Origin of the sequence: Sebaldella sp. S0638 (genome assembly GCF_024158605.1) — a bacterium.
Taxonomy (GTDB): domain Bacteria; phylum Fusobacteriota; class Fusobacteriia; order Fusobacteriales; family Leptotrichiaceae; genus Sebaldella.
Window position 1 is genome coordinate 1 of the sequence record NZ_JAMZGM010000029.1, and the last position, 43141, is coordinate 43141.

Consider the following 43141-nt stretch of genomic DNA (forward strand, 5'->3'; position numbering starts at 1 on the left):
TATCCGAATTTTCCGCAGCAGTTTTTGGCAATGATCCCTTATGTACTGACATTATTAGCACTGGTAGGATTCGTAGGAAAAGCAAAGGCACCGGCTTCTTCGGGACAGCCTTATGAGAAACAATAGAGATATAAAACTTGAGATAAAATAATTTTTGTGAAAGAGGTGATATTTTTGAGAGCTGTAGACATTATAGAAAAGAAAAGAGACAAAAAAGAAATTACAAATGAAGAGATTAGTTTTCTGTTATCCAATTATCTGAATGAGGAAATACCTGATTATCAAATGGCGGCATTTTTAATGGCGGTATATTTTAACGGTATGACTGATGCAGAACTTTTGGAATTCACAAAAGAAATGAGAGATTCCGGAGATGTAATTGATTTTGACGGACTGGCAAGATTCCATGTGGATAAACACAGTACAGGCGGTGTAGGAGATAAGGTAACAATAGCACTTGAGCCGATAATGTCAGCACTGGGAATGGGAAGTACAAAGCTTTCCGGAAAAGGTCTGGGGCATACAGGAGGAACAATTGATAAATTTGAGGCGATAAAAGGTTTCAGATTCTCAAATACTAAAGAAGAAGTAATAGAAATAGCAAATAAGACAGGAATAGGACTTATGGGCTACAGTGACAAAATAGTACCTCTTGATAAAAAATTATATTCATTAAGGGATGTTACTGCCACTGTAGCAAGTATTCCCCTTATAGCAAGCAGTATAATGAGTAAAAAGCTGGCAATTCATTCTGATGCAATTATTCTGGATGTAAAAACAGGTAACGGAGCATTCATGAAAACACTTCCTGACGCTGTAGAACTGGCTCGTACTATGCTTAAAATAGGAAAAGGTTTTGACAGAAAGATCGTAGCAGTAATAAGTAACATGGATCAGCCTTTGGGATGTGCTGTAGGGAATGCCAATGAAGTAATAGAAGCAATAGAAACACTGAAAGGAAACGGTCCTGAAGATTTTACGGAACTTGTTTATAATATTGCCGCGCTTGCATTAAAGCTGAAAGGCGATGTTAATACCCTTGAAGAAGGAATGGTAAAGGTAAAAGAAGTAGTAGACAACAGAAGTGCCCTTGAAAAATTTGCACTATTTATAAAAGAAAGCGGCGGAGATCCTGAAATAGTAAATGATTATTCACTGCTTCCTGCATATTCGGGAACTCTTGAGGTAAAATCAGAGGAAGAAGGATATGTCAGCCAGATTCTTGCAGAAGAGATAGGAAAAGCTGCAATGATAATAGGTGCAGGAAGAGCAACAAAAGAAGACGAGATAGATCACAGTGTCGGAGTGCTTGTTTTGAAAAAAGTAGGAGATTTTGTTAAAAAGGGCGACGTTATAGCTAAAATCTGTTATAATGATAGTAAGTATGCAGACAATTCGAAAAAAATGATTTTGGGTGCATACAAATTCAGCAAGGAAAAAGTAGAAAAACCAAAAATTATTTTTGAAATTCTGGAAGCTTAAGAAACAGAGATAAAACTAAATTTTTTATTAGGAGGAAAAATGAAAATAAATCAGTATATTGATCACACATTATTAAAAGCAACGGCTACTAAAGCTGAAATCAAAGAAATATGCGACGAGGCAAAAAAATATAATTTTTATGCAGTATGTGTAAACGGGTCTTATGTACCTTATGCAAAAGAAGAATTAAAGGATTCAGGTGTAAATATAGCAGCGGTTATCGGGTTTCCGTTAGGTGCAATGTCTACAAAGGCAAAAGTTTTTGAAGCTGAACAGGCTGTAAAAGACGGTGCAACAGAAATAGATATGGTTATTCAGATCGGAAAGCTGATAGACGGTGATTATGAATATGTGGAAAATGACATCAGAGAAATAAAAAAGGCAATAGGAGACAATGTATTAAAAGTAATAATAGAAACTTGTTATCTTACTGACGATCAAAAGAAAAAAGCCTGCGAGCTTGCATTAAATGCCAAAGCAGATTACGTAAAAACTTCTACTGGATTCGGTACAGGAGGAGCTACTTTCGAAGATGTAAAATTAATGAAAGATGTAGTAAAAGACAATGCAAAAGTAAAAGCCAGCGGAGGGGTAAAAGATTACGAAACTGCTGAAAAATATGTAGAACTTGGTGCTTCAAGACTTGGAACAAGTTCAGGAGTAAAAATTATCGAAGGTGAAGCAGTAGGAGAAAATGATTATTAATCTTTTTCAGCGTCATTTTGTCGGCAAAGTAAATCAAATGCTGATTTCACAAGAAAGTTTAACTTTATACAGACATATTTGTATTAGCTGTCAGGAAGCAGGGAGGTAAAAAAATGAGCAAAATAAACAGAGTAACACTAATAGTATTAGATAGTGTGGGGGCAGGAGAATTACCAGATGCAGAAGATTTCGGAGACACAGGTTCCAATACACTGGGAAATCTTTCAAAAGCAACAGGAGGACTTGATCTTCCAAATATGCAGAAAATAGGACTCGGGAATATTACTGATATCACAGGTGTAGCACCGAATAACAGTCCTGACGGAGCATACGGAAAAGCAAAAGAAGTATCAATAGGTAAAGATACTACTACAGGACATTGGGAGATGGCGGGAGTAATCCTTGAGAGACCATTTCCTAACTATATGCAGGGCTTTTCAGAGGAAGTAATAAAAGAGTTTGAGGAAAAAACAGGCAGAGGAGTGCTTTGGAATAAAGCTGCTTCTGGAACTGTGGTAATAGAAGACTGTGGTGAAGAACAGATGAAAACAGGTAAATGGATAGTGTATTCATCAGCAGACCCTGTTTTTCAGATTGCTGCCAATGAAGAAATAATACCTTTGGAAGAACTATATAAGGCCTGCGAAATAGCACTTGAAATATGCAATAAAAAATCGCCTGTTTCAAGAGTAATAGCAAGACCGTTTGTGGGACAGAAAAAGGGAGAATTCAAAAGAACATCAAACAGACATGATTTTTCGATACAGCCGCCGGGTGTAACTGTACTGGATAAATTAAGTGAAGCTGGTAAGGATGTAGTAGGAATAGGAAAAATTTATGATATTTTCGCCGGAAGAGGAATCACTGATACGAGAAAGACAAATAAAGATGACCTTGACGGAATTAAAAAAACACTTGAAGCATTAAAAGAAGATACAAACGGACTTATATTTACAAACCTTGTTGATTTCGATATGCTTTACGGTCACAGAAGAGATACAGAAGGATATAAAAATGCTCTTGAATTATTTGATAAGTGGCTTCCTGAAATAGAGAAAAATCTTCGTGATGACGAGATACTTATAATAACAGCAGACCACGGAAATGATCCTACATATAAAGGAACAGACCATACAAGAGAGTATATACCAATACTGATTTACGGTAAACATGTGAAAAAAGGTGTAAATATCGGTACAAGAGAAAGTTTTACAGATATAGCGGCAACAATAGAAGAAATTTTGCTTGGTAATAAAACAAAAGGAAGTTTTGCTGATATTATTTTGGATTAATATGATATTTAATATAGGAAACGGAGTGGTTAGATGAAAAAGATGATGATTTTTTTATCGATGTTGTTATCGGTAGTTTTATTGGGGAAAGAGGTTAATATTACCATACTTGGTACATCAGATGTACACGGAAGAATGGTGCCGTGGAATTATTCCACAGATAAAGCAGACTTTTCGGGATCTTACAGTCAGATTTCGGAAATAATAAAAGATTACAGACAAAACAGTAAAAATGTTATTGTAGTAGATATAGGAGATATAATTCAGGATAATTATATAGAAAAGTTCATTAATGAACCTCAGCATCCGGCAATGACAGCGTTAAACGAAATGAAGTACGACATAATCATACCGGGGAACCATGAATTTAACTTTGGTATGGATGCTTTGGACAAAGTGCTTAAGCAGTTTAACGGAAAAGTTCTGTCAGCCAATATTTATTACAAAACCGGAGAAAGATATCTGGACCCAAGTACGATAATGACAGTAGACGGAATAAAAGTAGGAATAATAGGTGCAACCACTCCTTTGGTAGAACAGTTTGAAGAAGAATCAGGAAATGTTAAGGATATGAGATTTGCAATGCCTGCAGATGAGATAAGAAAAGAAGTTCAGAATCTGAAAAAGCAGGGTGCAGATGTAATAATACTTCTTGCACATATGGGACTTCCAAATGAAAATAATATACCGGGAACAGGTGTAGTAGACATAGCAAATGAAGTATCAGGGATTGATGTAATTATAGCGGGACATGAGCATAAAAATGTAAGTAAACAGGTAGTAAACGGTACTATAATAACTGAGCCTTACAGATACGGAGCTGCAATTTCGGTAGTTGATCTGAAATTTAACGTGGATAACAAAGGTAAAAAGACACTGGTAGCTAAAGATGCAAAAACTATAAGTGTAAACAGTGAAAAATCAGATAAAAAAGTAGAGGAGATATATGCTCCGTACAGCGAAATATTAATTAAAGATGCAAATATAAAAGTAGGAGAAACTGCAAATGACCTTGTGCCGCAGGTGCTGGTACACGGAATACCTTCTATTTATATGAAAGATTCAGGATTATCGACATTATTTGGTGATGTACAGATTTATTACAGTAAGGCTGATGTAGTTTCATTCCTTGTGGATAATAAAAAAGCAGTGCTTAACAAAGGTGATATCAAGAAAAAAGATATAGCCAACAATTACCAGTATACTTCCGGGGAAACTACAGTATATGAATTTACAGGTAAGGATCTGAAAGATTATATGGAATGGTCGGCAGCATATTTTGATACTGTGAAACCGGGAGATAAAGATTACAGATATGATCCTGTAAGAGGTGCATCAAAGTACATGACATATGATATGTTCGGCGGAGTAAAGTATAAAATAGATTTGAGAGAAGCTCCGGGGAACAGAATAAAAGACCTTAGACTGGTAAAAGGTAATAAAAAAGTAACTGATGATATGAAGATAAAAGTAGGATTAAATGCATACAGATATGAAATGCTGGTAGGGAAAGGCGGACCGCTGGAAGGCAGAAGAGTAAATCCTATCTGGGATTCTAAAACTGCATTTGGTGAAGAAGAAGGAACTATCAGAAATATGACTATCAGATATATCAGAGATGTAAAAAAAGGTAAAATAGACGGTAAGGCACATGGTTACTGGGAAGTAATAGGAATTGAATAAACATAAAAAAAACAGGAGGAAAAAATGAGTGTACATATAGCAGCAAAAAAAGGGGAAATAGCAGAAACAGTACTGCTTCCGGGAGATCCGCTCAGAGCAAAATATATAGCAGAAAAATATCTGGAAAATCCTGTGCAGTATAATAATGTAAGAGGAATGATGGGATTTACCGGAACATATAAAGGAAAAAAAGTATCTGTTCAGGGAACGGGTATGGGAATACCTTCAATCTCGATTTATGCCACTGAACTAATCACTGAATACGGATGTAAAAATTTGATAAGAATAGGAAGTGCCGGTTCATACCAAAAAGATGTAAAAATAAGAGATATCATAGTGGCAATGGCTACTTCTACTGATTCTAACATAAATAACCTTAGATTCCCCGGAGGAGCTAATTTTGCACCTACTGCAAGCTATGAACTTTTCGCAAAGGCTACAGCTGCTGCAAAAGAAAAAGGGATAGAATTCAAAGCAGGGAATGTAATGTCAAGTGACACTTTCTACGGTGATGATAAAGATGCTTGGAAACACTGGGCAGACTTTGGTATTCTGTGTGTGGAAATGGAAGCAGCAGGGCTTTACACACTTGGTGCAAAATATAATGTTAATGCACTTGCAATTCTTACTATCAGCGATTCGCTGGTAACAGGTGAAGCTACAACGTCTGAAGAAAGAGAAAAAACTTTTAATGACATGATAGAGATGGCTTTAGGTACTCTTTAAAAAATATAACATTATAAGGAGAGTTTATGACAAACTTATCTGAAAAAGAAATTCTCGGGCTTATAGATGAAGCTATAGAAATTTCGAAAAAGGCTTATGTTAATTATTCTCATTTTCCTGTAGGAGCGGTGCTTATAGATGAGAACGGAAGAAAATTCAAAGGGGTAAATGTAGAAAATGCCTCATTCGGATTATCTCTCTGTGCTGAAAGAAACGCTATTACTACTGCTGTTACAGATGGAATGAAAAAGATAAAAACACTGGTGGTTACAGGTGATACCGAAAAACCTATCAGTCCCTGCGGGGCATGCAGACAGTTTATGCTGGAATTTGCAGATGAGAATACGGTAATAATATTATCGAATTATAAAAGAGAATATAAAATATGCAGTATGGAAGACCTGCTTCCTTATTCGTTTAAGCTTTAATATACAGGAAAAAACTGTCTCTGTTCAGAATAATCACTGAAAATGAGACAGTTTTTTATGTTAATTTTATTCTTTTGTTATACGATAAGCTTTGACTCCGGTAATTTCTGTTAGATACAGAGGATTCAGCGTCCATGCTTCTGCTATATCCATGACATCTTCTTCATCAGGAAGAACACAGTCTTCGGGTTCATCTGCTACGGAATAGTTCATATTGAAATCCTTCTCTTCTTTTGTTTTTTCTCCTTTATCCAGAGGCACTTTCATTTCAAGTGTATAAAAACCTCTTATAATTTCATTGTTTTCAAATTTGAACCATCCATAAACATCTGATACTGTGTGAGTTAAAAAATAATATACAGTGTCAAAATGACGGCTTAATTCTCTTAAGTCATCAAATTCCAGTTCCCAATTTCTATTTAATTTACACAGTTCCAGATGACGGTCATTTATAATTATCATATCCGAATGTGTGTCAGTTATGATACCGATATTATCTTTATTAATACTTTCTATATTATTCAGTACCTCAAGGACTTTTTTCGCCGATTTGGATTTTATTACAGCCCAATGGGTTTGAAAGCCAAAATTTTCGACCTCTGTTTCTGTAAGAACATAGCGTTTTTCCAAAGTTTCATTTTTCTTCTTTCTGAATAAATTAAACATAGTTCACCCCATTTAAAAAAAATTATATTTTATATAATAACATATAATTCTTAATTTTGTAAGTGATTAAAAATTAAAGATATATTCTGAAAAAAATTTCTATTTTTAAAATATTTTTTTTGTAATAAATTAGAATAAATGTTAGAATATTAATATGGAGGTGGTAATATGAAAAAATTACATCTGCTTTGTTTTCTGGGTTTTCTGATTCTGGTACTTCCATGTTTTGGAGATATAAAATGGGGAACCGGAAAAGAAGAAGCACTGAAATATTTCGGTACAAGCTATGAAACTTCCGACTGCGGCGGCGGGACAGTATGCTACACATATAAGAATATACAAAAATCAGGTGTTCTGTTTGCTGAAACCGGTCTGAGATTTTTGGATAATAAACTAATCTCATGGTATGGAGCAAGTGATGTAGATTCTAAAACTGCTTTGGAAATAATGAAAAAATTTGAGCAGGAATACGGGATGAAATTTGAATATATCGAAGAAGGCGGAATAAGCAGATTATTCCATAAGAGCGATGACGGAGAGGTTTATGTCTTTCTTATGAAAGATGATCCGGCATATTATTTTACGGTTTATTATAAAGGGGCAGAAGAAATAAAGCTTGAAGCTGAGAAAGAAAGAGAAATAGAACGTATTCAACATATCGAAAGAGAAAAAACGAGAAAGGATATCTAAAAAGTTTTATGGAGTATTTTATGAGAAGTTTAATATGAGAAATGGCAATGCATAGATGTAGGTGCCATTTTTTATTTAACTGAAAAATGTAGATTTTATATAAAATGAAAAAAATTAATTAATTAAAAAATTAAAAACAGAGTTGACAATTCGAAAAAAAGTGGTAAAAATAAATGTGAGTGAATTTTTTTTCGCTCAAAATAAAAGCAGAGGAGTGGTTAGATGGCAATAAATTATACTGTTATTATAATTGTTGTGGTTTATTTAATTGCAATGCTTTTTATCGGGTGGTATTCTTACACAAAGATATCAAGCAATGAGGACTTTATGGTAGCTGGAAGAAGACTGGGGCCGGTACTGATGGCAGGTACACTGGCAGCTACTGAAATAGGCGGGGGAAGCTCGCTGGGTGTAGTGGAAAAAGCTTACGGCGATTGGGGAATGGGAGCTTCGTGGTATATTATCACTATGGCAATAACATTTGGTTTTCTTACCTTCTTAGGTTCAAAATTCAGACAGTCAATGGTAAAAACCGTTCCTGAATATTTTAGAAGAAGGTACGGAAAAGTTCCGGAGCTATTACTTCCATAATTATGATAATCCCTCTTATAGGTCTCACAGCAACACAGTTCATAGCCTCATCTACAATTATATCGGTAATGCTTGGTATGGACTACAGAATGGCTGTAGTTCTTGTAGCTGTCGTGGTGACAATCTATGCGGTTATGGGCGGACTTTGGAGCGTGACACTTACAGACTTTGTACAGGTATTCCTGATAGTATTCGGTATGATGATTGCAATTCCGTTTGCCTTGAAGACTGTAGGCGGATGGGATAATGTTGTTGCAATACTGCCAAAGGAAAAATTTAATATGGTAAACAGCAGTATTAATCCCAAAACCATAATTTCATTAATTGTAATGTATCTTGCATCATTTACCGTGGGACAGGAAGCAGTGTCAAGGTATTATGCGGCAAGAGACGACAAAGCAGCTGTACAGGGATCACTGCTTGCAGGATTAATTAATATAATATATGCTTTTATCCCCACAGTTCTCGGGTTGATTACACTTGCACTGGTAACAAACGGAACAATACCAAAAGATATGATAATGAAAGACGGACCGAAATATGCACTTCCGCTGCTGGCAATGCATACAATGCCGTCACTCGTAATAGGACTTTTATTTTCAGGGATAATATCAGCAACAATGTCAAGTGCAGATTCTGATTTACTGGGAGCAGGATCAATATTCGGGAATGACATATATAAAATATACATAAAACCCCATGCTACAAGTAATGAGGTAATGAGAGTAACAAAGATAACAATGCTTATAATAGGCTTTCTAGCTATGATTGTTGCTCTTATGAACAGAGGCAGTCTCATAAAGCTTCTGACATTATCATTTACTTTAAGAGCAGCGGGAGCTTTCTTCCCTTATGTAATGGGGCATTACTGGAAAAAGGCTTCGGCTGTGGGAACAGTGGCTTCATTATTACTGGGAAGTTTTATCACATTATATGTGGAGATAAACAAAATAACAATTTTTGGATTAAAGGAACCGATAATACCAGGACTGGTAGTTAGTTTTCTGGCATTTTTCATACTTACGTTCCTGTTTCCAAATAAAAAGAACAGCACTGAGCTTGTCGGGGAAGAAGAATTTTAATATAGGCAACACAAAAAGCTGTTTTGCATGAAATATGCAGAACAGCTTTTCTTATAATAAAAATACAGCCTTTAAAACCGTAATTATAACATAAAAAGGCTGTATATAAATTTTAAAAAGTATTATTTTTTGACTTTATCTAATTTTAACAAGAAATCTCTCGGATTTTTTAATTCTGATAATCTTTTTAATTTCATATTTGGAAAGGAATTCAATATTCTTTTTTCGTTGAATCTCAATTTTCTCATGCTTAATTTTAATTCCAGATTCTCTTTCTCATGTATTCTTTTTTCTTTTATTTTCTCTTTAAGTTCATTCTTTTTAATGGTTTCCGATTCTATAAAATCATTAAAATGCTGGGCTCTGACTTTTATTGATGATTTCAGAGTTTTTGACTGATTTTCCAGCTTGGTATGAAAATCCAAAAGAAACTTTTGCAGTGAAAACATATTAAGCAATGAGAATACAGTATCCGCAGCCATTATACATAATATTGCCGCAGGAACAGCGATATTGAAAGAATTATACAGAGTTTCCACTATTTTCGTCACAAACGGATGAATAACCCTTACCACTAAAACACAGCCCACTCCCCAGAATGCAGAAACAGGAAGTGCTATTCTTCCCTGAATATTAAATGGTACATTATGATAGTCCCACCATGTAGTATGAAAAATTTTCTCAAGAAAGTAAGAAGTAAAGAATTCAAGTAATGTTACAATAATTGTGGAAAAAATATACAAAAGTACCAGATTGTTATGGAATGGTTCTATAAAATATAAAACCATTATAATTCCAAAACCGTAAATCGGACAATAGGGCCCGATCAAAAATCCTCTGTATACAAATTTTCCTGCTTTAAGGGAACAGTAAACCGTTTCCCATAACCAGCCCATAACAGAGTAAATGAAAAAATAAAGAATAACTTCGCTGTAAAATTTTGTCATATTTCACCTCTTGTTTATTTTAATATTAACAGTAATTAGAATAAATTGTCAATAAATAAAGAAGAAAAAAATGTCGAAAGTAAATTTTATATAGTTTAAATACTTATTTTAAACAGTTTGAAATAATGTTATAATATATAAATTAAGAAAATGAAGATAATTTACATATAACAGAAAATTTTTATATAAATAAAACATTAATTATTATATTACAAAAAGGAGAAAAAATTTGAAAAGAAAAAAAATGTTGATTTCAGTAATTACTGTGTTACTAGTGCTGACAGCAGGGTGCAATCATTCCGGCAAGGAAAAAAACCAGCCTTCAGGTGATGGATATGAGATAAAAGATGTAAAAATGGGCATTAATGATTCGGGAAAATTTACAGTGCTGGGAAAATTAAAAAATATGGGAGAAAAGAAAGGGTACACAGAGATTTCAATTCCATGTTATGATAAAAAAGGAGTGGAACTGGAAAATGCTTTTGACAGTGTGGAATCCATAGATGCCGGCGGAGAGTGGAAATTCAGGGCTGAGTATCAGGAGAGCGGCGAACCGTCAAGATGTGATATAAATGAATCAGAAGTAACAACATATTAATTATTATAAATTTTAAAATTGACATAGAGTGAACTCCATATTGTATAATTATTTTATGCGAAAGGAGAAGTCATGAAGTATTATAAAATAGGAAAAGTTTCCCAGATGACAGGGTTAAGCAGAGATACACTGAGATATTATGAAAAAATAGGATTGATAAGGCATCTGGAAAAAGATGAATCAGGAAGAAAAAAGTATTCTGAGAAAGATATAGAGTGGATTGAGTTTTTGAAAAGGCTGAAAACTACCAAAATGTCTTTGAAAGATATAGGGAAATATGCCGATCTCAGATATGAAGGAGACGAGACTTCCGGTGAACGTAAGAAAATGCTTACGAAACAGCTTGAAAAAATAATGGAAGAAATTGAGAAGCTTATGGAGACAAAGCAGATATTAATCTGGAAAATAAAAACATATGATGAAATAGAGAAAAAAATAAGCAGAAAATAATGTCGGAAGAGCATCGGGAAGTTTTCTTTACTAAAATAAATATGTATGATTTTGAAAAATATTGAAAAAATACAGCAGTTATGATAAAATAAAGAATACTTTTTAGAGAGAAAATATTATTTTAAATAAAGTCATAGTGAAAAGGACTCAAAAGCACTTTTGGGTCTTTTTTTGTGGCTTAAAATTTTTTAGCAAAGACATATGGTGCGGTTTTTAATGCCAAAGACATACGGAAAGGTGATTTTAATGGAAAAATATGGAAAATTAGGAAATGACAGTGTGGTAAAGCTGCTGTTTGAATTCTCTGTTCCTGCGGTTATTGCAGGAATGATAGCTGCGCTTTACACAGTTATAGACAGGATATTTATAGGGAGATTTGTGGGGGAGCTGGAATTCTCAGGTGTTTCTGCTACATTTCCTATAATGATCTTTTATATAGCATTTGCATCATTAATAGGAATAGGGGCAAGTGCCAATATATCCCTGAATCTGGGGAGAGGAAACAAGAAACGTGCGGAACACATTCTGGGAAATGCCTTTACATGCTTTAATACATCAGGAGTAATAATTATAGTATTAAATTATATTTTTCTTGATCAGATTCTACATGCATTTGGTGTAACGGAAAATACTTTTGAATATGCCAGATCATTTATGATATATCTGATTCCCACATGTTATATGACATTTCTTACATACGGTTTTGCCGGTGTGATAAGAGCAGAAGGGAATCCCAAAACTGCAATGAATATAAATATAATAGGAGCATTGATAAACATAATTCTCGATCCTTTATTTATAATAGTATTTAAAATGGGTGTGGCAGGAGCGGCAATAGCCACTCTTATATCGAACCTCGCAGCGGCACTGCTTGTAATATACCATTTTACTTATTCAAAAAAATCTTCTTTGAAAATAAGAAAGAAATACTTTAAGCTAAATACAAAAATTCTGAATCAGATAACAAAAATAGGTATTTCGCCGTTTATTCTTCAGGTTTCCCTTTGTCTTGTGGGACTTGCGGCAAATAATATGATAAAAATTTATGGGAATGAGTTTGATTTCGGGATTTACGGGGTTTTAAACACTTATCTGATAGTGATATTTTCTGTAGTTCTGGGAATAAGTCAGGGAGCACAGCCGATCATAGGATATAACTACGGATTGAAGAATTACAGACGTGTGGAGGAAGCATTATTTAAATCAGTGAGTTTTACCACTGTTTTCTCTATTGTATGCCTTATAATTACACTTATTTTTTCAAAAGAACTGTCAGGAATATTTGTAAAGGATGAAGTGTTGATAAACAGGACAGCACCGGCATTAATATTATTTTTACTTTCTCTGCCTGTATATGGAATTCTTATTATAGGAGTTGATTTTTTTCAGGTAGTGGAAGAGGCGAAAACTTCAAGTATACTGTTTTTCCTGAGACATTTTTTACTTGCATTAGGGAGTATGTTTTTGCTTCCTGTATTGATCGGAATAAACGGAGTATGGCTTTCAAGAACAGTTTCTGATTTTATTTATCTGCCGGCAGTTCTGTATTGTCAGTGGAAATGGCTGAAAAAACTGAGAACTAAAATAAATGAACAAAAGATCCGTGAAAGTTCATTGTAAAGTTTTTGAAATAATAATATATAAAATCCCGCAGGGCGAATGTTCACGGGATTTTTGTTAATTAAGTAATAAATTATAACGTAATTCTAAGAAAATGGTGATAGAATGAACGTTCAGTATTTGGAGATATACTGAACGTAAAAAAATTCTTCATTATAAAGGAAAGGTGGTACGAAATGAAAAAAGGATTATTAGTTTTAGCAGCTGTAACATTATCACTGGTATCTTACGGGGCATCATCAAGAGAGGCGGGAATAAAGCAGAAAAAAGATGCTTTGGAAAGAAAGTATCAAAGATGTGTAAAATACAGCAAATATAAGGAAAACTGCCAAAAATACCGTGATATAAAGAACAGCATAAGTTAAGAAACGGGAAAATTAAGTAAAGTAAACTTATATTCAAATATAGGAGGAATTATGAGAATTTTATTAATTACTTTATTTTTAACACTTTCTGTAACAGTAATATCAAATGTATTAAGTCCTGAAGCAGAAAAACATCTGGAAAAATATAATTACTCTCCTCAGGACATCTATTACAGGGAACATTGTTGTGTATAAACCAGTAAAAGCTGAATAAAATATTTTTGACATTTTTTTACACAATAATTTTCTATATACAAATTTGAAATACCGGCTGATGAAAAATCAAAAGCTGGTATTTTTTTATGGGAAACATAGATTATTTGTACTATAAGCTTAAAATGTGTTAAAATATATCATTAAAATAAATCTGAAAAGAGGATGATGAAGATAGGGTATAGAATAGAGATAAGAAAATTTACCGAAGAAGATTTTCAGGAGTATTTTATGCTTGTGAGCAATGCGGATATTATGGCTATGATTACAGGAAGGGCATTGCAGCGTGAAGAAGCAGAGAAAAGATTTGAGAAGCTCCTTTGCGGAAATAAAGAACATGAGTCTTTCGGGAGCTTTATGGTTTTTGAGAAGGAAACTGGAGATTTTATAGGTTACGGAAAAATGGTGCTGGATATAGAGAATAAAACTGAGGCAGAAACAGGTTACATGCTGTTTCCTGAATATTGGGGAAAAGGATATGCCACTGAAATTACAAAGCTGCTTATGGAAAAGGCTGAGGAAACAGCTGTGCTGATGAAAATAACAGCAATTATCGATCCTGAAAATACAGCTTCCAGAAATGTTTTGCTGAAAAACGGTTTTGTTTCGGAAAAAATCTGTGATATAAATGGATTACCCGGAGAAATTCTCGGGAAAAAGCTGAAATAAAAGCTGTATGTTTTAGTGTAAATATAAAGGTATCCTAATTGTTTCGCCGGATAAAAGCAGTATACAGACATGAAAGTTTTTATGTCACGTTGGATTAAAGGCGGAAATATGATAAAATTTAAATATCAGATAAAAAATACAGGTGATTAAAATAAGAGGTAATTAATATGCTGAATTGCGTAAAAATAAACAAAGAAAATATAATAAAAAATTTGAAAAGAATCAGGAGTATGACACCGCTGATATGTGTGGTAAAAGACGACGCCTACGGACTTGGAATAGAAAACATACTTCCTGTTTTATATAATGAAGGGGAACGGTATTATGCCGTTGCTTTTTTTGAGGAAGCAATGGAAATACGAAATATATATAAGGATGTTAATATAATTATCCTGAATTATACAGAAGATGAAAAGCTGGATGAAGCGGTGGCAAATAAAATAGAATTATCAGTTTTCAGCATGCTTCAGCTTCGCAGATACACAGAAATTCTGGGGGAAAAGATATCGGAACTCGGTATTCACATAAAATTCAACACAGGGATGAACAGACTTGGCTTTGATATAGAGGAAACAGAAGAACTCTGCAATATAATCAAAAGTAAAAAATTACAGATAAAATCAGTTTTTTCCCATATTTCAAATTCTGAAAACATTGAAAATACTGAAAAACAGCTTGAAAAATTTGAAAAGATACTAAGTCTGGCAAAAAAACATGAAGTCGATTATGGTTTCATGCATATTTCCGCAAGTCCTGCATTATTTAAGTATGACGGGAAGTATAACTTTGATTTTTCAAGAGTGGGAATGGCTGTATACGGTCTGGAGCCTCTGGGTACAGATGTCGGACTCGAAAAATGCATAAGCATCGAATCTAAAATAATAAATATAAAAAATGTAAGAAAAGGCGAATACATCTCTTACGGCGAGAATAACAGGCTGGAAAAGGACACTCTTGTGGGGATAATACCAATGGGATATGCACAGGGAATACAAATGCAGATAGAAAATAAAGGGGCTTATGCACTGGTAAACGGGAAAAAGGCTCCTGTAATAGGCGAAGTCTGCATGGATATGCTTTTGCTTGATATAAGCGGAATAGAGAATGTAAATCTCTTGGACAGGGTTGTTCTTGTGGGAAAATCAGGTGATGAAGAGATAACTCTCAGGGATATTTCAAAATGGACAAGTACAATTCAAGATGATATAATAACCAAGATAAGTAAAAAAATAAAAAGAATCGTTGTTTAAGGAGATATATGGAAAAAATAGCTTTAATAATGGCCGGAGGTTCCGGTACGAGATTCTGGCCGTTATCAACAGAGGATAAACCTAAACAGTTTCTGGACTTGGTATCTGAAAAATCAATGATCAGGGAAACTATAGAAAGAATTGTGAAGATTATTCCTTTTGAAAAAATATTTATAGCAACAAATATCAAATATCTGGAAAATATAAAGAAAGAAATACCGGAAATACCAGAAGAAAATATAATACTGGAGCCGACGGCACGTGATACGGCAGCATGTATAGCATATGCAGGGCTTGTAATCAGGAAAAAATATCCTGACAGTATTATGGCGGTACTTCCTTCGGATCACCTTATAAAAAAAGAGGATGAGTTTCTTCAAAGTCTGAAAAATGCCTTTGAAAAAGCAGAATCTGATCATATAATAACTCTGGGAATAAAGCCGACATATCCTGAAACAGGTTACGGCTACATAGAATATAAAAAGAATAGTGCAGATGAAGGAATATGCAGCGTGAAATCTTTCAGGGAAAAACCGAATTTTGAAACTGCGGAGAAATACATAGAAAAAGGAAATTTTCTGTGGAACAGCGGGATGTTCATATGGAAAACCGATCTGATAATTGATGAAATAAAAAAATATATGCCTTCTCATAAAATAGTACTGGAAGAGATGGAGGAAAAGCTCAAAGACGAAGATTTTTCCGGTATAGAATTAAGTGATTATGTAAAGGAAATTTTCTGTAAATTTGAAAAAATATCCATAGACTTCGGAGTCATGGAAAAATCAAGGCTTGTAAAGGTAATTCCTATAGATATAGGATGGAATGACGTGGGAAGCTTTAAGTCTCTTGAAGAGGTCTTTCCGCAGGATAAGGACGGAAATATAATAAGGGAAGAAAAAGAGGGGACTTATTATGAGCTTGATTCAGAGGATAATATTATTATAAATAAAGAAGATAAAATAATAGCAACTATAGGACTGGAGCACTTTGTAGTGGTAAATACAGGGGATGCGCTGCTGATATGCCATAAGGACAAAACACAGGAAATAAAAAAAATGATGGACAAAATTAATAAATAATAAAATATTATAGACAGGAGTGAGTAAATTGTTATATCCGTTAAGATTTAAAAAAGTTTTTATAGACAAAATCTGGGGTGGGGATGCTTTGGAAAATGTATTGGGGATGGATATTCCCAACGGCAGAAAAATTGGTGAATCATGGGAGATAAGCGCACATCCGCACGGAATGAGCATAGTGGAAAACGGCGAGCTTGCAGGGAAAACACTGCAGGAAGTGCTGAATGAATACAAGGGCGAGCTTGTAGGGGAAAAAGTATACAGCGAGTATAAAGAATTATTTCCGCTTTTGATAAAGTATCTTGACGTAAATGACAGACTTTCTATACAGGTTCACCCAAGCGACGAGTATGCTATGAAACATGAAAATGAACTGGGAAAAAGCGAATCATGGTATGTAATAGAAGCAAGTGATGATGCTAAGCTGATTTTGGGAATGAAAGACGGAATGACTAAAGAGAAGTTCGTAGAGAAAGCTAAGAAAAATGACTTCGATGATATGTTTGACGTAAAAGCCGTGAAACAGGGAGACTTTATAGATATTAATCCGGGGACAGTGCATGCGTCGCTGGAAGGAAGTGTACTTATAGCCGAGATTCAGGAAAATTCAGATGTTACATACAGAATTTATGATTTTGACAGAGAAGAAAACGGTGTAAAAAGAGAACTGCATATTGATAAAGCAGCAGAAGTAATAGATTTTGGAATGAAAGTAAATATTATTTCCGGTAATCTTTCGGGTTCTGAAACTGAAAAAAGACTGGTAGAGAAAAAATACTATACTATTGATAAAATAAAAATAAATGATACAAATAAGGAAGATGTTAATCAGGGAAGTATGATAATTTACTCGATTCTTGACGGTAAGGGAAAAATAAAATATGAGAATGGAGAGCTTATTATAAAAAAAGGAGAATCTATTCTTGTTCCTGTGAATGTAAAAGTAAATATTGAAGGAAATCTGGAACTGCTTAGAACGATAATCTAAAATCATAAGGAGATAATAAGATGAGAAAAGTTATGAAAACAGCATTTTTACTGATTATGATCATGGGAAATACTGTAATGTGCATGGGAAACACAGGAGAAAAAGCAAAAGAAAATATAACTTCTTTTTTTGAAAATACTGACAGCCTGAAAGTGACAAATCCTCTGGTAAGTGAAAGTAAAAATACCGGAAGCACTAAAGAAAGCATCTGTCTGGATCCCGGTCATCAGAGAAAAGGCAATAACGGAAAAGAGGAAATAGCCCCTGGTTCAAGCACTACCAAGCCGAAAGTTTCTTCTGGAACTTCAGGAGTGGCTACAAAAAAAGATGAGTATGTACTTACTCTTGAAATTGGAATGAAATTAAAGGAAAAGCTTGAGTCAGAAGGGTATAATGTAATAATGACAAGAGAAACACATGATGTAAATATAAGTAACAAGGAAAGATCAATTATGACTAATAAAGCCGGGTGTTCTCTTTATATCAGACTGCATGCCGACGGATCGGAAAATAGAAATGCATCTGGTGTATCCGTACTTACTTCATCTTCTAAAAATCAGTATACACAAAAGGTACAGGCTTCAAGCGACAGATTTTCAAAGATAATATTGGAAGAAACACTGAAATCCACAGGAGCCAAAAGCAGAGGAGTAAGCTACAGAGATGATCTTACAGGGACAAACTGGTCAACAATAACAAATACACTTGTTGAAATGGGCTTTATGTCTAATCCAGAAGAGGACAGAAAACTGTCAACACCTGAATATCAGAATAAAATAGTAAATGGAATAGTAAACGGAGTAAACAGATACTTAAAAGAAAAATAGATTTGAGAAAGACAGGTTATTTTATATATTTTATAAAGTAACCTTTTCTCTTTAAATTTATAATTTTTTACGGTTTATAACAGAAAAATTTTCAAACCCTGACATACTGTTGTCAAAAATTTGTTTTATAATGGTATTATCAAAGGAGGAGAAGTATGAATATAAAAGTAAACGGAATAACACTGGAGTATAACAAAGCGGGAGCCGGAAAGCCGCTTATACTGCTGCATGGAAATGGAGAGGATCATCATATCTTTGATAAAATCACTGAAAAATTAAAAGGTAATTTTACGGTGTATGCAGTAGACAGCAGGAATCACGGGAAAAGTACCGTAACCGAGGATTATTCTTATGAAACTATGGCAGAGGATACATTGGCATTTATAGATGCTTTGAAGCTGGAAGAGGTCTATGTGGCAGGGTTCAGCGACGGAGCCGTTATAAGTATTTTTCTGGCGTTAAAACATCCTGCTGTAATAAAGAAAATGGCTCTGCTTGGTGTAAATCTGAAGCCAAGTGATTTTAAGAAGAATTGCTATGAGTATGTGGAAAAAGAATATGAAAAAACAAAAAATCCCCTGTTTAAACTTATGCTTGAAGAGCCGAATATTGAATTGGAAACACTGGAGAAAATTAATATTCCATCTCTGATAATAGCAGGAGAAGATGATATATTTTACAAAAAAACATTTACAGATATAGCAAAAACAATGCCTGATGCAGAACTGATGATTTTGAAAGGGCATAATCATGACAGCTATATAGCAGATAATGACTTGTTATACCCTGATCTGTGTTCTTTTTTCACCAAATAAATTATAAAAAGAAATAAAAAAAAGAGTTGTATAAAAGCAGAGTGACTTTGCCCTGTAAAGGCTGGGTTTTCTGTTTTTCATACAGCTCTTGTTATTTTTATATAATCTTATTATTTTAGCGCATCTGCAAATTCTTTTTCGTCACTGATTGTTCCCACAACAACACTTGTGATTTTCCCGTTTTTATCTAGGAAAATATTAGTAGGAACAGAATTGATAAGTGTTCCGTCTATAAATACGCTGTTGTAGTCATAATAAACCGGGAATGTAAATTTTTCTTTTTCTAAATATTCTTTCACTTTTTCCTCAGAAGAACGTCTTTCTATAAAAATTACCGCAAAATTATATTTATTCTTATTTTTACGATAAAAATTTTCCAGTACGGGAAGTTCTTCATGACAGTCAGGACACCATTCAGCTGCGGTAACAATAAGTGTTTTCTTATTTTTGTCAAAAGCTTTGCTGCTGATAATTTTCTTTCCTTTAAGTGTCTCAAGGGTAAAAGCAGGAAATGTATTTCCTTCCTGAAGATCAACACTGAAAGTGTCAGAAACCGGAGTATTGTCGCTGTATGCAAAAACAGATAAAAGAACTCCCAGAATTAAAACAGATATTAAACTTATGAATCTTTTCATATTTTCTCCTTGTTTTTTAGTTTATAGTTATTGATCAAATTTTCAGATTTGTATATAGAATCAATGTCTTGCTAACATACAATGAAAATTATATGTAGATCTTATCATAAAATATATATTTTTTTCAAGATTATTCATAAAGATACAGTAGTTTATCAGCTGAGGCTGAACACTTCTGAATGAAATATCTCTTATTTCTTTAAAAGTTCCTGCATTTCTTTGATTTCTTTAGGCTGTGTAGCCAGTATGTTTTTTGAGATATTAATAAGTTTTTTGTTTTTTCCGATTTTTAAATATGCTTTCGCCATTTCCACAGCACCTTCATGATGAACAATCATATTTTTCAGGAAAAGTTCTGTAGACTGATCAGCAGTGAGCTTACCTGTGGGCATATCCATTTTTTTCATCATATTGTCCATAATAGTATTCATATTCTTTTGAAAAGAATCGCTGTCATTTCCTGTAAGTGAATCAGAACGAATAAGAGCCTGCATTTCCTGAACTTCAGAACTTTGTGCTTTGATAATTTTGTCTGCAAGTGCTGTGACTTTTGGATCAGTGGTTATATTCTTTATTCCGGCACTGGTGATAATAGCAGCTTCATGGTGAAGGGTCATATAAACAGCAAAGATATTTCCTGTGTCAGTGGTAAGGTAAGCACTGTTATCCCCCATCATAGTATCATGGGCAAATTTTTCATAATCAGAATAATTTCGAAATTTTTGCGATGCAAGAACCTCTACAGGTGCCATTACGTCAAATACCGGTATGATTGCGAGATAATGAGAGTCGTAGTTTGTATTCATGGAAGGGCCTGTCATATCATGGTTTCCATTATGTGAATCCATTGCGGCTGCAGAAATATTAGCAGAAATAGTTACCGCAGAAATAATTAAAATTAGTTTTTTCATTTCTAATTTACCTCCTGTGTATAAAATAATAAATATCTACCATTATTAAAATTCCTGTACCCGTACAGCAGATCAGATTTTCAAATAAGAAGCAGAGAAAGGGTAAAGAGATTTTATAATATGTATTATAACAAAAAACAGGGGAATTTAACAATAAATATTAAAAAACATAGGGGAATAGAGTGCCGTAAACACAGAATAAACTGACGGGGCAATCTTCATGAAAAAATTCTTATATATAAAATTTATTTATAATATACATATTTTTGAACTGCCATAATTTATTCTAAAAAATATAACATAAAAAAAATAAAATATCGGTAATAAAAAATCCTGTTCTGCATTATGTTTTTAAATTGAAGAAAAGTCTGTTAAGTGCTATAATAGATAAAAAAACAAGGAGATATAAATAATGGATAAAAGTCTTACAGAAGCAAAAAGAGTTTTTGAAGCTGAAATAGAAGAGCTTGTAAAAGTAAAAGACAGACTTGATGAAAATTTTTCAAAAATGGTAGACATGATTTATGAATCAGAAGGGAAAGTAGTAATCACAGGAATTGGAAAGTCAGGACACATAGGAAAGAAAATATCAGCTACTCTGGCTTCTACAGGAACAAATTCGGTATTTATAAATGCAGCTGAGGCACTTCACGGAGACCTCGGGGTTATTAAAAAAGGAGATATAGTATTAGCCATTTCAAACAGCGGTAATTCTGATGAAATCTCTAATATACTTCCTTCTATAAGAAGAATAGGCGCAGATATAATAGCTTTTACAGGGAATAAAATTTCCGCTTTGGGAAAAGAAGCCGATTTAATAGTAAATATAGCAATAGATAAGGAAGCATGCCCGATGGGACTTGCTCCTATGACATCGGCTACAGTAACACTGGTAATGGGAGATGCACTTGCTGCGGCGTTAATGCAGAAAAGAAACTTTAAGCCGGAGAATTATGCTGTATATCACCCGGGAGGAAGTCTCGGAAGAAGACTGCTTCTGAAAGTAAGAGACCTTATGCACAAAAATGACGAGCTTCCAAAGCTGACAAAAGATACTCATATAGATACAGTCCTTATGGAACTTACAAAGAAAAAAATGGGTGCTGTATGTATAGCAGAAAATGACAGACTTGTGGGGATTATCACTGAAGGTGACATAAGACGTGCTTTGGCACATAAAGAGAAATTTTTTGATTACACAGCAGAAGATGTAATGACTAAAAATCCTATTTATGTAACACCTGAAATACAGGCAATAGAAGCACTGGAAAAGATGGAAGCAAGAGAAAGCCAGATAACGGTACTTCCTGTAGTGGATAATGACAAGCTTGTGGGAATAATAAGAATACATGATTTATTATACTTAAGATAGAGGATAGAGTGTGGACAGAAAAAATTTATTAAAGGGAACTTTGGTTTATTCACTTTCCAATGTGATAACTAAAGCCGGATCAATAGTGTTTCTTCCTATAATGACCAGAATTCTTACAGTGGATGAATACGGTATAATAGGTACTCTGGCACCTGTGACTACATTTCTTACTGTAATTCTGGGACTTGGGATTTATAATGCCCAGATGAAACAGTATGTGGTTTTGAAAGATGATAAAAAAGAACTGGGAAGTTATCTTTTTTCTTCGAATTTTATACTTATTACAATTAATGCGGCATTTTTACTGTTTTTACTGACACCTTTTTCAGAATCCATTTTTTCTAGGATTCCTGGTCTGGATAAGATAACTTACAGCCCGTATGTAATACTGTCGGCAGCAATAGCAACAGTAAATGTATTTAATATTCTTGCCATAAGATTTTTCAGAATGCAGAAGAAATATACACAGGTAGCTTTGGGTAGTCTGATCAGCTTTTTTTCAAACTATATGCTGGCTATTTTCTTTATCAGCAGAATGAAACTCGGCGTGACAGGATATCTGGCTGCTAACCTTGCAGCTGTATTGCTTTTGTTTTTATACTATGCTAAAGGATATTTCTCTAATTTCAGGCTTCCTGTAAAGGCGGAATATATAAAGTATTCGCTGAAAAACGGTATACCTCTGGTGTTTATAGAGCTTACAGACCAGGTAGTGAATCTGAGTGACAGACTTATACTTTTGATGTTTCTGGATTTTAAGGTGGTAGGTTATTATACGCTTGCTTACACAGGGGGAAGAGTGCTTTCTGTGGTAACAGGTTCGTTTATTGACAGCTGGACACCTGAATTTTATGAAATAATGAGCAGTGACAGGGAAGATAAGAATGTAACAGGAATACTCGAGGAGTTTATAGCAATTCTTACAGTAGTGTGTGTATTTGCACAGATTTTTTCTCCTGAGCTGATAATGATGATTTTCCCTGCGAAATTCTATAATGCCATAGCATTTATGCCGGTAATTCTTCCGGCTGTGGTAATTCAGGCTTTTTATTGCCTTGATTACTTTTTCCATTTTCATGAGGAAAGCTGGTATATCATTTTTCTTACACTTTTCTGCATGATTTTTAATCTTGTGTTTAACTTTATGCTGATACCGGTATTTGGTGCATTAACAGCAGCATGGACTACACTTGTGGCATTTTTGCTGAGAGCTGTACTGGAAATGATACTTATAAGGAAAAAATATAATGTAGGTTTTAATTATAAAAAATTGATTTTATATCTTATTATTATGGTAAATCCTGTTATTATCTATCTGGGATCTGCCGATGTAAGTATTGCGAAGCTTTTGGTAAAGATAGTTTATCTGCTTATTGTGCTGAAATTAGTAGTAAACAAAAAAGTATACAGCAAAATAATCAGTATGCTGAATAAAATACGAAGAAAATTTCAGAGATAAGGAAAACGGAAAGGATAAAAATGGAATATAAATTCACTGTTTTTACTCCGACATATAACAGGGCAGGGTTATTAACAGAATTATACGAATCATTGAAACTGGAAACATATAAAAATTTTGAGTGGCTTATAATAGACGATGGTTCTGCGGATAACACAGAGGAAACAGTTAAAAATTTTCAAAAAGAAAATATACTAAAAATAAATTATATAAAAAAAGAAAACGGCGGAAAGCAGAGAGCATATAATCTTGCTGTGGAAAATGCAAAAGGAGAGCTTTTTATCTGCCTTGATTCTGATGATAAATATATTTCCGAAGGACTGGAAATAATACTAAAATACTGGGAAGAATATGGGACAAGGGAAGATATCGCCGGTATGGGATATTTATCAGTTTATCCCGACGGAAAAATAATCGGGAAAAAGTTTCCCGAAGATATTATGATTGCAAATCAGTTTGACATATATTATAAATATAAAGTGTCAGGTGATAAAGGTCTTATGTTCAGGACAAAGATACTGAAAGAATACAGGTTTCCCGAAATAGACGGGGAAAAATTCGTTACAGAGGCAGTGGTTTATAACAGAATATCAAGAAAGTACAGTATTTTATATATAAATAAAGAGATAGAGATAAAGCAGTACCACGAAGACGGGCTTACCAGCGGCTATAACAGACTTTTGATGAACAATCCCAAAGGGAGCGCTCTCTATCATAATGAAAGAAATTTTTTTAAGATGTCATTCAAGGACAAAATATTAAATAATGCTGTTTATTATAAGTTTTCAAGAACAGCTGGGGAAAGTTTGAAAAAAATATTCTTAGATTCAAATGCGGTGTTTTATCTGATTCTGGCTCTGCCAATAGGGGAATATATGTTTCGGAGAGCTAAGAAAAACATTGGAAGGTAAATTTTGATTTTAAGGAGTAAAAAATGAAAAAAGTAATAATGTTACTATTAAGTTTGGGGTTATTCAGTGCAGGTTATTCATACTCATGCTCAGGCTCTGCATTTTATGACATAAGCAGGGATTATGTTACGAAAAAGGACGGGATTTATTATGAGTACAGCTATAAAACCACACAGAACAATAACGGAAAAATAGAACTAATTCCAAATGTAACAGAAAGCAGTAAAGTAGAAGGTGCAGATAAGGCAACCTTTGAGAAAATAAATAAATTCATGGCAAAAGACAAGAAAAACCTGTATTATAAAAATAAGGCCGTAGGAAAAAGCGAAGGATTTCAGAATCTAGGCGCTTACTACACGTATAAGCCGTGTACTACTTCAGAAGATAACTATATAATAAAAAATAACGACAATGTTTTTATAAATGATAAAAAAATAAATCTTGATCCTAAGAGTGCAGAATTAATATATCTGGATTCAAAGCAGAATAATGAAACAGGTTTTACCATGATGAATCTATATGCACAGGACATTAACGGCGTGTATTATTATTCGGAATTCACAGGAGCAATGGTCAAAATACTTGATAAACCTCTTTCAGAAAATGAATATAAATTTTTGGAAAATACAGGAAATTCACTGTATTTTATCAGCCCTTACAAAGTATATCTAAACGGAACAGAGATAAAAGGTGCAGACGCAAAGACTTTTCAGATAGTAAGCAGCAGCAGGATACCTTTGTCAAGGGATAAGGACAGCTATTATAAAGATCATACAATGATTACCAAAGCTGAATATGATAAATACAGAAGATCAAAATAGGGGACGGGAAAAGTCCGGCGTTGTAATATAAATTACAGAAAAGAAGAGAGAATTTTTATAGATAAAAATGGTAAATAAAACGAGTTAACAAAGGGAGTAAGAATAAAATGAAAAAGGTTTATGTTTTTTTATTAACAGTTTTATTAGGTTTGATATTATCCTGTGAAAAGGATATAAAACCAGCTGATGTAAAACCGGTTCAGGACATAAAGAAAAAAACAAACAGACTTATAATAAGAGGAACAGAAGAACCGGTATCGGTAAATCCTAATTTATCACAAACACAAACCGGAATATTGATCAATTCTTTTTTGAATGAGGGACTTACTAAAATAGGAAAAGACGGAACGCTTATTCCCGGACTTGCCGAAAGATGGGAAGTGAGCGAAGACGGAAAAGTTTGGAAATTTTATCTGAGAGATAATCTGAAATGGTCGAATGGTGATATTATCACTGCGAATGATTTCAGGTTTTCATGGATAAACGTTCTGAGTCCTTCTACAAAAGCAGAGTTTTCTAATTTTCTGTATATAATAAAAGGAGCGGAAGAATACAGCAGACACAATGGGAAGCTGGCAGATGTGGGGATAAAGGCAATAAATAATAAGACACTGGAAGTAACTCTGGACAGACCGTCAATATATTTTCCGTTATTACTTGCACATCCGGTATTTTTTCCTGTTAGTGAGAAGTTTTATCTCGGATCAAAGGAAGATTTTGGTTCAAGACCGGAAACAATTACTTCAAGCGGTCCGTATATACTAAGAGAATGGAATACGGGAAATAATCTGCTTTTGGTAAAAAATCCGTATTACTGGGATAAAGGAAGCATAAAGCCTGAGGAGATAGAAGTGAAGATAATTCCTGATACTTTGAAGGCAATGAGTGCATTTAATTCCGGCGAGATAGATATAGTAAATCTGGAACAGGAATTATATCAGGAATATAAAGATGATCAAAGACTGCAAAAATATCAGAACGGCCGTATATTTTACATTTCATTTAATGTTAAAGATAAAATATTTGAGAATCCGAAAATAAGAAAAGCAGTGGAATTAAGCATAAATAAAAAAGAGATTACAGATGTGGTACTGGAGGGAAGCGGAAAGCCCGCTGACAGACTTATATCTGTTTTAATTCCCGGTTTTGAGGAAGCAGAAAACAGCGAAGAATCTGAAAACAGCTACGGCTATGCACCGAAAAGAGGTAAAAGATTATATAAAGAAGGTCTTAGAGAGCTGAAAACCGAAAAGCTTCCTGTAATAAAGCTTTATATAAAAGAGGATTATGTAAACAGGAAAGTTGCTGACTACATAAAATTAAAGCTGAAAGAAAATCTGGATATGGATATAGAGATAGTAACTAATGCAAAAGACAGTTATGTAATGAGATTAAGTGACGAGAAACCTATTTATGCAGATCCGATGGGATATTTGAAATTATTTAAATCAAATTACAGAGATAATTACGGTTTTTACTCAAGTCTGGAATATGACAAACTTGTAAATGAAATTAATATTGAGATGCATAATCAGGAGAGGATCAAGTTTTCCAAAGACGCAGAAAAAATACTTATGAAAGATGTACCGGTAGTATTTCTGTATTTTCAGGAAAGAGAGGTAATGGTCAGCCCAAGAGTGAAAAATATATATTTTAGAAGTTTTGGCATGAAATATTATGTACTGGAAGCTGAAATTACAGAATAAGGGGGAGAAATGCATAAGGTTTTGGCATTATTAACAGGAATTTTTATTTTTTACGGCAGTTTTGCATGTATTGTATATGAAGAAGGGCCTGAGAGAGTATCGTGGCGGTATGGTTATATAAAAGCCGGCAATGAAATTTTTTACGGCAGTTATCTTGAAACAAAGGCTCTGTCCACAGACGGAGATTCTGTAAAAACGAATTTCAGAAAACTGAGAAAAGCTGTAGGAGTGGATATTGAAACATTTCAGGAGATAAATCAGTGTTATGGTGCTGATAAAGACAGAGTTTATTATCAGGGTGTGGAATTCGTCCCGAATGATAATTTTCAGATTTTAGGAAGTTATGATTCTGATATTACATATAGAGATGGTACAGTGGAACATATTAAGGATTATGTAATCAAGACTTCTGACAGTGTGTATGACGGATTAAAATTTTTGAATCTTGATTCTCCTAGTTTCAAACTTCTTTATGCAGGGCGCGGAGGAATTATATATGCACAGGATAAAACAGGAATATACTATAAAGGCGTGAAGAAAATAGACAGTTTTCCCGTAAAGGAAAATGAATACAGAATACTTGGGAACAGCGGACATATTTATTTGATTACCAAACACAGGGTATATATGGAAGATAAAATGATAAAAGAGGCTGATCCTTCGACATTCAGTATATTTGAAGAAGGGGGATTCCCTGAAATATCAATGGATAAAAAAAATTATTATAAAAACGGCGAAAAAATGACTTCGTGGGAAGTAGATAAATTATTTAAGGTAAAAAAAGAAAAATAGAGTAAATTATTAAGAAGTTTAATAAACAGGAAGAAGGAGAAAATAATGGGTTTTGGAAAGATTTTAAAATGTAAAAGCTGCGGCTCTGAATATGATATGTGTCTGGGAGAGTCGGGAGAAGGGGAAACAGAAACTGTTTTATTCTGTACAATCTGCGGTTCCTTTGGTCATAAAAGCGATCTCACGGGGAAAGAAATTGTTTGCTGCGGCAAGCCCATGGAACAAATAACAGAATTCGGAGATCTGGACAAAAGGATAAAAAAATTCAGATGCCCTGAATGCGGGAAAAGAGATATTATGGATACCGGGGAATTATTTTCCTGGGAATAAGAAAACCGGAGGTATTATGAGAATAAAAATAGATAAAATAACATTTGCTGACTTTTTGATTGCAAAAATGAGTACTGATAAAATAAATTTAATAGCTTCATTTTTAATAGTGTATGCTTATGTTATGATGAAACTGAGATATAATTTGATGATGTCAATGGCTGTACAGGTAACTGTGGCTATATTAATAGGTATAGCGGTAACAGCTCTGATATACGGACTTTTGTACTTTTTGAAATTCAGAAAATTAAAAGGTGAAAATCCCGGAGTACAAGGAAAATTTGACAAAGATTCTGTAAAAGAGTTTAACATTTTTGGGACACAGAAAAAATTTAAAATGCAGCCATATTCAAAATTTAATAAAAAGTATGAGAATAAATATACATTTTTCATGAGATTTGACGGAATGAAACTGCTTTTTTTACCCAAAAAATATCTTACAGAAGAAGAAATTGACTATATAAGAAGAAAAATATCATAAAAAACACAGCAGTATATAGAAGAAAGAGCATAAGAAGACATAACAGGGTGTCTTCTTTTTACATAAAAGGAGGCATATTTGATTCATTTAAATCAGAAAAAAATAAAAATAATGATTTATAAAATTGTATTTACATATAATTATCCCTAATAAAAACAGTATCTGAAATATCAGATGAAAAAATAAATTAAAAAAAAGATTGTTATTAACAGGTATTTTGTGATAATATTAAACTGAATAACTATATAAAAATAAGGTGATAAAATGAATGAAATAAAAATAAGATACGTACATCCTGAGGAACTTATAAACCTTACGGAGGACGCAAAAGATTACTTTTTGGATTTAAGGTCTAAGGATATAATAAATTATGAAGAATTCGAGCTCATACTAAATGAACTTTCATTGGTAGAAGATAAGTTAAGTGTTATGCAGTTAGAAGAGTTACTGATCATGAACGGCATAGAGACTAAAATCATTCTAAATTAAGAGGTGGAAATTTTGGCAAAAAAACTAGTTATTGTGGAGTCTCCTTCAAAGGCAAAAACAATAGAAAAAATATTGGGTAAAGGTTATGAAGTAGAGGCATCATACGGACATGTTATTGATCTTCCAAAAACCAAAATCGGAGTAGATATAGAAAATAAATTCGAACCTCACTATCAGGTAATAAAAGGTAAGGGAGACATATTAAAGAAACTGAAAGATAAGGCAAAAAAAGCTGATGCTGTATATCTGGCGTCGGATAAGGATCGTGAGGGAGAAGCTATTGCATGGCATATCTCCAATTATATCAAGGTTCCTGCCAAGACTAAAAGAATAGAATTTAACGAGATTACTAAAAGTGCGATAAATAATGCAATAAAGCACCCGAGAGACATAGACGAGAATCTGGTAAATGCACAGCAGGCAAGAAGAGTGCTGGACAGAATAGTAGGATATAAGATAAGCCCGCTTTTATGGAAGATAATAAACAAAAATGCAAGTGCTGGAAGGGTACAGTCTGTGGCCCTGAAGCTTATCTGCGACCTTGAGGACGAAATCAGGGAATTCGTCCCGCAGAAATACTGGGAAGTAACTGCAATTACAGACAAAGGAATAGAATTAGGCATATATGAAATTGCCGGAGAAAAAGTAGACAGAATTTTTGACGAGAAAGTAATGAAAAAGCTTAAAAAGGATCTGGCGAAGAAAAATCTTGAAGTCTTCAAAATAAAAGTTACGAAAAAGACACAAAGACCTCCGCTTGTATTCAAAACAAGCACACTACAGCAGCTCGCATCTTCATATCTCGGATTTGCCACATCAAAAACAATGAGAGTAGCCCAGCAGCTTTATGAAGGACTTTCGATAAACGGAGAAAATGTAGGATTAATCACTTACATGAGAACAGATTCCACAAGAGTTTCTAATGAATCTATGGCAGATGCAGGAAAATATATAGAAAAGAACTATGGAAAAGAGTATGTGGGTAAATATATTCCGGCTAAAGCCAAAGGAAATGTACAGGATGCCCATGAGGGAATAAGACCTACAGATATAACTCTTTCTCCTGATAGTATAAAGGACTCTCTGAGTGCTGAACAGTTCAAACTGTATAAGCTTATATGGGAGAGATTTTTAGTGTCTCAGTTTTCTGCTATGAAGTATGACCAGATGCAGATAAATGCCAAAAATGGTGACTATATATTCAGAGGTACTATAAATAAAGTAACTTTTGACGGTTATTATAAAGTATTCAAAGATGAGGATGAAATAAAAACTGCTGATTTTCCTGAAATAAAAGAGGGAGATGAACTTATAGTAAAAGATCTGAATATAAAAGACGGGATGACAAAGGCACCTGCGAGATTTTCAGAGTCTTCTCTGGTAAAAAAGCTTGAGGCAGAAGGGATAGGAAGACCGTCTACATATGCTTCCATAATAGAGACTTTGAAAACAAGGAATTACGCCGAGCTTGTGGATAAAAGATTTATTCCTACAGTTCTTGGCTATGAAGTAAAGACTGAGCTGGAAAAGCACTTTGAAAAGATAATGAACATAAAATTTACTGCTAATATGGAAGAGGAACTGGATGAAATAGAGAACGGAAGCATAAAATGGGAAGAGCTTATGGCGAACTTTTATAAAGGGCTTGAAGTAGAACTTACCAAGTTTGAAAAAGAAATTCAGGATCTTCAGGACAGAAGAATAGAAGCAGATATTATGTGTGCGAATGGTACTGAAGCTATGATCTTGAAAACAGGAAGATTCGGAAAATACCTGATATGTGAGTCAAATCCTGATGAAAAAGTTTCGCTGAAAGGTGTGCAGATACCAAAAGAGGAACTGGAAGCCGGAAAAATAATAGTAAAAGATAAAGTGGCAGAAAAGGAATCGGAGAAAAAAGGGGTTCCTACTGATCATTTTACTAAAGACGGTGTAAGAATTTTTGTAAAAAAAGGAAGATACGGAGAATATCTTGAGAGTGAAGACTATGAAAACGACGAGATAAGAATGCCCCTTCCTTATAAGATAAAACAGGAAATAAAAAAAGGAACTGCAAAAATGCAGGATGGAGTATATATCATACATGACGAGCTGGAAAAAATGCTGGCCGATGACCAGAGAATAATAGAAGAAGCAGGATTGTGTGAAAAATGCGGCAGACCTTTTGAGATAAAAATAGGGAGATTTGGAAGATTTTTGGCATGTACAGGATATCCGGACTGCAAAAATATAAAGAAAATCCCAAAAAAATAAGAGGCTGATTTTTATGGAAGAATCAAAAGAAAAAGAACTGCTTGTAGAACCTCTTGAAAAGTTTTTACACTTTCAGGAAGTAATACTGGGGAAAAGCTATAATACAATCAGAGGATACAGAAAGGATATAATGCAGTTTGTGGATTATATCAGCGAAAACGAGGAAATTTTTGATTATAATAAAGTGGAAGTCTTCACTGTAAGATCATTTATAGCTTATTCAAGCAGCAATGAAGTGGGAAAGAGAAGCATAAACAGAAAGATTTCTGCACTGCGTACATTTTTTGCATATTTAAAAGAACAGAATATAGTAGAGACAAATAAGCTTATCTATGTGAATATGCCTAAATTCGAAAAGGAACTTCCCACAGTTCTTACAAAAGAAGATATTAATAAATTAAGAAATGTAATAGATGTATCAAAAGTCACAGGGATAAGAGACCGTCTAATTATAGAATTTTTATATTCAAGCGGTCTGAGATCCAGTGAGCTTGTAAGTCTGAGCGAGCTTATGATAAACCTTGAGGAGAGGGAAGTAAGAGTGCTTGGAAAAGGAAATAAGGAGAGAGTTACTTTTTTCAGTGAGAATGCCCGCAGATGGTATGAGAAATATATCTCTGCCAAGAGAAATGAGTATAAAAACTATACTCCGAATATTGTTTTTGTGAACAGCAGAGGCGAGAGAATAACTACAAGGTCGCTTAGAAGGCTTATAGCTGACTATGCTGAAAGCGCGGGAATAAATAAAGAAGTTTCACCGCATGTATTCAGACATTCTTTTGCGACGACTCTTTTGAATAACAAGGTGGATATAAGATATCTACAGGAACTTTTGGGACACAGCAGCATATCTACCACACAGGTTTATACACATGTAAGTAAGGCTCTTTTAAGAGAAATATATATAAAGGCTCATCCTTTGGCAGATGAGGATTAATATGGAGGAAAAAATTGATAATAAAAAAATGCAGCGGGTGTGGAATTACCCTGCAAACTGAATTTCCTGAAAAAGCAGGATATGTATCAGAAGAAAAGTTTATAACGGGAACAAATATTTTGTGTCAGAGATGCTACAAAATCAAACATTACGGAAAACATCAGGATATAGAACTTACAAAGGAAGATTATAAAAAAGAAGTAGAAGATGCAGTAAAAAAATCCGATATTATACTTGCAATATTTGATATAATAGACTTCGAGGGGTCATTCAGCGAAGAAATTCTGGATTTTTTGAGAGAGCATAACTCTATTATTATGGTAAATAAAATTGATCTTCTGCCTAAGACAATACACCCAAGCGAAATATCAAACTGGGTAAAAGGGCGTCTTGAAGAAGAGGGAATAGTTCCTTATGATATAGCACTGATGAGTACAAAGACAAAATACGGAGTAAACGGTGTATTAAGAAAAATAAAAAGCTTTAAAGAAAACGCAACAGCGGTGGTATTGGGAGTTACTAATACAGGGAAATCGTCTTTTCTGAATTCCCTTATGGAAAAGGATAAATCTACAATTTCAAAATATCCCGGAACTACTTTGAAAGCTATAAAAAATAAAATAGACGGAACAGATATTACAATAGTAGATACTCCGGGACTTATACCGGAAAAAAGAATATCCGATCTTATTGATCCTAAAGAAGCCTTGGCACTGGTTCCAAACAATGAAATAAACAGAAAGACTTTTAAACTGGATAATAATCAGGTTTTCTTATTTGACGGTCTGATGTGGTTCAGGGTTATTAAGGAAGAGGATGAACAAAATCCTATTTTTTCTGCATTTGCAGCTAAAGATGTAAAGTTTCACGTAACAAAAGAAGACAGAGTGCAGGATTTACTAAATAAGGACTTTTTTGCCTTCCCTTCAAAAGAAGAAAAAGACGGTTATTATTCTAATATGAAAAAAGAACTGGTAACTGTAGAGGCTTTTGAGGAGATGGCAATATCAGGACTTGGGTGGATAAATGTAAAAAGAGGGCCTTTGACAGTAGAGCTTTCTTATCCTGAAAATGTAAAAATAGTCATCAGAAATGGAATAATTAATCCAAAAATTAGGAGAAATAATGAAAAAATCAAAAAAGAAAATGACTAAAGAAACAAAAATGGCAATACTAAAGTTTTTCATTTTTATATTTATTATTTTCTGTATATTTTCGGTATTTGTATTTTTTCATGCTGCAAAAGGCAGAAGACTGAAAAGAGTTACAGTGGAAGTCCAGGCTGAAAAACTTAATAATTCCATAAAGATCTTCAAGGCTTTGGAGGGAAGATATCCCGAACTTGCAGGAAACGAAGATAATCTTAAGGAGATCGTGACTTCAAAGGGAGTGAGTTTTCAGGAAATTTATGAAGATGAAAAAGTATTTGCACTTCCAAAAGATATTAAAAATAAAATAGAAGAAACAAATGCCATAACGCTTGTAAAAGATGAAAAAGGCGGATGGTATTACGATATGGCAAAAGGGACAATAGAAGCTAACCTGCCTGAAAAGGCTTATAAATAAGGAGTGAAGTATGGAAGATTACGCTGAATTGTTAACCAAAAATACAAGAACAAATAGAATGAACCTGCTGGTGCAGTATGTTGTTATAATAGCAGATATTTTACTGCTGGGATTATTTCTGAAAAACGGTTTCGGGCTGTTTTCAATAGTATTTTTTCTGATTCTGGTATTTATTTCTTCATACGGGAATATACTTTTCCTGAAAAAGAGCAGACTGGAAACTTTTGATAATATAGGGAAATATAATAATGAAGAAGTCCGTGATATAATAAGCGAGATATTTTTAAATATAAATAAAAAGGAAAAGCCGAATATTTATATTATATCTTCAAGTACAGTTAACGCTTTTGTTACTGACAGCATAATAAAAGGCATAGCTCCTCTGAATGGTTTATACCTGTCCGAGGATTTATTCAGCAATCTGAAAACTGAAGAATTAAAGTCTGTAATATACCATGAACTCGGACATTATTATTATTTTATGAGTCCGTTTTCCAAAAATATCCTTCCTTTGGATATTTTTTCGGTATTATTTCCGTTTTTTCTTTTTTTAGTATCAGGATTTACATCAATATTTTCATTATTCTTTCTGGTTTTTTCATTTAGTGCTTTTGTTAGATATCTGACTTTTAAGAATATAAAAGATAATGAGTATCTGAGTGACTTTTTTTCTGCACAGAAAAACGGTCTTTTGAATATAGTAAACGGATTAATAGTAGTAAGCAAGATAAATGAAATAGACAGTAAAATAGTGAGATACCTTGCAGAAAGAATAACAAGGGACAAGCAGAGACTTTCTTTTCAGGATTTTGATTTTTATTATGATACTCTGAGAAAAGAAATACCATATGAATTTCAAAACTTTGATGAAATATCCCAGCTTATAGATGACTTTTTATATGACGGTTCAGATGAGAATATTCCTGAAATAAATAAGGAAAGTTATTATTATCAGGAGATAGACGGCTGGGAAAAGTTCGATCTGAATCATGATTTCAGAATTTCTGAAGAAGAGTATCCTTTGCTTATAGAAACTCTTATAAACAGTGAACTTAATGAAACAGCAGAGCAGAAAGTCTATGATGAACGTTATAATATTACGCATCCTTCATTAAGAAACAGAATATTGTTTTTAGAGGATAACAAAGAATATCTGGATATTTAGGTTTATAGATAAAGGCGGTAAAATGTATATTTTGATAATATCTGTAATAATAGCAGTTTTAGCTTATTTGAGATATTTTCCCCTTGGTTATGATGAAGAGAAACACATAGAAGAAATAATGAATCAAAATAAAAAGGACTTTTATTCCGGGAATTTCAGAAAAAGATACTTTAATCCGTGGAAAAAAGATAACAGAAATATATTTCACAGTATAAAATGGTTTTTGGAGAAAAAACCGGATTATAATTATGAAAAGGGGAAGTATTTTCCCAAGAATAATAGTATTACAGCAGAAGAACTGAAAAATTTGCTTAATAGTGAAAAAGACTTTATAATATGGATAGGGCATAATACTACTCTTATAAAATTAAGAGAGCATTTTTTCCTGTGTGATCCTGTTTTTTCAGAAAAGATATTTTTTACCAAAAGACGTACAAGGGTTGGAATAGATGTGGAAACATTAAATAAGGCATTTGAAGGTAAAAGGCTTAATGTTCTTATTACTCATAACCATTATGATCATTTGGATATGAATTCATTGAAAAAGCTAAATATAACAGGTTATGTTTATATGCCTGCGGGAGTGAAAAAACTCTTTAGGGATATGGGAATAAAAGAGATCAGGGAAATGAACTGGCGGGAAAGCACAGTGCTTGGAGGACTTACAATTAATTTTCTTCCTGCACAGCACTATTCACACAGAATAGCACAAGGGAAAAACAGGTCTTTGTGGGGCAGCTATATTATAGAAACCGAAAGCGGGGATGTTTTCATAGGAGGAGATTCAGGTTATTTCGGCGGATATAAGGAGTTCGGAGAAAGATTCAATGTGAAATACGCTGTTCTTCCTGTGGGGGGATACGAGACAAGATGGTTTGCGGCTTATGAGCATATGAATGTGGAAGATTCTCTCAGGGCAGCTGAGGATTTGAAATGTGATGTTATGATTCCTGTACATTGGGGAGCATTTCATCTGGGAGTAGAGCCTCCTGATTATACAGGTTTTAGATTTGACGAGATAGTAAAAAATAATAAAAATATCGCAGATACAATAAAATTAATTAATTTAGGAGAAGTATTTTTTCTTTGTTAATGGAAAGGTATACAAAATGGATTATGAGCTTTTACTAAAGAGTTATGCGGGACTTGTGGAGAATGAAAATGATTTTACAGCAACACTGGCAAATACAAGTGCATTTATATTTAATACTGTAAAGGGATTGAACTGGGCGGGATTTTATCTGTCGTCAGGAGAGGAACTGATATTAGGGCCTTTTCAGGGGAAACCTGCATGTACCAGAATAAAATACGGAAACGGGGTATGCGGAACTGCGGTGAGCAGGGATGCGACTATGGTCGTGGATAATGTCCATGAATTCGAGGGACATATAGCATGTGACGGCGCTTCGAATTCTGAGATAGTAGTTCCTTTACATAAAAATGGAGTAATAATAGGTGTATTGGATGTAGACAGTCCGGAATTTTCAAGGTTCGGGAGTGAAGAGAAAGAGTTTTTTGAAAAGATCGCAAAGATCATAGAAGAAAAAATCCAATAACGGAGGAAGATTATGGAAGTGGAATATTTAGAAAAACTGGCTGAATTTTTTAAGGTATTCGGCGACAGAACAAGACTTAATATATTAAAACTGTTGTTGGAGCAGGAACTGAATGTAACGGAAATATCAGAAAAACTGGATATGAACAGTTCGGCAATATCACATCAGTTACGTGTGCTGAGAGCGGCTAATCTGGTGAAGACCAGAAAAGACGGGAAGGAAGTGTTTTATATGCTTTCTGATGACCATGTAAAGAAGATTTATGAGGTAGGATTGGAACACGTTATGGAGTAAGTAATATAAGGGGGATTATATGGTAAGTAAAGAGGTGGGGAAATATATTAATACCGCTTTGAGATGTATACCTTCGGAGGAATTAGAGGAACTTCCGAGAACGGTATATAATCTTCCTCAGTGGCATAGTTATGAGCATAATATTTGGGAATATGGGGAAAGGATCAGGCAGATATTATTAGAAAACAGTAAGATTCAGTTATTAGACAGTCAGATAGAAAAAATAATAGAAATTATTAATAATCCCTTGGCCAAAAGAGGGCGTCAGACTTTTATCTGGTTATTAGGCAAAAGAAAGTATGCCGGTTTGGCTCCGAGAATTATTGATCAGATTTATGATGATGATGTTTCATTGCATATTTTTGATACAGTCTATAAAATGAGGGCATTGGGTTATGAAAAAGAAATTTTGGACTTTCAGGAAAGATTTAAGCCGCTAGCAGCGGAGAGAAAGAAAATAGCGAGATATTTGGCCGGGTTTAAGTAAAGTGCTTTCTATGTTCTATGCAGAGGTATTTTGATTTTGTATTATATTTATATTTTAATATATTGTGTTGATTTGAGTTTATTTTTATCAACACTTTTTTAATTTTAAATAAAATATTGGTGGACATTTAGTGGCTGACTGGTATAAAATAAATGTATAAGTAAGGGAGGGACAATGGAAAAAAGAAATGTAAGGGTTTCTTTTCACAGAGCAGGTAACGGAAGGGTGCAAGAATTAAACTTTCTATACCATGGCTGCGAAAATTAGGAGTTTCAGAAGAGGAAAAAGATGTAATACTTACCTATGATGAAAAGAAAATAACTTTGGAAAAGAAATAAAAAATCTCCTGTCAATCCTTATTTAGAATAACAGGAGAAATACAGTCTAATAAAAGACTAGACATCACTAATTATACTGTATTGACTCCGGAAAATCAAATTTTAGTAGGAATAGCATGAATAATGCAGAAGTATTTAATATGCTAGTCAAGAGGGAATTAATAGAAAATTTTTCTTTGACTAAATTAAACAGAAAAATTATGAAATTAGAAAATGAATTCAAGGAAAAATATGGCGATGAGGTATTTCATGATTATTATGAAATAGCGGAACTCTCAATTGAAGAATTATCAGAGTATATAAGTCTTTGTTTTGAAATGGGGGAAAAGGAAGCTTTATAAAAATTCTGTCGATCTCTGGTAGGGATAAAAATACCGGAGATCGACAATCTTTTATTTTATAGTTATTTGAGTGTGTTTTTGGCTTAAATATGACATTTTTGTGTCATGGTTATGACAGACGAAAAAAAGTGGTCGACAGAAATGTTTATTTGAGGTATAATAAATAAAAGTTTTGTGGGGGGATGGGTATTAATATAACTATCTTAGAATGTAAATATCAATCTCCAGCACTCTTTCGGTGTTAATCTTCTTGTATTAATATAACTATCTTAGAATGTAAATGAATATAAACTCTCTGAAATTGTTTCATTATATAAAGGTATTAATATAACTATCTTAGAATGTAAATTAATTAGTTGTAATACAACAATTGTGATCCATATAAGTATTAATATAACTATCTTAGAATGTAAATCTTGAACATCTACTCCGGCTGTCAAAACTCTCACATCGTATTAATATAACTATCTTAGAATGTAAATTAAATTAAACAAATTTCCCATGTAGTCAAGAAAAAAGTATTAATATAACTATCTTAGAATGTAAATGTTCCATCATTGCGTCAACGAATTCTTCCAGTTCTTCAGTATTAATATAACTATCTTAGAATGTAAATTCATGTCTCACCTCAATAGACTATCTGAAAATACGGCGTATTAATATAACTATCTTAGAATGTAAATTTTACTCCTGATTGTCCTAACATATCTACTCCCTATTATTAATATAATTTGGTTTTTGAATAGGGTAGCCTATTAATACAACTATCCCAGATATAATTCCCCAAAAATAACAAATATTTCATGCCCGTTTTCTAAACTAGTACACCCATTCTAAAACCAACACTGTAAATCACCAACCAAATACAAATAACAAACTTAGCACTAACAAATCACTTAAAAACCTCAAACAAAAAAAGTAAAATCTCCCCCCTTATCATAAAATATGAAACTCCATATAATCTCCTTATTTTTCCCCGAAAAACTTGACAAAAATTTTGTATAAATATATAATATTAGTATATAGGAAGTGCCTGTAAAGGTACTATTTTTATGGGATTTCCCACAATTTGTTATTATTACAAAAAGAAACTGATATTTAATAAAATAAGTTTTTTGAACTTTGTAAAAATTAATAAAAATTTATTTTGAAATATGGGAAAAAGGGTGGATAATAACGGATATATATGGTAAAATAATAGTTACTTGTAAAGTAAAATATTAAAGAAAGTTAGGTATATTAGGCAGCAATATACACAATGAGGTGACATATGAATGATAAAATTATTATAAAAGGAGCACGAGAGCATAATTTAAAAAATATAAATATAGAGATTCCGAAAAATCAATTTGTGGTAATAACCGGCGTTTCAGGAAGCGGTAAATCTTCACTGGCATTTGATACTATCTATTCAGAAGGACAGAGAAGATACGTAGAAAGCCTTTCAGCATATGCAAGACAATTTATCGGGCAGATGCAGAAACCGGAACTGGACAGCATAGAAGGATTGTCACCGGCAATTTCAATAGAACAGAAAAGTGTTTCCAAAAACCCGAGATCAACAGTGGGTACAATGACAGAAATATATGACTATATGAGACTTTTATGGGCACATATAGGAGAGGCTCATTGTCCGGTATGCGGAACAAAAGTAGAAAAACAGACTATTCAGGAGATAGTGGATATAATAATAGAAAGTAACAAAGATGGTGACAAGCTTGTAATTCTTGCACCGGTAATAAAAGACAAAAAAGGTACACATAAGAATTTATTCCTGAATCTTCAGAAAAAAGGATTTTTGAGAGTAAGGGTAAATGGTGAGATATTATATCTGGAAGATGTAATAGAACTTGATAAAAATAAACGTCATAACATAGAAGTCGTAATAGACAGACTAAAAATAAAAAAAGATGATAATGATTTTCTGGGAAGATTTTCAGAAGCTGTGGAAACAGCCACTGGATTGTCAGAAGGAGTAATCATAGCCAATGTAAATGATGTAGACCATATCTACAGCGAGAATTTTTCATGCCCGAATCACCCGGATGTAGTATTTCCTGAAGTGGTTCCAAGATTATTTTCATTTAACGCACCTTTTGGAGCATGTGAAGCATGTAACGGAATTGGTACTACACTGGAAGTTGATGAAAATAAACTTATTCTGGATGAGAATCTTTCATTAAATCAGGGTGCAATTTATGTACCCGGAGCAAGTACAAGAAAAGGCTGGAGCTGGGAAATGTTCAAATGCATGACCGCAGCACATAATATAGATATGGACAAGCCTGTAAAAGATCTTACAGCTAAAGAAAGAGACATAATATTTAACGGATCAAGCAAAAAGTTCAAGTTTAAATACTCGGGAGATTCATTTTCATTTAATGGAATGAAGGAGTACGAAGGTGCTGTAAAGAATCTTGAAAGAAGATATTATGAAACTGCTTCTGATTCTATGAAAGACGAGATAGAAGCAAAGTACATGATAGAAAAAACATGTAAAACATGCAAGGGAAAAAGACTGAAAGATGTAGTACTTGCTATTACAGTAAATGATAAAAGTATTATAGATATTACAGAAGCAAGTGTAAATGAATCACTTGGATTCTTTGAAAATATAGAGCTTACTGAAAAGCAGAGACAGATATCAGACGAGATACTGAAAGAGATAAGAGAAAGATTGTCATTTATGATAAACGTAGGGCTGGATTATCTGACACTGGCGAGAATGACTAAGACACTTTCAGGTGGAGAATCACAGCGTATAAGACTTGCTACACAGATAGGAAGCAGACTTACAGGAGTCATATATGTACTGGATGAGCCGAGTATCGGACTTCACCAGAGAGATAACGAAAAGCTTCTTGCTACTTTGAAAGACTTGAAAGATATCGGTAATACCCTGATAGTAGTAGAACATGATGAAGATACAATGAGGGAATCAGATTTCCTTATTGATATAGGGCCTAATGCTGGAATACACGGCGGGGAAATAATAGCAATGGGAACACCGCAGGAAGTAATGAAGTCTAAGAAATCACTGACTGCACAGTATCTAAACGGTAAAATAAAAATAGAAATTCCTGAAAAAAGAAGAAAAGCTAAGAACAGCATTGAGCTGAAAAGTGCTACAGGAAATAATCTGAAAGATGTAAGCATAAAAGTACCGCTGGAATCATTTACAGTGGTAACGGGTGTGTCAGGAAGCGGAAAATCAACATTGATAAACCAGACATTATTTCCTGAATTATTTAACAGATTAAACAGAGGAAAGCTTTATCCTTTGGAAAATAAAGGCTTGAAAGGCTTGGAAAATCTTGAAAAAGTAATAGATATAGATCAGTCGCCTATAGGAAGAACACCGAGATCTAATACTGCCACATATACGAAGATTTTTGACGATATCAGAGATATATTTGCACAGACTAAAGATTCTAAAATAAGAGGATATGACAAAGGAAGATTTTCGTTTAATGTAAAAGGCGGAAGATGTGAAGCCTGCGGCGGAGCCGGAATAAACAAAATAGAGATGAACTTCCTTCCTGATGTTTACGTGGAATGTGAAGTTTGTAAAGGGAAGAGATATAACAGGGAAACACTGGAAGTCCATTATAAAGATAAAAATATTTCTGATGTGCTGAATATGTCAGTAGAAGAAGCATTTGACTTTTTCCAGACTATTCCGGGACTGAAAAGAAAATTGGAAACATTAATGGATGTCGGAATGAATTACATAAAGCTGGGACAGCCGGCTACTACACTTTCAGGCGGTGAGGCACAGCGTATAAAACTTGCTTCTGAGCTTTCCAAAATGTCAAGAGGAAAGACAATCTACATTTTGGACGAACCTACTACAGGACTTCACTTTGAAGATATAAGAAAGCTTCTTATAGTATTGAACAGACTTGTGGAAAAAGGAAATACAGTATTAGTAATAGAGCACAATCTTGATGTTATAAAATCTGCCGATTATATTATAGATATAGGGCCGGAAGGCGGATTCAGAGGAGGAGAGGTCATAGCTACAGGTACTCCTGAGGAAATAGCAAAAGTGAAAAAATCTTATACAGGGCAGTTTTTGAAAAAATATTTAAAGTAAGAGAAGGTAAGAAAGAAGATGAGTAATATGTTTAATATATTTCAATATTTACAAATGAAGGGAATTGACGGAGAACAGCAAAAAAATTACTTTAAGGAACTGGATGAAGCTAATGAAAAGATAAATGAATTTCTGATTCTGAATCCTAACTCAAAAGTAAAAGACATAAAGATAAAATTCCTTGATGACAGTGCTGAAAAGGTTATGTTGGATATACATATTGAAAAACAATAGAAAGACGGGGATATTATGAGAAAATATTCATTGGAAATAAACGGAACCGTTTATGAAAACTTCACAGAAGAGTATTTGAGAAAATCTCTTGTGGCAATGCTTGACGGAGAACCGGGAGAAGATAACTTTTTAATACTGGATCCCGCAGAGCCGATACAAAACTCCATATATGTACAGGCTTGGTATGAAAACGGAATATTTGACATAGAGACAAGAATAATTCACGCCGATAATTCATATACGCATTATCTCTATAAAACGCCTTCACTGGAAGAAGCAACTAAAATATTTACCGAATATTATCTGTACCAAAAGCTTCCTAACATAACAGAATGGCAGGATGTCACAGATACTATGTAGATACTTTAAAGGAGGAATACAATGTATGTTTCGGTCTTAAAACTAAAAATAAAACTTCCTTTTTCAGAATCATTAAAAGATAAACGAATGGTGAAGAATAGCGTAAGAGATAAAATAGAAAGAATTTTTAAGGCTTTGGTAAAAGAAATAGACACACCGGATAATAAGAAAATACTGAGTCTCGGAGTAGTCTATGCGTCATCTACACAGACAAGCGCAGAACAGCAGATAAATAAAATTCTGGAATATATGGAACGAAATTATGACTATGAATTTTATGAATCAGAGAAATATATAGAAAAATTTTAGACATTATAATAAAGAAAGACAGCTTTTCGGGCTGTCTTTCTTTGGTTTTACCGGGGAGTGTGCAAGAAAGTCTGTAAATTAAATCTGATATAATAAAAGATTTGTTTTTCATATATTGATTTATCTATT

At 33.7% G+C, this 43141-nt stretch carries 47 protein-coding genes and 1 CRISPR repeat array; of the genes, 43 read left to right on the forward strand and 4 right to left on the reverse strand.

The genetic code is table 11. The features are described from left to right. Positions 1–174: 174 nt before the first annotated feature. The 6 genes from NK213_RS09530 (at position 175) to cdd (ending at position 6316) form a co-directional block, all read left to right on the forward strand. Positions 175–1482, forward strand: a complete 1308-nt coding sequence (locus tag NK213_RS09530; RefSeq protein WP_253348722.1) for a thymidine phosphorylase — start codon at positions 175–177, stop codon at positions 1480–1482. Positions 1483–1521: 39 nt separating this feature from the next. Continuing rightward, complete coding sequence (deoC, locus tag NK213_RS09535; RefSeq protein ID WP_253348723.1) at positions 1522–2187, forward strand: deoxyribose-phosphate aldolase; 666 nt, start codon at positions 1522–1524, stop codon at positions 2185–2187. A 113-nt stretch (positions 2188–2300) separates the two neighbouring features. After that, positions 2301–3479, forward strand: coding sequence for a phosphopentomutase (locus NK213_RS09540; protein ID WP_253348724.1), 1179 nt, complete (start codon positions 2301–2303; stop codon positions 3477–3479). A 33-nt stretch (positions 3480–3512) separates the two neighbouring features. Next, positions 3513–5162: a bifunctional UDP-sugar hydrolase/5'-nucleotidase gene (locus NK213_RS09545; RefSeq protein ID WP_253348725.1), complete on the forward strand. Its 1650-nt coding sequence runs from the start codon at positions 3513–3515 to the stop codon at positions 5160–5162. Between the two features lie 24 nt (positions 5163–5186). Beyond that, entirely contained in the window at positions 5187–5888 is a 702-nt protein-coding gene (gene deoD / locus NK213_RS09550; protein ID WP_253348726.1) for a purine-nucleoside phosphorylase, read from the forward strand. A 26-nt stretch (positions 5889–5914) separates the two neighbouring features. Beyond that, positions 5915–6316 (forward strand): cytidine deaminase, encoded by a 402-nt coding sequence (cdd, locus tag NK213_RS09555; RefSeq protein ID WP_253348727.1) that lies wholly within the window; start codon positions 5915–5917, stop codon positions 6314–6316. 66 nt (positions 6317–6382) lie between these two features. On the opposite strand, the gene NK213_RS09560 is transcribed toward cdd, so the two are convergent. Continuing rightward, positions 6383–6982 (reverse strand): hypothetical protein, encoded by a 600-nt coding sequence (locus NK213_RS09560; protein ID WP_253348728.1) that lies wholly within the window; start codon positions 6980–6982, stop codon positions 6383–6385. 168 nt (positions 6983–7150) lie between these two features. Here NK213_RS09560 and NK213_RS09565 point away from each other — a divergent pair, with 168 nt between their 5' ends. The 3 genes from NK213_RS09565 to NK213_RS09575 all read left to right on the forward strand — a co-directional run bounded on the left by NK213_RS09565 (position 7151) and on the right by NK213_RS09575 (position 9345). After that, positions 7151–7672, forward strand: coding sequence for a hypothetical protein (locus tag NK213_RS09565; protein WP_253348729.1), 522 nt, complete (start codon positions 7151–7153; stop codon positions 7670–7672). Positions 7673–7894: 222 nt separating this feature from the next. Beyond that, positions 7895–8263: a hypothetical protein gene (locus tag NK213_RS09570; protein ID WP_253348730.1), complete on the forward strand. Its 369-nt coding sequence runs from the start codon at positions 7895–7897 to the stop codon at positions 8261–8263. Between the two features lie 2 nt (positions 8264–8265). After that, on the forward strand, positions 8266–9345 hold the full coding sequence (locus NK213_RS09575) for a sodium:solute symporter (RefSeq protein WP_253348731.1): 1080 nt from the start codon (positions 8266–8268) through the stop codon (positions 9343–9345). 122 nt (positions 9346–9467) lie between these two features. Here the strand turns inward: NK213_RS09575 and NK213_RS09580 are convergent, their stop codons facing one another. Beyond that, the gene (locus tag NK213_RS09580; protein WP_253348732.1) at positions 9468–10292 is read right to left on the reverse strand and encodes a hypothetical protein; all 825 of its coding nucleotides are present in this window, start codon (positions 10290–10292) and stop codon (positions 9468–9470) included. A gap of 229 nt (positions 10293–10521) precedes the next feature. On the opposite strand from NK213_RS09580, the gene NK213_RS09585 reads away from it, so the two are divergent. The 11 genes from NK213_RS09585 to NK213_RS09635 all read left to right on the forward strand — a co-directional run bounded on the left by NK213_RS09585 (position 10522) and on the right by NK213_RS09635 (position 19169). Next, positions 10522–10890, forward strand: a complete 369-nt coding sequence (locus NK213_RS09585; protein ID WP_253348733.1) for an FxLYD domain-containing protein — start codon at positions 10522–10524, stop codon at positions 10888–10890. Between the two features lie 72 nt (positions 10891–10962). Next, the gene (locus tag NK213_RS09590; protein ID WP_253348734.1) at positions 10963–11340 is read left to right on the forward strand and encodes a MerR family transcriptional regulator; all 378 of its coding nucleotides are present in this window, start codon (positions 10963–10965) and stop codon (positions 11338–11340) included. A gap of 246 nt (positions 11341–11586) precedes the next feature. Beyond that, positions 11587–12960, forward strand: coding sequence for an MATE family efflux transporter (locus NK213_RS09595; protein WP_253348735.1), 1374 nt, complete (start codon positions 11587–11589; stop codon positions 12958–12960). Between the two features lie 176 nt (positions 12961–13136). Continuing rightward, entirely contained in the window at positions 13137–13325 is a 189-nt protein-coding gene (locus NK213_RS09600) for a hypothetical protein (protein ID WP_253348736.1), read from the forward strand. Positions 13326–13376: 51 nt separating this feature from the next. After that, the gene (locus NK213_RS09605) at positions 13377–13520 is read left to right on the forward strand and encodes a hypothetical protein (RefSeq protein WP_253348737.1); all 144 of its coding nucleotides are present in this window, start codon (positions 13377–13379) and stop codon (positions 13518–13520) included. 186 nt (positions 13521–13706) lie between these two features. Continuing rightward, the gene (locus tag NK213_RS09610) at positions 13707–14207 is read left to right on the forward strand and encodes a GNAT family N-acetyltransferase (RefSeq protein WP_253348738.1); all 501 of its coding nucleotides are present in this window, start codon (positions 13707–13709) and stop codon (positions 14205–14207) included. A gap of 167 nt (positions 14208–14374) precedes the next feature. Next, positions 14375–15457, forward strand: coding sequence for an alanine racemase (gene alr, locus NK213_RS09615; protein WP_253348739.1), 1083 nt, complete (start codon positions 14375–14377; stop codon positions 15455–15457). 8 nt (positions 15458–15465) lie between these two features. After that, entirely contained in the window at positions 15466–16539 is a 1074-nt protein-coding gene (locus NK213_RS09620) for a mannose-1-phosphate guanylyltransferase (protein WP_253348740.1), read from the forward strand. A gap of 28 nt (positions 16540–16567) precedes the next feature. Continuing rightward, complete coding sequence (locus NK213_RS09625; protein ID WP_253348741.1) at positions 16568–17527, forward strand: type I phosphomannose isomerase catalytic subunit; 960 nt, start codon at positions 16568–16570, stop codon at positions 17525–17527. A 20-nt stretch (positions 17528–17547) separates the two neighbouring features. After that, on the forward strand, positions 17548–18354 hold the full coding sequence (locus NK213_RS09630) for an N-acetylmuramoyl-L-alanine amidase (RefSeq protein ID WP_253348742.1): 807 nt from the start codon (positions 17548–17550) through the stop codon (positions 18352–18354). Between the two features lie 155 nt (positions 18355–18509). After that, positions 18510–19169: an alpha/beta fold hydrolase gene (locus NK213_RS09635; protein ID WP_253348743.1), complete on the forward strand. Its 660-nt coding sequence runs from the start codon at positions 18510–18512 to the stop codon at positions 19167–19169. A 110-nt stretch (positions 19170–19279) separates the two neighbouring features. On the opposite strand, the gene NK213_RS09640 is transcribed toward NK213_RS09635, so the two are convergent. Then, positions 19280–19804, reverse strand: a complete 525-nt coding sequence (locus NK213_RS09640; protein ID WP_253348744.1) for a TlpA disulfide reductase family protein — start codon at positions 19802–19804, stop codon at positions 19280–19282. Between the two features lie 191 nt (positions 19805–19995). Then, a complete protein-coding gene (locus NK213_RS09645) occupies positions 19996–20715 on the reverse strand; it encodes a DUF305 domain-containing protein (RefSeq protein WP_253348745.1) in 720 nt (239 codons plus the stop codon). A gap of 409 nt (positions 20716–21124) precedes the next feature. Here NK213_RS09645 and NK213_RS09650 point away from each other — a divergent pair, with 409 nt between their 5' ends. The 23 genes from NK213_RS09650 (at position 21125) to NK213_RS09760 (ending at position 43012) form a co-directional block, all read left to right on the forward strand. Beyond that, positions 21125–22087: a KpsF/GutQ family sugar-phosphate isomerase gene (locus NK213_RS09650; protein ID WP_253348768.1), complete on the forward strand. Its 963-nt coding sequence runs from the start codon at positions 21125–21127 to the stop codon at positions 22085–22087. Positions 22088–22097: 10 nt separating this feature from the next. Then, on the forward strand, positions 22098–23546 hold the full coding sequence (locus NK213_RS09655; RefSeq protein ID WP_253348746.1) for an oligosaccharide flippase family protein: 1449 nt from the start codon (positions 22098–22100) through the stop codon (positions 23544–23546). Positions 23547–23566: 20 nt separating this feature from the next. Next, on the forward strand, positions 23567–24457 hold the full coding sequence (locus tag NK213_RS09660; protein WP_253348747.1) for a glycosyltransferase family 2 protein: 891 nt from the start codon (positions 23567–23569) through the stop codon (positions 24455–24457). Positions 24458–24480: 23 nt separating this feature from the next. Beyond that, positions 24481–25278 carry a DKNYY domain-containing protein gene (locus NK213_RS09665; RefSeq protein ID WP_253348748.1) on the forward strand — a complete coding sequence of 266 codons (798 nt, stop codon included), beginning with the start codon at positions 24481–24483 and terminating at the stop codon, positions 25276–25278. A gap of 107 nt (positions 25279–25385) precedes the next feature. Next, positions 25386–26984 (forward strand): peptide ABC transporter substrate-binding protein, encoded by a 1599-nt coding sequence (locus tag NK213_RS09670; protein WP_253348749.1) that lies wholly within the window; start codon positions 25386–25388, stop codon positions 26982–26984. A gap of 9 nt (positions 26985–26993) precedes the next feature. Next, entirely contained in the window at positions 26994–27776 is a 783-nt protein-coding gene (locus tag NK213_RS09675; protein ID WP_253348750.1) for a DKNYY domain-containing protein, read from the forward strand. A 45-nt stretch (positions 27777–27821) separates the two neighbouring features. Beyond that, on the forward strand, positions 27822–28106 hold the full coding sequence (locus NK213_RS09680; protein WP_253348751.1) for a hypothetical protein: 285 nt from the start codon (positions 27822–27824) through the stop codon (positions 28104–28106). 16 nt (positions 28107–28122) lie between these two features. Then, complete coding sequence (locus tag NK213_RS09685) at positions 28123–28587, forward strand: hypothetical protein (protein WP_253348752.1); 465 nt, start codon at positions 28123–28125, stop codon at positions 28585–28587. A gap of 264 nt (positions 28588–28851) precedes the next feature. Next, positions 28852–29076, forward strand: coding sequence for a hypothetical protein (locus tag NK213_RS09690; RefSeq protein WP_253348753.1), 225 nt, complete (start codon positions 28852–28854; stop codon positions 29074–29076). A gap of 12 nt (positions 29077–29088) precedes the next feature. Next, positions 29089–31329, forward strand: coding sequence for a type I DNA topoisomerase (topA, locus tag NK213_RS09695; RefSeq protein WP_253348754.1), 2241 nt, complete (start codon positions 29089–29091; stop codon positions 31327–31329). A gap of 13 nt (positions 31330–31342) precedes the next feature. Further along, complete coding sequence (gene xerA, locus NK213_RS09700) at positions 31343–32266, forward strand: site-specific tyrosine recombinase/integron integrase (RefSeq protein ID WP_253348755.1); 924 nt, start codon at positions 31343–31345, stop codon at positions 32264–32266. A gap of 14 nt (positions 32267–32280) precedes the next feature. Further along, a complete protein-coding gene (gene yqeH, locus NK213_RS09705; protein WP_253348756.1) occupies positions 32281–33420 on the forward strand; it encodes a ribosome biogenesis GTPase YqeH in 1140 nt (379 codons plus the stop codon). Further along, complete coding sequence (locus tag NK213_RS09710) at positions 33392–33832, forward strand: hypothetical protein (protein ID WP_253348757.1); 441 nt, start codon at positions 33392–33394, stop codon at positions 33830–33832. Before yqeH ends, NK213_RS09710 begins: the two co-directional genes overlap by 29 nt. A gap of 10 nt (positions 33833–33842) precedes the next feature. Beyond that, positions 33843–34997 (forward strand): M48 family metalloprotease, encoded by a 1155-nt coding sequence (locus NK213_RS09715; protein WP_253348758.1) that lies wholly within the window; start codon positions 33843–33845, stop codon positions 34995–34997. 22 nt (positions 34998–35019) lie between these two features. Further along, the gene (locus NK213_RS09720) at positions 35020–36090 is read left to right on the forward strand and encodes an MBL fold metallo-hydrolase (protein WP_253348759.1); all 1071 of its coding nucleotides are present in this window, start codon (positions 35020–35022) and stop codon (positions 36088–36090) included. Between the two features lie 16 nt (positions 36091–36106). Next, a complete protein-coding gene (locus NK213_RS09725; protein ID WP_253348760.1) occupies positions 36107–36553 on the forward strand; it encodes a GAF domain-containing protein in 447 nt (148 codons plus the stop codon). A gap of 12 nt (positions 36554–36565) precedes the next feature. Next, on the forward strand, positions 36566–36847 hold the full coding sequence (locus NK213_RS09730; RefSeq protein WP_253348761.1) for a helix-turn-helix transcriptional regulator: 282 nt from the start codon (positions 36566–36568) through the stop codon (positions 36845–36847). 19 nt (positions 36848–36866) lie between these two features. Then, positions 36867–37334, forward strand: a complete 468-nt coding sequence (locus tag NK213_RS09735) for a hypothetical protein (protein ID WP_253348762.1) — start codon at positions 36867–36869, stop codon at positions 37332–37334. A gap of 454 nt (positions 37335–37788) precedes the next feature. After that, entirely contained in the window at positions 37789–38013 is a 225-nt protein-coding gene (locus tag NK213_RS09740; protein ID WP_253348763.1) for a hypothetical protein, read from the forward strand. A gap of 186 nt (positions 38014–38199) precedes the next feature. Further along, a CRISPR array of direct repeats spans positions 38200–38761; the repeat unit is 30 nt; unit sequence GTATTAATATAACTATCTTAGAATGTAAAT. 522 nt (positions 38762–39283) lie between these two features. Next, positions 39284–42109 (forward strand): excinuclease ABC subunit UvrA, encoded by a 2826-nt coding sequence (uvrA, locus tag NK213_RS09745; protein ID WP_253348764.1) that lies wholly within the window; start codon positions 39284–39286, stop codon positions 42107–42109. Between the two features lie 27 nt (positions 42110–42136). Further along, the gene (locus NK213_RS09750; RefSeq protein ID WP_253348765.1) at positions 42137–42343 is read left to right on the forward strand and encodes a hypothetical protein; all 207 of its coding nucleotides are present in this window, start codon (positions 42137–42139) and stop codon (positions 42341–42343) included. 15 nt (positions 42344–42358) lie between these two features. Continuing rightward, positions 42359–42703 carry a hypothetical protein gene (locus tag NK213_RS09755; RefSeq protein WP_253348766.1) on the forward strand — a complete coding sequence of 115 codons (345 nt, stop codon included), beginning with the start codon at positions 42359–42361 and terminating at the stop codon, positions 42701–42703. Between the two features lie 21 nt (positions 42704–42724). Beyond that, on the forward strand, positions 42725–43012 hold the full coding sequence (locus NK213_RS09760; protein WP_253348767.1) for a DUF503 domain-containing protein: 288 nt from the start codon (positions 42725–42727) through the stop codon (positions 43010–43012). Positions 43013–43141: the final 129 nt, after the last annotated feature.

Bases quoted from the DNA above. Each gene is read 5' to 3' on its own strand.
- deoC (WP_253348723.1), top strand. From the start codon at position 1,522: ATGAAAATAAATCAGTATATTGATCACACATTATTAAAAGCAACGGCT.
- NK213_RS09540 (WP_253348724.1), top strand. From the start codon at position 2,301: ATGAGCAAAATAAACAGAGTAACACTAATAGTATTAGATAGTGTGGGG.
- NK213_RS09545 (WP_253348725.1), top strand. From the start codon at position 3,513: ATGAAAAAGATGATGATTTTTTTATCGATGTTGTTATCGGTAGTTTTA.
- deoD (WP_253348726.1), top strand. From the start codon at position 5,187: ATGAGTGTACATATAGCAGCAAAAAAAGGGGAAATAGCAGAAACAGTA.
- cdd (WP_253348727.1), top strand. From the start codon at position 5,915: ATGACAAACTTATCTGAAAAAGAAATTCTCGGGCTTATAGATGAAGCT.
- NK213_RS09560 (WP_253348728.1), bottom strand. From the start codon at position 6,982: ATGTTTAATTTATTCAGAAAGAAGAAAAATGAAACTTTGGAAAAACGC.
- NK213_RS09565 (WP_253348729.1), top strand. From the start codon at position 7,151: ATGAAAAAATTACATCTGCTTTGTTTTCTGGGTTTTCTGATTCTGGTA.
- NK213_RS09570 (WP_253348730.1), top strand. From the start codon at position 7,895: ATGGCAATAAATTATACTGTTATTATAATTGTTGTGGTTTATTTAATT.
- NK213_RS09575 (WP_253348731.1), top strand. From the start codon at position 8,266: ATGATAATCCCTCTTATAGGTCTCACAGCAACACAGTTCATAGCCTCA.
- NK213_RS09580 (WP_253348732.1), bottom strand. From the start codon at position 10,292: ATGACAAAATTTTACAGCGAAGTTATTCTTTATTTTTTCATTTACTCT.
- NK213_RS09590 (WP_253348734.1), top strand. From the start codon at position 10,963: ATGAAGTATTATAAAATAGGAAAAGTTTCCCAGATGACAGGGTTAAGC.
- NK213_RS09595 (WP_253348735.1), top strand. From the start codon at position 11,587: ATGGAAAAATATGGAAAATTAGGAAATGACAGTGTGGTAAAGCTGCTG.
- NK213_RS09600 (WP_253348736.1), top strand. From the start codon at position 13,137: ATGAAAAAAGGATTATTAGTTTTAGCAGCTGTAACATTATCACTGGTA.
- NK213_RS09605 (WP_253348737.1), top strand. From the start codon at position 13,377: ATGAGAATTTTATTAATTACTTTATTTTTAACACTTTCTGTAACAGTA.
- NK213_RS09610 (WP_253348738.1), top strand. From the start codon at position 13,707: ATGAAGATAGGGTATAGAATAGAGATAAGAAAATTTACCGAAGAAGAT.
- alr (WP_253348739.1), top strand. From the start codon at position 14,375: ATGCTGAATTGCGTAAAAATAAACAAAGAAAATATAATAAAAAATTTG.
- NK213_RS09620 (WP_253348740.1), top strand. From the start codon at position 15,466: ATGGAAAAAATAGCTTTAATAATGGCCGGAGGTTCCGGTACGAGATTC.
- NK213_RS09630 (WP_253348742.1), top strand. From the start codon at position 17,548: ATGAGAAAAGTTATGAAAACAGCATTTTTACTGATTATGATCATGGGA.
- NK213_RS09635 (WP_253348743.1), top strand. From the start codon at position 18,510: ATGAATATAAAAGTAAACGGAATAACACTGGAGTATAACAAAGCGGGA.
- NK213_RS09640 (WP_253348744.1), bottom strand. From the start codon at position 19,804: ATGAAAAGATTCATAAGTTTAATATCTGTTTTAATTCTGGGAGTTCTT.
- NK213_RS09645 (WP_253348745.1), bottom strand. From the start codon at position 20,715: ATGAAAAAACTAATTTTAATTATTTCTGCGGTAACTATTTCTGCTAAT.
- NK213_RS09660 (WP_253348747.1), top strand. From the start codon at position 23,567: ATGGAATATAAATTCACTGTTTTTACTCCGACATATAACAGGGCAGGG.
- NK213_RS09665 (WP_253348748.1), top strand. From the start codon at position 24,481: ATGAAAAAAGTAATAATGTTACTATTAAGTTTGGGGTTATTCAGTGCA.
- NK213_RS09670 (WP_253348749.1), top strand. From the start codon at position 25,386: ATGAAAAAGGTTTATGTTTTTTTATTAACAGTTTTATTAGGTTTGATA.
- NK213_RS09675 (WP_253348750.1), top strand. From the start codon at position 26,994: ATGCATAAGGTTTTGGCATTATTAACAGGAATTTTTATTTTTTACGGC.
- NK213_RS09680 (WP_253348751.1), top strand. From the start codon at position 27,822: ATGGGTTTTGGAAAGATTTTAAAATGTAAAAGCTGCGGCTCTGAATAT.
- NK213_RS09685 (WP_253348752.1), top strand. From the start codon at position 28,123: ATGAGAATAAAAATAGATAAAATAACATTTGCTGACTTTTTGATTGCA.
- NK213_RS09690 (WP_253348753.1), top strand. From the start codon at position 28,852: ATGAATGAAATAAAAATAAGATACGTACATCCTGAGGAACTTATAAAC.
- xerA (WP_253348755.1), top strand. From the start codon at position 31,343: ATGGAAGAATCAAAAGAAAAAGAACTGCTTGTAGAACCTCTTGAAAAG.
- NK213_RS09710 (WP_253348757.1), top strand. From the start codon at position 33,392: ATGAAAAAATCAAAAAAGAAAATGACTAAAGAAACAAAAATGGCAATA.
- NK213_RS09715 (WP_253348758.1), top strand. From the start codon at position 33,843: ATGGAAGATTACGCTGAATTGTTAACCAAAAATACAAGAACAAATAGA.
- NK213_RS09720 (WP_253348759.1), top strand. From the start codon at position 35,020: ATGTATATTTTGATAATATCTGTAATAATAGCAGTTTTAGCTTATTTG.
- NK213_RS09725 (WP_253348760.1), top strand. From the start codon at position 36,107: ATGGATTATGAGCTTTTACTAAAGAGTTATGCGGGACTTGTGGAGAAT.
- NK213_RS09730 (WP_253348761.1), top strand. From the start codon at position 36,566: ATGGAAGTGGAATATTTAGAAAAACTGGCTGAATTTTTTAAGGTATTC.
- NK213_RS09735 (WP_253348762.1), top strand. From the start codon at position 36,867: ATGGTAAGTAAAGAGGTGGGGAAATATATTAATACCGCTTTGAGATGT.
- NK213_RS09740 (WP_253348763.1), top strand. From the start codon at position 37,789: ATGAATAATGCAGAAGTATTTAATATGCTAGTCAAGAGGGAATTAATA.
- uvrA (WP_253348764.1), top strand. From the start codon at position 39,284: ATGAATGATAAAATTATTATAAAAGGAGCACGAGAGCATAATTTAAAA.
- NK213_RS09750 (WP_253348765.1), top strand. From the start codon at position 42,137: ATGTTTAATATATTTCAATATTTACAAATGAAGGGAATTGACGGAGAA.
- NK213_RS09755 (WP_253348766.1), top strand. From the start codon at position 42,359: ATGAGAAAATATTCATTGGAAATAAACGGAACCGTTTATGAAAACTTC.
- NK213_RS09760 (WP_253348767.1), top strand. From the start codon at position 42,725: ATGTATGTTTCGGTCTTAAAACTAAAAATAAAACTTCCTTTTTCAGAA.